The organism is Spirillospora sp. NPDC047418 (genome assembly GCF_040643275.1).
Classification (GTDB): domain Bacteria; phylum Actinomycetota; class Actinomycetes; order Streptosporangiales; family Streptosporangiaceae; genus Spirillospora.
On the sequence record NZ_JBEYTW010000039.1, the window covers coordinates 1 to 55,708 of the forward strand.

A 55,708-nucleotide genomic window follows, 5' to 3' on the forward strand; every position below is an offset into this window, starting at 1 on the left:
GGGCAGGTGATGACCGACCTGCGCAACCGCGGCGTCCGCGACATCCTCATCGCCTGCTGCGACGGGCTGAAGGGCTTCGAGGACGCCATCGGCGGCGCGTTCCCGGCCACGATCGTGCAGACCTGCGTGGTCCACCTGATCCGCAACGCGCTGCGTCCGGTCGCCCGCCGCGACGCCGGCGCGGTCGCCAAGGAGCTGAAGAAGGTCTACACCGCCGTGGACGCCGACGCCGCACTGGACGCGTTGGCCGCGTTCGCCGACACCGACCTCGGCAAGAAGTACCCCCAAGCGGTGCGGGTGTTCGAGGCGGCCTGGGAGCGGTTCACGCCCTTCTTCGCCTTCACCCGCCCGGTCCGCAGGCTGCTCTACACCACCAACGGGATCGAGTCGCTGAACTACCAGCTCCGCAAGGTCACCAAGGCCCGCGGGCACTTCCCCACCGACGACGCCGTGGTCAAGCTGCTATGGCTGGCCATCGTCAACATCGAGGACAAACGCGCCCGCGAACGCGCCGCGAAACGCGAACAAGGCGACAAGCACGCCTTCCAGCCCACACGCCTCGTCGAAGGACAACGCGCCGCCGGCTGGCGCGAAGCACTCAACGAACTCGCCGAGGCCTATCCAGGACGCATCAGGTAAAGCCGACTTCACCATCTACCTGCAAGGACTTTCCACACCTGAAGTTACAACCTCTGCCTTCCCTGGCGTGTGCTGCGGTCTTGCGCCGGGTGGGCGGGTTCAGGCGTCGTCGGACGGTGGGCGGGCGGCGCTGAGGACGGTGGTCAGGACCGTGTCGGCGTATGCGTGGCTGACAGGCCGGCCGGTGATCAGCAAGCGGTACCACAGCGGCGCGACGAGCAGGTCTTCGAGCAGCAGGGGGTCGAAGCCGGTCAGCTGGCCGTTGCGTTGCGCGGCGCGGATCCGGTCCTGGTTGCGGCCCGACAAGGTGAGGTGGACCTGCCGGTGGGTGATGGCGGCGAGTTCGGGGTCGTGCTGCGCCGTCCCGGCGACCCCCGCGACAAGGTCGCTGGAAACCGGGTCGCAGAACAGGTCGGTGACGCGGTGCAGCCAGTCGCGGAGGTCGGCGACGATGTCCCCGGTGTCGCCGACCTGGAAGTAGGGCTCGCCGAACCGCTCGGTCAGCGCATCCAGGAACAGCATCCCCTTAGAGGGCCACCAGCGGTACAGCGTGGGCTTCCCGACCTGCGCGCGTGTCGCGATCGCCTCCATCGTCACCGCGTTGTAGCCGCGCTCCGCGCACAACTCGAGTGCCGCCTGCAGGATCGTCGCGCGAGAGCGCGCACCACGACCGGTCGTGTTCGCCATGAGTCCACTCTATCGCCGAAACGTGACGTTACGTATTGACATATCCAACGAACTCGATACTCTCTAGAACGTAACGTTGCGTTTCCGTCCGAGGGTCGGTTTGAACAGAGGAGCAGGTGGACGCATCCCTCATCGCCGGTGCGCAGGTGTGACCGCGGCGATCCGGCTTGCGGTCGGGCGCGGGCGAAGTATCGGTGATGCAAGACAAAGAGCCCACCTGTCCCAGGGATCGGGTCACCGGTGCCTTGTGTTCGTCAACTGACAACCAAGGAACGGAAGACACCATGAGTAAGGAGACATGCATGAAGGCCCACGTCAGCTCCATCCTTCTCGGCGTCCGGGACATGGACCGCGCCAAGCGGTTCTACACCGACGGACTGGGCTGGACGATCAAGGACGACTGGGGCATCTCGGTGTTCTTCGACTCCGACGGCGCCTCGCCCGTCGGCTTCTACAGCCGGGAGGGCCTAGCCGACCAAGTCGGCATCAGCCCCGAAGGCAGCGGCTTCAGCGGCCTGGTCCTCACCTACGTCGTCCGCAGCCAGACGAGGGTCGACGAGGTCCTGGCGGAGGCCGAGAAGGCCGGCGCCACGGTCCTCAAGCCCGCAGGTCCCCTGCCGTGGGGAGGCTACGGCGGCACCTTCGCCGACCCCGAAGGCTACATCTGGAGCCTCGGTTACAGCGATCAGGCCGAGGACCAGCCCTACGCCGAGTAGCTCACGCGGTCCAGGTGCCCCGGACACCGGCCCGGGCACTCCAGAACACCCTTTCCGCCAGCGGACACCTCTGAGGAGAACACTGTGTCACCGTAGATGAGCGCCCTCATGCTCGGCGTCGATGACCTGGACCGCGCCAAACGGTTCTACGCCGAAGGTCTGGGATGCGAGATCGCCAAGGACACCCGTCATTTCGTCTCGTTCCACCTCGGGGAGGGGGCGCCGCAGTTCGCCCTCTACGAGTGGGACGCCGCGGCCAAGGGCGCACGCGTCTCGCCCGAGGGATCCGGGTTCCGCGGAGCCTCGTTTCAGTTGAACCCCGACTCACGGGGCACCGTGGACGAGACGATCAGTAAGGCCGTCGGGGCCGGTGGCAGCGTGGTCAGGGAAGCGGCCCCGCTCAGTGGGCGGCTACCTCGGCTACTTCGCCGACCCCGACGAGTACCTGTGGAAGGTCACGACCTGCGCCTCGTGACCGCCTGCCTGGCGCGTGGGCCCTGGCGGCGAGGGCCCACGCAGCCGTGGCGATCTGGAGTGACAGAAGGAGACGTTCGTGAAGTTCCGCACCGTGGTCGAGCCGCCGGAGCCCATGCGGGGGCTGGAGGTCCCCGCCGAGGTCGTCGAGGAACTCGGCGGAAGCGCGCGACCGAGGGTGACGATCACCATCAACGGACACTCATGGCAGAGCAGGGTCGCCATCATGCGCGGCCGCCATCTGCTCGGCCTCAGCAACGCCAACCGGACGGCCGCAGGCGTCGCCGTGGGCGACGAGGTCGAGGTGGAGGTGGAACTCGACACCGAGCCGCCTGCCCTCGTCGAACCTACGGACCTCTCCCGCGCACTAGACGCCGATCCGACGGCCCGGGCCGCCTACGACCGTCTGTCCCACACTCGCCGACGCCGCCACATCCTCGCGGTCGACGGCGCGAAGAAGCCAGAAACGCGGGCACGCCGCATCGACCGAGTTCTTTCGGCACTGCGAGCGGAAAGCACCCGTCCAGGCCGGGACCAAGAGACGGAGGAAGACTGAGGTAAAGCCCATCTTGTAGCTCTCCTAGCCCGATATTCATGTTGGTTCGTATCGAATTGCCCCACTGCGTTCACGTAAACCACCGAACGCAAACATAAGAGGTGAGCCGAGAGTGCACGGCCATATGGCTTTTAGAGACTTTCGGGTGCCCTTCAGGCCCGCGTAGCCGAAGGTGTGCAGGGGCATGGACGGCGAGGGCGAACTGTCGCGCCGGTGGGGCTGGCGCGGTGCCAGCCAGCCCGCGCGATCCCAGGGGGCGCTCACCATGTGCATCGGCGCTGTGGCCACCGAGACGCTGAACACCACCTGACACATACCCGCGCAGGACGCCGCGGCCGGCCAATTCTTCATCCCGGAGCTGGCCGGCCGCGGCCATGCACTCGGCAAGATCGCGGCGAGTTGAGCATCCGGCAGGCCGGCGCCGTCAGCCGGTCCGGTGCCCGGGGAAGCCGTGAGTCAGCCAATTGTGCGCGGCCATCCGCCACGACCGAGTGCGGCATCTGGGAGCGCGTCGCGCGGGTCATCGGATGCAATCCGCGGCCGATCTGGATCGGAACCGCCATCGTGCTCGTGGCCCTGGAGTTCGGATCCACCGGCACCGAGACGGGGCTCACCCAGGCTTAACGGTTCAACGCCGGACAGATCCCCGCCCTCAAGACCGGCAAGGACTTCCGCTACTCCTGGCAAGCAGTCCGCGAGGTGCTGCGGCAGCCCCACCGCCAATCCGGGGAAGCCGCCCATGACCCAACCGACCAGCCCAAGAAGGGCGCCGGGTACCGCGCCCAGCACCGCGCCCGCACCGGCGCCCACGACCCCACCGAGTAACCACCCAGAGCTGCTCCAGCGGCCTGCCCGGTGAAGGCCGCCGCCACCGCCTGCGCCGCCACCCTCGCCCTCCTGACCGGACTGCTCGTCCTGGGCGCCGGCCACGACTCCGCCGCCGGCACCGGCTCAGACCTGGCGGGCGCGCCGACCGCCGAGGCCAGGCGCGACATCCCACCCGCCTACCTGCGCTGGTACCTCGACGCCGCCCACACCTGTCCCGGCCTGCCCTGGTGGATATCCACGCGGTTCGACGACCTCATCGAAAAGCACGGACGCGTCCGTCGGCGGCATATCGAGGAGGGCTGGCCGCCGGACCGGATCACGCGGCAGCACCGCGTCAGCGAAAGGGCCGTGCGAGGGGCGATCCAAGGCGTCCCGTTGCCGCCGATCCGCTTCCACGACCTGCGCAATGAGGAGGCCACGCTGGCGCTGCTCGGCAAGGTCGACATGAAGGTGATCAGCGAGACCCTGGGGCACTCGCGCCACTCGTTCACCGCCGACACCTACACCTCTGTCCTTCCAGAGGTATCGAGAGCCGCTGCTGAGGCTGTCGCAGCCGTCGTCCCACGCATGTCCGCCGACGATGCGACAGACGAGCAGGCGAGACCCTCGGTCCCGCCGAACGTGATCTCGCCGGCGGACCGGCACAGAAGCCGAACCGAACACGCAGGGTAGTCGTTCAGCTGATCCACTTCGGGGCTCTGACCTGGGCTCGGTGACGCCGCCACGACATCTCGTGCTCACCACGTGCTATCCAGGGCTAGCAAAGCGGACATCCCGGAAAGCGACAGGGACTTCGTCCAGATCGAGATCTTGGACGAAGTCCCTGGTCAGAGAGGCGGAGGATCGGGGATTTGAACCCCGGATGGGCGTGAACCCAAACCGCATTAGCAGTGCGGCGCCATAGACCGGACTAGGCGAATCCTCCAGTAGCCATCAGGCTCAGGACAGGTTACCGGTTCGGCGAGCCAACCGGCAAAGCCTGCGTCCCGTGGCCACAGAAGCATAGTGGGAAAGCGCCACGGGCGCGCCGCTCCCGGGGCCGCGGGAGCGATGCGCCGGTGCGTCATCCCAGGCGGAACCCGCTGAACCCGCAGGCCTTGGCCAGGTCGTTGCCGTGCCGCTGCATGGCGGCGGTGTCGGGCCGTCCGGCGGACGAGGTGTTGCCGGAACTCAGGTTCTGCAGCATCTCGGCGGTCTTGTCGAGGTCGCCGGCGAACGCGGTCGCGGCGCTCTCGACGTCGCCGCCGGCGTTCTGCCCCTCCGAGCGGACCTTGGAGGCCGTGTCCTTGAACTTCTGGGCGGTCGCGGACGCGCCACTCTGCGACGTCGACAGGCCGCCGGTGGAGAAGTTCCGCAGCTCGGTCTCAATGTTCTTGCATGCGGTCGTCTTCTTGCCACCGGTGATGGCGTCGACCGCGCCACAGCCTGTGGAACCGAGCATCAAGCCGCCGACGGCGACGACGCCGACCAGCTTGGCGGCGGACATGCGCATGAGGGTTCTCCTTTGGGGGGTCGGGGGTTCGGACGGGCACAAGATCTCCCGTCTCGATCTCCCTTGGGCGTACCGTCGCCACGACAGGTTCCGTGACCCAAGTCACACTTCCAGGCCCTCGCTTTCCAGAACCGATTCGCGGACAGGTCCGCGGAGCCGGTACAGTTAGCTGCGGCAGGCACCCGTAGCTCAACGGATAGAGCATCTGACTACGGATCAGAAGGTTAGGGGTTCGAATCCCTTCGGGTGCACCCAGGTCAAAGCCCCCTTGCGATCTTCCGCAAGGGGGCTTTTGCGTGTGCCAGGGGGCGCGGCGGGGTGAGTTGGGCGGCGCCGTGGGGGCGGGTGGTGTTCAGGCTGCGGTGAGGAGGCGGTGGCTATCGCCTTCCTTGGAGCAGGTGATGGTCGTGGGCCCGGTGTTGGATCAAGTCCAGTACCGGGGCCGGCAAGACATCTGGGGGTGGTGGGGGAAGCCGGTTCGCCTTGGCCGGGCGGCTGGGGCTGGGGGGAGATGGGGGCGCCCCCGCTGGGGGGGGGGGCGGGGGCGCTGGAGGGTGGGGGGTGGCGGTCAGTGGGGTTGGGGGCCGGGGTTGGTGGTGAGGTGCGTGAAGAGGGGGCGGCCGACGCCCAGGAGCGTCCGGCCGGTCATGCCGTTGATGACGCCGGCGGCGGAGGCGTACCAGGCGCAGATGGCGGTGAGGACGCCGATGTAGCCGCCGATCTTGATGGTGTTCTCGCTGGTGGAGAACTGGCCGATGAACAGGATGATCTCGGTCGCCTCCAGGGTGACGAAGACGGCGAGGATGGCCTGGTTGACCTGGGTGGCCCACAGCATCATGTAGGTGTTGAAGATCGCGAAGGCGAGGAGGATCCAGCCGAGGTCGTTGGCCTCCTGGGCGGGGGTGGTGCCGCCGGCGACGAGGACGACGTACAGCCCGAGGCCGATCCAGAAACCGCCGTACGACGAGAACGCCGTGCAGCCGAACACGTTCCGGTTGCGGAACTCCCACATGCCCGCGAGGAGCTGGATGAGGCCGCCGTAGGCGAGGGCGTAGCCGAGCCAGGCGTCGGTGCCGTCGGTCCAGCCGGCGTTCTTGGCGGACAGGAGGAACGTGGTCAGGGCGAAGGCCGCGAGGCCCAGGGGCGCGGGGTCGGCGGCCGAGGGCGGTGTCTGCGGAGTGGACTCTTGCTCGACGTAGGTCATGGTGCCTCCTTGGTGGAGTCCCATCGCCGTGTCTCGCTCGGTCTCGTACGGGCCGGGCAGGGATGGACGAAGGAAAGCGGCAACGGACGTCGGGGAAGGTCGCACCCGCGGGATCGTCGTCCCATAGTGTCCGACCTCACCGTCATGCCAGGCATCCGGCGCTATTCGGACGGCGTCAGATGCGTCCCTGAACTGCGGAGACCGTTATCCGGACGGTCCCGATTCGGATCATAACTCCGTTGGCGCGCCCGGTCAGGACCCTGTTCGCGGGATATTCCCGACGTATCACCGCAAAGCAAAGTCATCAAAGTTGAATTGGGAGGGTAGGGGCCTTCTCGGTGGCCGCGGAGGTGATCGAGTTGGGGTGCGGAAGTCGCTACCCTGGCGTGTCTTTGCCCGACCTCGGCGGCACCTTTGCCCTGCGGCGCCCGAGTTGAAGTTAGCTGTGCGAATTATCGACAAGTCGTGGTCAGGATGTTACCGGTCATCCCGGGGTGCCGAATGGGCTGCTGGGACGGATGTTATTAGACCGGCTAGCCAACAGTGCGTCAGTCGACCACGGCGTCGCTGAAGGTCGGGGGGTCGCCCAGCATGGCGCGGTGCGAGTGCGGGCTGCGGCCGTCGATGTCGACGACGCCCAGCTCCTCGCCGAGCTCGGCGCCGATGAGGACCCGGCCGGTCCAGCGCATCCGCTCGGGGTGGCGGGCGAGGGCGTCGATCACCCGTCCGCTGAACTCGGGGGACTCGGCTCCGGCGGCGAACGACTGGTAGCGGTCGGGGACGCCCTCGAAGAGCGCCCTGTTCCGCTCGGTCTTCAGTAGGCCCATCCAGAGGGACACGGCGGCGACGCCGAAGGGCTTGAAGTCGACGGCCATGTCGTGGGCCATCTTGTCGACGGCGGCCTTTCCGGCGCCGTAGGCGGGGCCGTGCATGTAGCAGCGTCCGCCGAAGGACGACGTGTTGACGACCAGCCCGCCGTCGCCGTCGATGAGCAGCGGGGCCGCGTAGTAGCTCGCCACGTAGGCGGAGCGCATTCCCACGTCGAACATGTCCTGGAGCGCCAGCGGCTTCTCCCAGAAGGGGCCCTTCCGAGCCAGTCCGTCGGGAATCGTGAAGGCGTTGTTGACGAGAATGTCGAGCGTGCCCGTCTCGCGCTCGACCTGCTTGAACAGCGCCTCGACCTGGGCGTCGTCGGAATGGTCGCAAATCACCGGGACGCCGGTGCCGCCGCGCTCGGTGATCTCCTGCGCGGTGGCGAAGACCGTGCCGGGGAGTTCGCCTTCGGTGCGCGTGCGTCCGGTCACGTACACCGTCGCCCCGGCCTCGCCGAGGGCCAGCGCGATTCCCTTTCCGGCGCCGCGGCTCGCCCCGGTGACGACCGCCACCCGGTTCTCGGTCAGGCCCATTTCTTCGTCTCCCCCAGGAATTCCAGCATCGCCGCGGTGGTCTCGCCGGGCTTCTCCATCTGCATCATGTGCCCGGCGTTCTTGATCATGCGGACGGCGCGCAGATCGTCGTAGTGATCACCGAGGTGGTTCAGCGGGTCGTGGCCGTGCCACGCCTCCAGGTCGACGTCCTGCTCGCTGCCGATGAAGTAGAACGGGACGGGGTTCTTCCGGCCCGTGTACGACTTCCGGTACTCCCAGGAAAGGTCCATGGCGCGGTACCAGTTCAGCCCGCCGGTGAAGCCGCTGCGGCTGTAGTCGGCGACGTAGGACTCCAGTTCCGTGTCCGTCAGCCACGTCCAGGGGAGCGGCGGCGCGTCGGGCAGGGCGTCGATGTAGGTCGTCCCCGGAGGCTGCCGCCAGACGTCGAGGTAGTGGTAGTCGCTGGAGAGCGCGTAGAACAGTTTGTGCAGGAACTCGCGGGGCGCGGCGGCGAGGTCGTCGTCGGCGGTGCCGGACGCGACGAAGTAGTGGATGTGGTTGAAGTGCCGCCGGGCCTGCCGGGCGGCGATCGCCAGCGGCGGCTCGGCGGACGGGGTGATGAACGGGTTCTCCAGCCCGATGATCGCCGCGATCCGCTCGGGCCGATGGTAGGCGAGGTCGTACGCGGCGTACAGGCCGAAGTCGAGGCCGCTGAAGACGGCCTTCTCCGCGCCGAGGTGGTCGAGGAGGCCGGTCACGTCGCCGACGATGCGGTCCGGGGCGTACTCGTGCGGGTCCGCCGGGCCGGACGTCTGCCCCATACCGCGCATGTCGGGCACCACGACGCGGAATCCGGCGTCCGCGATCGGCCCGATCTGGTGGCGCCAGCTGAACCAGGTGTGCGGGAAGCCGTGCAGCAGGACGACGAGCGGCCCGGTCCCCTCCTCCACGTAGTGGACGTCGAGGCCGTTGATCTTCGCGTACCGATGACTCCAGCCGGCCATGCGCGGTTCCTCAGGGCTCAGGGGCTCAGGTTCGACAGATGTGAGGGCCAGGGGCGATGTGCGACCGACTGTGCAGCACCCCGTCGCCCGGAGCGCCGCGAGGTCCCGCTCAGTGGGAGCCGCCCCCGTCGGCCATCGGGAGCGTCACGCGGACGGTCGTACCGGCGCCCGGCGCGGTGCGGATCTCGGCGCGGCCGCCGTGCGCGGCGGCGATGGCGTCCACGATCGGCAGGCCGAGACCCGTCCCGCCGGTGCCCTTCCCCGCGCGGTGGAAGCGTTCGAAAGCGCGCGCGGCGTTCTCCGGCGACATGCCCGGCCCCTCGTCCGCGACCTCGATCAGACCTGGCGCCAGGCGGACGGTCGTGGGCGTCCCGGGGGGTGTGTGGGCGCGGACGTTGGCGAGCAGGTTCGCGAAGACCTGGCGTATGCGCGACTCGTCGACGGTGGCGATGAGCGTGTCCGGGGCGTCCAGCCCTACCGGACGGTCGGGTTCGGCGGCGGTCGCGTCCGCCACGGCGTCCCGGGCGAGGACGGCCAGGTCCGTCGGAACCGGGCTCAGGGACGCCTCGCGGTCCAGCCGGGCCAGCTCCAGCAGGTCGGTGACCAGCGCGTTCATGCGGCGGGCCTCGCCCTCGATGCGGCGCATCGCGTCCGGCAGCTCGTCCGGGCCGAGGGCGCCGTGCCGGTACAGCTCCGCGTAGCCCTGGATGGTGGTGAGCGGCGTCCGCAGCTCGTGCGAGGCGTCGGCGGCGAACTCCCGCACCCGCGCCTCGGACCGGCTGCGCGCCCAGAACGCCTGCTCGATCCGCTCCAGCATCACGTTGATGGCGGCGGCGAGCCGGTCGGTCTCGGTGCGCCGGCCAGGCGCGGGCATGCGGGCGCGCAGGTCGCCGCCGGCGGTGATGGCGTGCGCGGTGGCGGCCATCCGGTCCAGCGGCAGCAGGCCGCGCCCGATGAGCCGCCGGCCGAGCACGATCAGGACGGCGAGCAGCAGCGCCGCCGTCGCGACCTCCGACAGCACCAGGTTCCGGACGGCCGCATGGATCTCGCCGAGCGGGGCCGCCACGACGACGGTGCCGTTGCGCCAGGGGCGGGCCACGGCGCGCAGCCCGGGAAGGGAGAACGGTTCGAGGGTGCGCGCGCGGGCGGCCAGCTCGTCCGGGCCGAGCTTCTCGATCGCGGTCACGGCGCGGTCGGGGTTCGGGGCGTCGCCGCTGAGCACCCGCACCCGTCCGCCCGCCGCGACGCCCAGCACCACGAACTGGGCGGGGGCCACGCCCTGCTCGGGGAGGCCGGGACGCAGCCGGGCGACGGCGCGGTCGCGGGTGGCCTGGAGCTGCTCGTCCACCCGGTGCATCAGGTACCCGTTCAGGACGAGCGCGCTGACCAGCCCCATGATGGCCAGCCCGGCGGTGGTGACCGCGAGCAGCCCGGCGAGGAGGCGGGCGTTGAGCGTCATGGCCGCAGCGCGTAGCCGACCCCGCGCCGGGTGTGGATCAGCGGCGTGCCGAGCGGGTCGAGCTTGCGGCGCAGGTAGCTGATGTAGGTCTCGACGACCTGCGGGTTGCCGTGGTCCCAGCCCCATACGCCGTCGAGCAGCTGGGCGCGGGACAGTACGACGCCCGCGTTCCGCATCAGGTAGGCGAGCAGGCGGAACTCGGTCGGCGACAGGTCGACGTCCACGCCGCCGCGCCGGACCGTCCAGTGCGCCTCGTCGAGTTCTAGGTCGCCGACGCGCAGGACGGTGTCCGGCGAGGACGCGGCTGGGGCGGCCCGGCGCAGGACGGCGTGCACCCGCGCGACCAGCGCCTCGATCGAGAACGGCTTGGTGACGTAGTCGTCGCCGCCGAGCGTGAGCCCGGTGACGGTGTCGGACGGCGTGTCCCGCGCGGTCAGGAAGATCACCGGGACCTGGTCGCCGTCGGCGCGGAGCCGCCGGCACACCTCGAAGCCGTCCATGCCGGGGAGCATGACGTCCAGCAGGACGAGGTCGGGCCGCTCCCTGCGGGCGGCGCGCAGCGCGTCCTCGCCGGTGGCGGCGGTGACGGTCGCGAAGCCGTGGAAGCGCAGCGCGACGTCGATCAGGTCGCGGATGTTGTCCTCGTCGTCCACGACGAGCACGCGCCGGCTCTCGCTCATCGCCCCCACTTCGCTGGACGTCCTCCCGCCCGAACGTACCGCCCGCTCGACCCGCGACGGCCGCCGTGTGCGCGCCGGCGTCAGCGGCGCTTGGGGGCGCGGATCAGGTGGGCGGTGCGGGTGTCGCCGGAGCGTTCGCCGGTGACGAGGACCTTGTCGTTGGTGGCGAGGTTCTTCAGGGCGGCCTTCTCGCCGTCCTTGCGGACGCGGGTGTCGCCGCCCGCCGTCCACGTCCAGGACACGCCGTCGGCGCTGCGGACGGTGACCCCGCTGGACGAGACCGACGTGATCTGCCCGCGCTGCCAGGTCACGAGGTGGAAGCCGTCCTTGCGCTGGACGGTCGCCTCCCCGTGGACGCCGCGGAAGGCGCGGGCCCGCCGGAACGGGTGGCCCTTCCCCGCATGGCCGGGATGCCTGGGATGAGCGTGTTTCGCGTTAGGGGAGGCGGACGGAGACGGGGCGGGATCGGCGGCGGACGCGGGAACGGCGAGGTACAGCCCGAGCCCGAGGAGCCCGGCGGCGCCGGCCCCGGCCGCGACGGTCTTGGTACGCATGCGGCTCATCCAACCCGAGGCGGCTGGCAGGAGTCCTCCGATAATCCTGGGAGAACCCTGGGAGTTCACCTTCGGCAACGTCCCCGGAGGCGGTCAGTCGGCGGTGGCGAGGGTTTCCAGGACCTGGTCGCCGTACTTCGCGAGCTTGTTCTCGCCCACGCCGTTCACGCGGCCGAGTTCGGTCAGGGTCGCGGGGAGGGCGGTGGCGATCTCGCGGAGGGTGGCGTCGTGGAAGATGACGTAGGCGGGGACGCCCTGCTCCTTGGCGGTGGCGGCGCGCCACGTGCGGAGGCGCTCGAAGATGGGCATCGCCTCGGCGGGCAGGTCGACCGGCGCCTTCGCGGCCTTGGCGGTCTTCGCCGCCTTCGCGGCGGGGCGCTCGGGCTCGCGGCGCATCATCACCTTGCGCTCGCCGCGCAGGACGTCGCCGCTGGTGTCGGTCTGGAGCAGCGTGCCGTGGTTGCTCTCCACGGCGATCAGGCCCTGGGCGAGCAGCTGGCGGACGACGCCGCGCCACTCGGCCTCGCGCAGTTCGGTGCCGACGCCGAAGGGCTTCAGCGAGTCGTGGTCGAACTGGATGACCTTGGCGCTCCGCTTGCCGAGCAGGATGTCGATGATGTGCCCGGCGCCGAACTTCTGGCGGCGTTCGCGGTCGAGCCGCACGATCACCGAGAGGACCTTCTGGGCCGCGACGGTCGCGTCCCAGGTCTCGGGCGGGATCAGGCACGTGTCGCAGTTGCCGCAGGGCTCGCCGGACTGGCCGAAGTAGTCGAGGAGCTGGACGCGGCGGCATTCGACCGTCTCGCACAGGGCGAGCATGGAGTCGAGGTGCATGCCCTGGCGGCGCCGGTGCGCGGCGTCGCCCTCGCCGCCGTCGATCATCTTGCGCAGGTTGACGACGTCCTGCAGGCCGTAGGCGAGCCAGGCGGTGGACGGGAGGCCGTCGCGCCCGGCGCGCCCCGTCTCCTGGTAGTAGCCCTCGACGGACTTGGGCAGGTCGAGGTGGGCGACGAAGCGGACGTCGGGCTTGTCGATGCCCATGCCGAACGCGATGGTCGCGACGATGACGAGGCCGTCCTCGCGCAGGAAGCGGGACTGGTTCGCGGCGCGCGTCCCGGCGTCCAGGCCCGCGTGGTAGGGGAGGGCCTCGATGCCGTTCTCGGTGAGGAACGCCGCGTGCTTCTCGACCGAGTTGCGGGAGAGGCAGTAGACGATCCCGGCGTCGCCCGCGTGCTCGGTCTGCAGGAGGCGGAGGAGTTGGCGCTTGGCGTCGGTCTTCGGCTCGATCCGGTACTGGATGTTGGGACGGTCGAAGCTCGCGACGAAATGCCGCGTGTTCGCCCCCGGGGCGGGTTCGAGGTTGAGGCGGGCGGCGATCTCGCCGCGGGTCGCCTCGGTGGCGGTCGCGGTGAGCGCGATGCGCGGGACGTCCGGCCAGCGTTCGTGCAGGCCGGACAGCATCAGGTAGTCGGGGCGGAAGTCGTGCCCCCACTGCGACACGCAGTGCGCCTCGTCGATCGCGAAGAGGGCGACGTCGCCGCGGTCGAGCAGGTCGACGGTCGCGGGGAGCCGGAGCCGCTCGGGCGCGAGGTACAGCAGGTCGAGTTCGCCCGCGACGAACTGGGCCTCGACCACCCGGCGCTCGTCGAAGTCCTGGGTGGAGTTGAGGAAGCCGGCCTGGACGCCGAGCGCGCGCAGCGCGTCCACCTGGTCCTGCATGAGGGCGATGAGCGGCGAGATGACGATGCCGGTGCCCTTCCGGACCAGCGCCGGGATCTGGTAGCACAGCGACTTCCCGCCGCCGGTCGGCATCAGGACGAGCGCGTCCCCGCCGGCGACCACATGCTCGATGATCTCCCGCTGGCCGTCCCGGAAGGCGTCGTAGCCGAACACGCGCCGCAGGACGTCGAGCGTCTCCGGGGTCTCCAGTGTCTCCGCTGTCTCGGGGGAAGTCATCGGCCCATACTATGAACCGCCGCCGACACCCGTCCCCGAAACCCTCACCTGTGGATAACCTCCAGCAGATCCGGGGTGACCTCGGCCAGCCCGGAGGCGACGTGCGCGGCGAGGGCCAGCGCGTCCGGCGCCGCCGGATGCGCCGGGCGCGGGATCGCGACCACCGTCATGCCGGCCGCGTGCGCCGAGCGCAGCCCGTTGCTGGAGTCCTCGATGGCGACGCAGTCGCCGGCCGGGACCTCCATCCGCGCGGCGACCGTGAGGTACCCGTCCGGTGCCGGCTTGCCGAACTCGACCTCCTCGGTGGACACGGTCGCGCGGAACAGGTGCTCGATCCCGAGTTCGCCGAGCACCAGGTCGATCAGGGCGCGCGGGGACGAACTGGCCAGGCCCAGCGGGCGGTACCCGGCCATCCGGCGGACGGCCTCCTCGGCGCCCGCCAGCAGCGGCAGCCCGTTCGCGTAGCGCTGCGACATCTGGTCGATCACCTCGTAGGCCACGTCGTCGGCGGTGACGCCGTCGACGAGATCGGTGGCGATGTAGTCGGCCCACTCCTCGGTGCTCATCCCCATCAGCCGGTCCTGGGTGTCGGGCAGCCAGCGTCCGCCGTGGTCGGCGACGTAGGCGCGGCGCACCCGCTCCCACACCGGTTCCGAGTCGATCAGCACCCCGTCCAGGTCGAACACGATGGCCTGCACGGACATGGGACCTCCAGTGATCTCGGCGCGATTTCCGGTCCACTACCCCCTGCCGCCGGGGCAGAACCGCCTCCCGGACGGGCCCGCTGTACCGGATTTATGCCGCGAATCCGACATGATCCAGTTTCGGTCTGGCATCGTGGTGCACCTCCGAACCCCCTCCGGAGTCACTGCAGAGGAGATCCGCCCATGGTGTTCCTCGGTTTTCTCCTGGTCGCGGCCGCCATCGCCGTCGGTGCCGGCGTCGTCCTCGACAACACCGACGCCGCGCACCTCGTCGTCTTCGGCCAGAGCGTGCCGGGACTGAACAACGAATGGCAGGTGTTCCTGGCCGGCGCGGGCGTGGCCGTCGTGTTCGTCCTCGGCATGGCGCTCACCGTCTCGGGCGCCGGCCGCCGCATCCGCAACCGCCGCGACCTGCGCGACCTGCGCGAAGAGCACGAGGAGTCGCTGACCACGCTGGAGATGGAGAAGCGCCGCCTGGAGCGCGAACTCGCCCGCGTCCGGCAGAACTCCCCGCGGCCCGCGCGAGGCCCGCAGCCCGAGCCGGCGGCCGCCGCTGTGCAGGGCGTCCGCGTCGCGCCCCGGCCCCGTACCCCCGCCGCCTCCCCCTTCTTCGAGCGCAACGAGTAGTCCGCGATGATGACCGGACGTCCCGCCCAGATCGTCATGTGGAGGGATGCCGGGCCCGCCGCTCCCCGGACATGATCGTGGTGTGCGGATACTTCTCAAGGTGGGCATCACCGCGGTCGCCCTGTGGGCCGCCACGGTCCTGATCGACGGCATCGCGCTCGGCGATCAGACGACCGGCCGGCGCGTCCTCACGCTGGTCGCGGTCGCCGTCATCTTCGGCCTGGTCAACGCCGTCCTCAAGCCGATCATCAAGACCCTCGGCTGCGCGTTCTACGTGCTCACACTGGGCCTGATCGGCCTCGTCGTGAACGCGCTGCTGCTCCTGCTGACGAGCGAGGTCGCGCAGCGCCTCGACCTGCCGTTCCACGTCGACGGCTTCTGGGCCGCGTTCTGGGGCGCGATCGTCGTCGGCGTCGTCGGCTGGCTCCTGCACCTCTTCCTCCCGGGCGACGACGATGACGACTAGTCGCCCGCGTAGTCGCCCGCGGTGACCGCGGCGCGGTCGAAGGGGCCGCGCTCCAGCCGGTCGGACGGGCCGCCGGCGTACTCGCGGTACCGCCGCGGCCGGGACCCGGGCGCGCCGACCAGGATCCAGCGGTGCGTCCGGACGGCCCCGAGGAGGAACTCGGCGTCCGTCAGCGCGCCCGCGTCCGCGACGATCAGCGCGTCGAACTCCTGGTCGGGGGCGGTGAGGGCGGCGCCGAGCGGCGTTCCGACGACGACGTCGGCGGTGCGGAGCAGGACGTCGCTCTCCACCGTCCGCCCGCCCGCCAGATAGCCGGTGAGCTGCTCGATCCGGGCCATCGCGCGGCGCTGGTGCGCGGGGACGGCCTCCGGGTCGTCGGCCGGGTCGGCGCCGCAGATCTCCGCGACGTTCTCCCGCGTCCGGGCCTCGGCCTGCGCGACCGTCTCCAGGTCGCCCTCCCGGACCGCCGTCTCCTGCGCCGCCTCCGCCGCGCGGCGCTCCAGCGCGGCGGCCATCTTCTCCGCCTTCGCCGCCGCGCCCTCGGCGTCCGCGCGGGCGCGGGTCGCCGCCGCGAGGGCGCCCTCGCGGGACGTCCGGGCGGCGGTCACCCGGTCCTCGATCTCCTGCGCGGCCTGGTGCGCGGTGCGCGCCCGCAGGCCCGCCTCCGTCGCCCGCTCCACGGCCTCGGACGCGCGCCGCGCGTGCTCCTGATGCTCGGCCGCGGCCTTCTCCCGCTCGGTGGCCAGCCAGGCCAGCTCGGTGCCGAGCCGCTCCTGGGCCTCCTTCGCCTGCTCCAGCCGCGCCCCGCCCTCGGACACGAACGACGCGAGCCCCCGGCGCACCCGCTCGGCGTACTCGGCGGCGTCCTTGGCCTCCCGCGCCCGCGTGGCGGCCTCGTCCGCCTCCCGCGTCCTGGCCTTGACCTCGGCGCGCAGGCCGCTCAGCTCCGACGGCGGCGACGCCACGTGCAGCCGCTGCCCCAGCGACATCTTCCGGCGGACCGCCGACAGCGCCGACTCCGCCGACACCAGCCGGTAGTAGGCGGCATGCCCCTCGGCGGCGGCGTCGGCGTCCGCCGCCGTCAGCCGGTGCGCCTCCTCCGCCGCGGCGGGCAGCGCCTGCCGCGCCTGCGCCAGCTCGTCGCTCAGCGACGCCTCCGCCTCCCGCGCGCCGCGCAGCTCCGACTGCGCCGTCTTCGCCCGCTCGTCCAGCTGCGCGCAGCGGGCGTAGGACGCGTCGGCCGTCCGGGTCAGGGCGGTCGCCTCGTCCGCCGCCTGGTCCGCCTCCGCCCGCAGCCGGTCGGCCTCCGCGCGCGGCTCCACCAGCTCGGCCTCGGCCTCCTCCTGGACGGTGGTGAGCCGCTCCGCCTCCGCCTCGGCCTCCTCGGCGGCTTGCCCGGCCGCGGCCGCCGTGCTCCGCGCCTCCTCGATGCCGTTCCGCAGCGCCGTCCGCTCGGCCTCCAGCTGCTCGGCGTGCCGCAGGTTCTCCGCCTGGACGGACCGCAGCGCCGCCGCGTCCCGCGGCCACTGCTCCAGCCACATCAGCCCGCGCCGCAGCAGCCGCACCTCCGTCTCCCACGCCTGCCGCCACGCCTCTCCGACGGGCCGCAGCGCCGCCCCCCGCACCCAGGCCTCCGGAGCCGACGCCTCCTCGTCCTCACCCGGCGCGGACGCCGCCTCGGCTTCGGGCAGGGTGCCTTCGTCCGGCTCGGCCGGGAGTGACGGCAGCGGCTCCGCCCGCGTCACGGTGGACGCGCTTTCGGGCTCGTCCTCGTGCGCCTCGGCTTCGGGCAGGGTGGTGGTGCTGTCGTCTTCGCTCAGCTCGGGCGGGAGGGACGGCAGTGGCTCTGCCCGCGTCACGGTGGACGCGCTCTCGGGCTCGTCCGGCTCGGGCGGTAGGGGTGGGAGCGGTTCTGCTCGCGTCACGGTGGACGGGCTTTCGGGCTCTGCGGGCGGGGTCGTCAGGGGCTTGAACTCTACGGTTCCGTGGGAGCCGGGCTCTCGCACCGGCGGTGGTTCGACCGCTGCCCGCTCCACGGGCTCCTGCTCTGCGGGCGGCTCTTCCTCGACCGGCGGTAGCGCTTGGGGCCGCACCGAGCGGGGTTCCGCCGCGGCGGGGCGCGTCTCGATGAGCAGGGAGAAGATCTCGGGGTCGTTCTCCATGGTCCGCAGCAGGTCGGTGGCCTGCTCCGGGGTGGGCGCGACGAGGAGGGCTCGCGCGTCCGACGCCGTGAGTTCCTTGATGGCCTTGCGGACGGCTTCGGCCTCGCCGCCCTCCTCCACGTGGATCAGGCGCAGGGTGTCCGTTTCGTCCAGCGATCCGGGGGCCACCAGGAACCGGGCCAGCGTCTCCCAGTCGCCTGCGATCTGGCCGTCGCGCAGGGCCCGCAAGGCCGCGATGTGCGGCGCCCAGCCGACCGGCGGGACGTCCTCGGGCTCCTCCCTCAGTTGCGCGTCGAGCCCCTCGTAGAACTCGCTCAGCGGCGCGTAGACGCTCTCGACCAGCTCGGCGAATGGAGTGTCCTCGGCGGGTGGGGTCTCCTCCGTGAGTGGGGTCTCCTCAGGGTGCTGCTCGTCAGGCTCGTTGGTGTCTGCCGGCTGCTTCACGACGTCATCCCGTCCCAGATCGCCCGTCCGGGGCGTAATTTCCCCATCTGCCCAGGACTAACGTCTCACAGGTCGGGGATCAGCGGTGGCCTGCGAGGGCGGCGTGATGATCTTCACCGTCGCGGGCCTCGGGGTCGGGGTGGACGAGGGCGCCGCCGAGGCGCGGCAGCGCGTGCAGGAGGCTGTGCTCGGCGTCCACGGCCACCTGGTGGGCGCGGACGAGGGTGCAGGCGGAGTCCACGACGACGTCGCATTCGGCGCGCAGGTTGTGGCCGATCCAGCGGAGGCGGACGTCGCCCACCGCGAGTACGCCCGGTGTTGCGGCGAGGGCTGTTTCGGCGCGGTCGACCAGGGCGGGGTCCACGGCGTCCATGAGGCGGCGCCAGACCTCGCGGGCCGTCTGCCAGAGGACGACCGAGATCGCGCCAGTGATGAGCAGTCCCACTACCGGGTCGGCCCAGGGGGCACCCAGGGCGATGCCGCCCGCGCCGAAGAGAACGGCCAGGGACGCGAAACCGTCCGTGCGTGCATGGAGGCCGTCGGCGACGAGGGCCGCTGAGCCGATGCGCCGTCCTACACGGATGCGGTAGCGGGCCACCAGTTCGTTGCCCAGGAAGCCGACCAGGGCGGCCCCCGCCACGGCCGGCAGATGTTCCACAGGCTGTGGATGGGTGAGGCGTTCGACGGCCGCGTATCCGGCGACGATGCAGGACGCGGCGATGGCCACGACGATGAAGACGCCCGCCAGGTCCTCGGCGCGCCCGTAGCCGTAGGTGTAGCGGCGGGTGGGCGGACGCCTGCCCAGCACGAACGCGATGCCCAGCGGGACGGCCGTGAGCGCGTCCGCCGCGTTGTGGAGGGTGTCGCCCAGCAGCGCCACCGAACCGGTGAACGCGACCACCGCCGCTTGGAGGACGGTGGTCGCGCCCAGGCCGACCAGTGAGATCCACAGGGCGCGCATGCCCTGGGCGCTCGCCTCCAGCGCCGAGTCCACCTTGTCGGCCGCCTCGTGGGAGTGCGGCCGCAGGATGTGCCTGAGGCGCCCGATCCGACCGCGCCGGTGCCCGTGGCCATGCCCGTGCCCGTGCCCGTGCCCGTGGCCGTGCCCGTGTGCGCTCATGTGTCCACGATGAACCACAAAGCCCGTTGCAGCACCTCGACAACTGCGCTGTCGTCGCAGGTACGCGGCCTGTGCCGGTGCGGCCGCCTTGTCAGTGCGGGCTCGCCGTCAGTGCGGGTTGGTCGCCAGTAGCTCCGCCAGGAGGTCGTCCAGGGTGACGATGCCCGTGAACTCGCCCCGCTCGTCGTTGACCACGGCGAGCTGGGCGTGGGCCCGGCGCATGCGGCTCACCGCGTCCAGGACGGTCGTCTCCGCCGTCAGGACGGGCGCGGGGTGCGCCAGATCGTCCGCGCGCCGGTCCCCGTTGGGCTCGGTGATGGCGGCGCGGACGTGCACGATCCCGGTCATCGCACCGTCCCCGGCCTGGACGAGCAGCCGGTTGTGCCCGCTGGCCGTGGCCGTCCGGCGGATCTGCGCGGCGGTCGCGTCCGCGCCGATCGTGGTGACGGACGTGGCGGGCACGACGAGCCGTCCGACGGTCGCCTCCCGCGCGGAGATGGCGCGGCGGAGCAGTTCGTGGTCGTGCCGCCCGATGAGGCCGAGACGGCGCGACTCGCCGACCAGGTGGCTGAGCCGGGCCGGGTCGGTGTGGCTGTCCAGCTCGTCCTTCGGCGTGACGCGGAAGAGCCGCAGCAGCGCGTTCGTCGTCGAGTTCAGCGCCGACAGGATCGGCCGGGACACCTTCGCGAACGCGCGGAACGGCAGCGCCAGGATCAGCGCGGATCGCTCCGGGTGCGTGATCGCCCACGACTTCGGCGCCATCTCCCCGATGACCATGTGCAGGAACGTGACGACGGCGAGCGCGGTGCCGAGCGCGATGGCCTTCACGCCCGCCTCGGGGACGCCGAGCGCGTGCAGCGGCGGTTCCAGGAAGTGCTCGAACGCGGGCTCGGTGACGATCGCGAGGCCCAGCGAGCACATGGTGATGCCGAACTGCGCGCCCGCGAGCATCAGCGACAGCTCCCGGACCCCGGCGAGCGCGGCGACGGCCGGCCGGCTGCCCGTGGCGGCGGCGCGTTCGAGCTGCGAGCGGTTGGCCGCGACCAGCGCGAACTCGGACGCGACGAAGAAGCCGTTCCCGATCAGCAGCAGCACGGTGATCAGCAGCGACGGCAGCGGGTTCATGACACCTCCACCGACGTCGGGGGCGAGGGCACCGAAGGCGCCGTGCGCGGCGGCGGCACGGGCGCCGCCCTGATCAGGATCTTCTCGGCGACGCGGCGCGCCACGCTCATGACCTCCAGTTCGACGGAGCCGGCGTCGACGTCGACGGTGAGCCGGTCCCCGGCGGACGGGAGCCGGCGCAGCTCGGCCATGACGAGGCCGCCGAGCGTGTCGTAGGCGTCGCCCTCCGGCAGGTCGAGCCCGGTGAGGCGGCCGACCTCGTCGATGCGCATGCCGGCGTCGACGAGCCAGGACCCGTCCGGGCCGGACGTCGGCGCCTCCGCCAGGCCGTCGGTCTCGTCGGTGATCTCCCCGACGAGCTCCTCGGCGACGTCCTCGAAGGTGAGGATGCCGGCGAGGCCGCCGTACTCGTCCACCACGCAGGCGAACTCCTGCCGGGAGTCGCGCATGTGCTCGATGACCCCGTACAGCGGCTGGCTGCCGGGGACGAGCAGCGCCGGCCGGGCGATGTCGCCGACCGGGGTGGCCGGGTCGAGGGTGTCGTCGGCGACCTCGCGGACGCCCGCGACGCCGATCACGTCGTCGACCTCCGTCCCGTAGACGGGGTAGGCGCTGTGCCCGGTCTCCCGGATCAGCGCGATCAGGTCGGCGGCGGTCGCGGTCGACGGCAGCGTCCGGACCTGCGGGCGCGGCACCATGACCTCGTCCGCCGTCAGGTCGCCGAACGACAGCGCGCGCTCCAGCAGGCCGGACAGGTCGGCGGGCAGGTGCCCGGCGCTGTGCGACTTGCCGATGATGTCGCCGAGCTCCTCAAGGGTCGCGCCGCTGTGCAGCTCCTCGACGGGCTCGACGCCCACGGCGCGCAGCAGGCGCTCCGCCGCGCGGTCGAACAGCCGGATCACCGGCCCGGCGATGGTCAGGTACACCAGGGTGGACGCGGCCAGGGCGCGCGCGAGCGATTCGGCGCGCGCCAGCGCGAGGTTCTTGGGGAACAGCTCGCCCAGAAGCATCTGGATGAGCGTCGCCAGGACGAAGCCGGTCGCGAGGGCGATCGCGCCCGTGGCCCCCGCGGGGACGCCCAGGACGTCCAGCAGCGGCTGGATCAGCTCGGCGAGGGCGGGCTTGGCGATGAACCCGACGACCAGGGTCGTCATCGTGATGCCGAGCTGCGCGCCCGAGAGCATGAACGAGACCCTGCTGATGACCTTCAGGGCCCTCTTGGCGGATGTGTCGCCGCGTTCGGCGGCCTGCTCCAGCGTCGCGCGGTCGGCGGCGACGTAGGCGAACTCCTGCGCGACGAAATACCCGGTCGCGGCGGTGAGAAGGATCACTGCTAGTACGCCCAGTGCCGCGCTCACCATGAGGCACCGGGTCTATGACTGGGGTCCGACACCGCGGACTCACCACTCCTCTCGTAGACGAACTACCTGTCGTAACGTCACTCGGCACAACGACGTTCCCGGTGGAAAGGGTACGGGGCGGCTGTCGACGTCCACGAGCGGGACGGCACGCGAAATGCGGCGGGCGTGGGCGAAAGCGCCTTGTCTCGGTTAGTGTCACGGATCACACTTGTATGAGAGCGTACGTCCGATAGTGGACCGGTCCGTGCTCCCAGACCGGCGCCGCCAGAGGGCATGCTCGGGGGACCGGAGAAGCGATCGCGGGGCAGACGTTGGACCAGAGCGGGGCCGGGGCCGCCGCGCCCATGAGTCGTGAAGGCGTCGACCATGCCCTGGGAAAGCTGCGGGACGAGCGCGAACGCATCGCCGCGTCCCTGGTCGAACTCGAGGACCAGCCCGGAATCCGGCTGCTCAAGGGCGCCCGGCTCACCGGCGAGACGTGGCGGCGCTGGGAGGACGCGCAGTCCCGGCTGGCGACGCTGTGGCTGCTGTTCGACGCCTACCAGCGCGTCCTGGAGGCGGCGTGCGAGCTGCGCGGACGGTCGCCGCGCCCGGACGTCGCGGCGCTGACCGAGCTGTCGGGGCTGCTCGCGGGCTGCGCGGTGGAGCTGCCCGACGGCGAGATCCCGCTGGAGCACCGCACCCTGCTCGGCCCGCAGGAGCGGCGGATCACCCTGGACGAGGCGGTGGCGATGATGTCGGACGCCTACAAGTTCGTCGCCGAGGAGGTCGCCGCCGCCGACACCGCCTGGACGGCGCTGCTGATGCCGCTGGAGCAGGCGGAGGAGAGCTGGCGGACGGCGACCCGGCTGGCGCACTCGCTGGACGGCACCCGCCACCCCGAACTGGACCGGGTCGGGCGGGAGCTGACCGCGCTGGGCCGGCTCGTCCGCACCGACCCGCTGTCGTTCGTGCGGAACGGGCATCCGGACACCGGCCGCCTCGACCGCGTCCGCGCCGTGCTGACCACGCTCGGCGACGAGCTCGCCGGGGTCGCCCGGATGCGGGACGAGTACGCCGACCTCCTCGCCCGCGTCACCGCCGTGATCGAGGAGACCGAGCGGACCGAGCGGCGGGCCCACGAGGCGTACACGATCGTCCTCGCCAAGATCCACTCGCCGAACCTGCCCGCGCCGGCCGCCGGGCTCGGCACCGCGCTCCGCGACCGGATCGCCGCGCTGGAGCGGCTCCGCGAGGCGGGCCGCTGGGTGGAGATGGCGGGCCGCTTCGCCGAGCTCGAGCGCGCCGCCGAGGAGGCGCTGGAACGGGCCCGCGGCGAGCTGCGTCTCAGTGCCGGCCTGCTGGACCGGCGCGGCGAGCTGCGCGGGCGCCTGGAGGCGTACCGGGCCAAGGCCGCGCGCCTCGGCCTGATCGAGGACGAGCGGCTCGGCGCGCTGTACGGCGACGCCCGCGAGACGCTGTGGACGGCGCCCTGCGACCTGCGCCGGGCCACCGCGCTGCTCGCGGAGTTCCAGCAGGCGATCAGGGCGAGCGAGAGCGAGACGGGGACGCGGCGATGAACCGATGCACCCAGCCCGGCTGCACGGGCGCGATCGACCCGGACGGCTTCTGCGACGTCTGCGGCATGGCCCCCGCCCCCGACCCCGCGCCCGCGCCCGCCGTTCCCCCGCCCGCCGTTCCCCCGCCCGCCGTTCCCGCGCCTGCCGTCCCCCCGCCCGCCGTCCCCCAGCCCGCCGTTCCCGAGGCGGCGGCGAGGGTGGGGTACACGAGGGCGGCGCCGGTGCGGGTTCCGGCCCAGGCGCTCGCCCCGACACCGGCTCCGGTCACGCGGCAGACGCCCTTCGCGCCGCCGACGGCCAGGGAGCCGGGGCCGGGCAGGGGCACCGGGCCCGGCGGCACGTCCGGGAGTTCGGCGGGCAGCGGCCGCGGCACGGTCGGGTCCGGCCGGACGGCGTCGCGCGGCGGCACCCGCGGCACCGGCTCCAGCGGCTCGACCAGGCGCGGGATGCTCGGCGCGGGCCTCGTGGAGGTCCCGCCCGTCCCCACCCGCGACCCCGCGTCCGCGATCATGGAGAACCCGGAGGTGCCGGAGAACCGGCGCTTCTGCAGCCGCTGCGACGAGAAGGTCGGGCGGAGCCGGGGCGGCAGGCCCGGCCGCACCGAGGGGTTCTGCCGCAGCTGCGGGCACCCGTTCTCGTTCACCCCGAAGCTGCACGCGGGCGAGCTGGTCGGCGGGCAGTACGAGGTGCTCGGCTGCCTCGCGCACGGCGGGCTCGGCTGGGTGTACCTGGCCCGCGACCACAACGTCAGCGAGCGGTGGGTCGTCCTGAAGGGCCTGCTCGACACCGGGGACGCCGACTCCCTCGCCGCCGCGACCGCCGAGCGCGCGTTCCTCGCCGAGGTCGAGCACCCCAACATCGTCAAGATCTACAACTTCGTCCGGCACGGCGACTCCGGCTACATCGTGATGGAGTACGTCGGCGGGCGCTCCCTCAAGGACATCCTGCTGAGCGTCCGCGCCGACCACGGCGACCAGGCGTCCCTGCCGCTCGGCCAGGTGATCGCCTACGGGCTTGAGGTGCTGAGCGCCCTCGGCTACCTGCACGGCGTCGGGCTGCTGTACTGCGACTTCAAGCCGGACAACGCGATCCAGTCCGAGGAGCAGCTCAAGCTGATCGACCTCGGCGGCGTGCGGCGCGCCTTCGACGTGGACAGCCCGATCTTCGGGACGCCCGGCTACCAGTCCCCGGAGATCGGCTCGCAGGGCCCGTCGGTCACCTCCGACCTCTACACCGTGGGCCGGACGCTCGCCGTGCTCAGCTTCCCGTTCCGCGGCTACACCGGACGGCATCTGCGCAGCCTGCCGCCCCGCGACGAGGTCGCGCTGTTCCAGCGGCACGAGTCCTACCACCGGCTGCTGCGGCGCGCCACGCACCCGGACCCGTCCCGCCGGTTCCAGAGCGCCGCCGAGATGGCCGAGCAGCTCACCGGCGTGCTGCGCGAGGTCCTGTCCGCCGAGGACGGACGGCCGCGGCCCGCGCCGTCGCCGCTGTTCGGGCCGGAGCAGCACACCGCCGGGGCCGAGATCGTCGCCGACCCGGAGAACACGACGATCCTGGCGCCGCTGGAGCCGGCGGCCGCGGCGGCGGCGCTGCCCGTCCCGCTGGTGTCGGCGTTCGACCCGGCCGCCGCGTTCCTCGCCGGGCTCGCCGCCCGCGACCCCGGCGACCTGGCCGCCGCGCTCGGCTCCGCGCCCGTCCCGTCCCGGGAGGTGCGGCTCGCGCTGCTGCGCGTCCGCATCGAGCTGGGCGACCTCGACGGCGCCGCCCGCCTGCTCGGGGAGATCTCGGCCGAGGCGCCGGACGACTGGCGCGTCGACTGGTACCGGGGCGTCCGCGCCCTCGCCGGCGGACGGGCCGCCGAGGCCGCCGCCGTCTTCAACGACCTCTACGACCTCGCGCCGGGCGAGCAGGCGCCCAAGCTGGCGCTCGCGTTCTGCTACGAGACCCTCGGCGACATGGGCAACGCCAGCCACTTCTACGAGATCGTCTGGCGCACCGACCCGACCCACGTCAGCGCCGCGTTCGGCCTGGCCCGCTCGTATCTCGCCGCCGGCGACCGGGCCGCCGCCGAACGCGTCCTCGACTCGGTCCCCCGGATCTCCAGTCACTACCTCGCCGCGCAGCTCACGGCCGTCGCCACGGCCGTCCGGGGCCGCAACCCCGGCGAGCTGAACGCGCCCGCGCTCGCCGAGGCGGGCCGCCGCCTCGCGTCCCTGCGCCTCGACACCGAACGGGCCGCCGCGTTCACCGCCGAGGTCCTGGAGGCCGCCCTCGCCTGGCTCCGCGCCGCCCGCACCCCCATCCCGGCCGGGTTCCAGCGGCAGATCCTCGGCACCGACCTGGACGAGTCGGCCCTGCGCGCCAAGCTGGAGGAGACCTACCGCGTCCTCGCCAAACTCGCCGACGGCGCCGGACACCGGCACGCGATGGTGAAACGCGCCAACGCCGTCCGCCCGAGGACGCTCTTCTGACCATGACCACCGACCAGCGCACCCCCGCCACCGCCTGCCGCACCTGCGGCGAGCCCGCCCTGACCCGCGACCGCTTCTGCGAACAATGCGGCACCCCCGCCCCCGGTTCGATCCCCCCGCCCCCGCCCATCCCCCGCACAACGAGCACGCACGCCGCCCCACCCACGCACGCCGCCCCCGCTGCGGGCCCCGTGTCCGGCGCAGGTGTTGCGTCCTTCGCAGGCCGTGCGGGGTGCGGGGATTGTGGTGGGGTGGCCGTGGGGGTGGACGGGTTCTGTGAGCGGTGCGGGTTGCGGCAGCCGGACGGGCCGGGGCAGGGCGAAGTCGACCTGGGGCCGGCCGGGGCAGCGGTCAGTGATCGCGGGTTGCGGCGCAAGCGCAACGAGGACGCGGTCGCGATCGCGCGGCTGCCGCAGGGCGCGTGCGCGGTGGTGTGCGACGGGGTCGCCACGGCGCCGGGGTCGCGGGAGGCGGCGCGGCGGGCCGCCGACGCGGCGCTGGCCGTGCTCACCGGACGGGTGTCGGTCGGCATGGATCCGCAGGGCGCGACGCGGGCGGCGGCGGAGCGGGCGGCCGAGGTCGTGGCCGGGCTCGCCCGCGGCCCGGACGCGGCGCCCGCGTGCACGTTCGCGTCGGCCATCGCGGACCCGGCCGGTGTGACGGTCGGGTGGGTCGGCGACAGCCGGGCCTACTGGCTGTCCGAAGCGGGTTCGCGCCTGCTGACCAGGGACGACTCATGGGCCGCGACCATGGTCGAGCAGGGCGCGATGAGCGCCGCGCAGGCGTGGGCCGACCGGCGGGCGCACATGATCACGGCGTGGCTGGGCGCGGACGCCGGGCCCGTCGAGCCGCATGTGGCGGCGTTCCGCCCGACGGTCCCGGGGCTGGTCGTGGTGTGCAGCGACGGGCTGTGGAACGACCTGCCGGAGGCGGCGGACCTCGCGGCGGTGGCGCTGGGCGGCGCGGGCGGCCCGCTGGGCGCGGCGCGGCGGCTGCTGCGGGCGGCGCTGGAGGCGGGCGGCCGCGACAATGTCACGGCGGCGGTGATCCCCTGTCCACCGCCGGTTGGGGAGCGGGGCAGATGAGCGGGTTTCCGGAGTTCACCGTCCGCGTCGACCAGAACGCCTACCTTCCGGCGGGCGGGCGGGAGATGCACGCGATCGTCGGCGTGTCGGCGCGCTCCGCGGGCGGCGGCGGCGCCCCGGCGGCGGAGATCATCCTGATCGACACGTCCGGGTCGATGTCGTACCGGGGGAAGATGGCCGCGGCGAAGCGGGCCGCGCGGGCGGCGGTGAACGTGCTGCGCGACGGCGTCCACTTCGCGGTGGTCGCGGGCGCGAACCGGCCGCGGATGATCTACCCGCAGGGGGAGCGGCTCGTCCCGGCGGACGAGGCGTCCCGGCGCGGCGCGGTGGGCGCCATCGGACGGCTGGAGGCGGCCGGCGGGACGGCGATCGGGTCGTGGCTGCGGCTCGCCGAACGCCTGTTCACCGGGTACGACGACGCCGTCCGGCACGCCATCCTGCTGACCGACGGCAAGAACCAGCACGAGCCGGCCGCGGAGCTGGACGCGGCGCTGCGGGCGTGCGAGGGCCGGTTCCTGTGCGACGCGCGCGGCGTCGGCACCGACTGGGACGTCGCCGAGCTGCGCAAGATCAGCTCGGCGCTGCTGGGCGGGTTCCTGGACGTCCCCGACCCCGCCGACCTGGAGGCCGACTTCCTGGCGATGGCGCGGGCCGCGATGAGCAAGGAGATCGCGGACGTGACGATGCGCGTGTGGACGCCGCAGCAGGCGCGGCTCCGGTTCGTGAAGCAGATGGTCCCGGCCGTGGAGGACCTGACCGGCCGCCGGGTCGAGTCGGGGACGCAGACGGGCGACTACCCGCTCGGCGCGTGGGGGAGCGAGTCCCGCGAGTACCACGTGTGCGTCGAGGTGCAGCCCGGCGACGTCGGACGGCAGATGCGCGCCGCGTGGGTGAAGCTGCTTGCGGGCGACGAGGTGCTCGCGTCCGGGAACGTCCTCGCCGAGTGGACCGACGACGAGGCCCACTCGACCCGCATCAACGGCCGGGTCGCGCACCACACCGGGCAGTCGGAACTCGCCGCGGCGATCCAGGAGGGCCTGGAGGCGCGCCGCGAGGGCGACGAGGACCGCGCGACCGCCCGGCTCGGGCGCGCGGTCGTCCTGGCGCGGGAGGTCGGCAACGCGCAGATCTCCGGTCTGCTCGACCGCGTCGTGGACGTCGTCGACGAGGCGAACGGGACCGTCCGGCTGAAACGGGACGTGTCGAAGGCGGACGAGATGTCGCTCGACACCCGTTCCGTCCGGACCGTCCGGACCCGGCAGGGCGACGACGGCAAGGCCGGGGGCTGAGGCCCATGCCGATCTGCCCGCGCGGGCACACCTCCCGAGGCACCGGCCGCTGCGACGTCTGCGGCGACCCCATCGGCGCCCCGCCCCCGGCCCCGGCCTCGCCCCCGCCCGGCGCGTCCCCGCCCGCGGCGGAGGCGCCGGCGTGCCCGCACTGCGGGACGCCGCGCTCGGGCCGCTTCTGCGAGGTGGACGGCTATGACTTCGACACCGGCACCCGCTACACGGTCGAGCTGGGCATCGACCGTGCGGCGCGGGCGGTGCCGCTGGTGCCGCAGCCCCGCACCGGCAGCTCCCCGGCCGCCCAGCCCGCGCAGCCCGGACCGTCCGCGCTGGTCGCCGCCGACCGCGCCTACTTCGACACGGTCGTCGCCGAGATGGGCGAGGACGCGGCGGGCCTCGCGTTCCCGCCGTACTGCCCGGAGCGGCGGGTCCCGCTGGCCGGCGGGCAGGTCCGGATCGGGCGGCGCAGCGCGTCCCGGGGGATCGTGCCGGAGATCGACCTGGGCGCGCCGCCCGAGGACCCCGGTGTGTCGCATCTGCACGCCGTCCTGCTGGCGCGGCCCGACGGCACCTGGACCCTCGTCGACCCCGGTTCGACGAACGGCACGACGGTGAACGGCGGCACCGCGCCGATCCCGGTGAACGCGCCGGTGCCGATGGCCGACGGCGACCGCATCCATGTGGGCGTCTGGACGACCATCACGCTGTCCCTGCAGGAAGGCCCGCCATGACGATGAGTCCCGCGCAGCCGGCGGCTCCCGCTCCCCGGACGCCCGGCCCGCGGCTCGACCCGGCCCCGCCGCCCCGGCCGCCCGCCCGGATGCCCGCCGATCCGCCCGGCCCGCGCGGCGGCCGCCTCCGGACGTTCCTGCGCGGCCGCTGGCTGAAGACGATCCCGGGCCGCATCCGCGCGCATGTGGTGCTGTGCCTCGCCGCGCTCGTCGCGCTGCTGGCCGTCCTCACCGTGTCGGTCGGGAACGCGCGCGACTCCGTCCAGACGATCGGGCACGACGCGGGCCCGCAGGTCGTCGCGACCGGCACGCTGTACTTCGCGCTCAGCGACATGGACGCGCAGGTGTCCAACATCCTGCTGATCGGGCGCGAGCACAACCTCGGCATCGGCTACGACAACTCGCTGCGCGTGTACGAGATGCGCCGCGCGGAGGCGGACGCGGCGGCGGTGCAGGCCGCGCAGCTCGCCGGGCGCGACCCGGCGCTGAAGCGGACCGTCCAGGAGGTGCTGGACGGCCTCGGCAAGTACGAGCGGCTCGTCGGCCAGGCCATGCAGCTCGACGCGCAGTCCGACCACGCGGCGGGCGAGCTGCCGCCGCAGGTCGTCGACGCCTACCGGCAGGCGTCCGACCTGATGAAGCTGCAACTGCTGCCGAAGGCGTACAACATCACGCTGGACAGCGGCGCGCACGTCCGGCAGTCGTATGAGACGAAGCGGTCGGCGGTGCTCGCGGGACGCGCCTGGGTCGCCCTCACCGGCCTGATCGCGCTGCTCCTGCTGATCGCGACGCAGCTGTACCTGGCCCGGACGTTCCGCCGCCTGCTCAACCCGGCGCTGGTGCTCGCGACGCTCGGCACGGTCGTGCTCACCGCGGTCGGCGCGGGCCTGCTGACCGCGCACGCGGGCCACATCAAGAAGGCGAAGGAGGACGGGTTCGACTCGATCCTCCAGCTGTCGCGGGCGCGGGCGATCAGCCACAGCGCGTTCGCCGACGAGAGCCGCTACCTCCTCGACCCGGGCCGCGCCGACACCTACGAGCAGACCTACCTCGACAAGTCCCTGTCGGTGATCTACCCGGACCTCGGCGACAAGCCGGTGAACCTGGAGAACTACTACGCGGGCCTGGAGCAGAAGGTCGCCCCCTACAAACCGGGCAAGGGCGCCGTGCCGTTCCTCGGCTTCTTCGGGGACGAGGCCCGCACGGTCGACAGGGGCCGCGAGGCCGACGCCCTCGGGGCGGTGCTCGCGGCGTACCGGACCGTCCAGCGCAACGACGCCGAGATGCGGCGGCTGGCGTCGTCGGGGAACCGGTCCGGGGCGATCGACCTGCGGATGGGGCGGACGTCCGGCGCCATCCACGACTTCGACAACTACGACAAGGCCCTCAGCCTGCTGACGGCCGTCCACCAGGACGCCTTCGACGACGCGATCAGGGACGCGGACGGCGGGCTGCGCGGCTGGAACGCCGTGCCCGCCGCCGGCGCCGCCCTGATCGCCCTGCTGGTCCTGGCGGGGGTCCGCCCCCGGCTGGCCGAGTTCCGCTGACCGTGACCGGAGGAGAGCAAGCCATGCGCGGTACCCGAGCCGTCGCCGCCGTCCTGGCCGCGGCGGTGCTGGCGGGCTGCGGCCTCGGCGGCACCGAGGAGGAGTCGGCGGCCGACAAGGACTCCCTCGTCATCGGCGTGAAGGCGGACCAGCCGGCGCTCGGCGTCAAGCGCCCGGACGGGACGTACGAGGGCTTCGACGTCGATGTCGCCACCTACATCGCCGGGAAGATGGGCGTGCCGAAGAGCCGCATCACGTGGAAGACGACGAACTCGTCCGTGCGCGAGGAGGCGCTCGCGAAGGGCACCGTCGACATGATCGTCGCGACGTACTCGATCACCGCGAAGCGCAAGATGAAGGTCACCTTCGGCGGCCCCTACTACGTCGCCCACCAGGACACCTTCGTCCGCGCGGACGCCGCGTCCATCAAAAACGTCCGCGACCTGAAGGACAAGCGGATCTGCGAGGTGACCGGCTCCAACTCCTGGCGGCGCGTCATCGAGGAGCGCAAGGTCGCCGCCCGGCCCGTCACCGTCGGCACCTACGGGGCCTGCATGGACGCCCTCGCCGCCGGGACGCTCGACGCCGTGTCGACCGACGACCTGATCCTCGCCGGGTTCGCCGCCGGCCGCCCCGGGCGCATGATCAACGCACCGTTCACCGACGAGAAGTACGGCGTCGGGCTCAAGAAGGGCGACCTGCGGGGCTGCGAGGAGGTCAACCGGGCCATCACCGCCATGTACCAGGACGGCACCGCGCAGCGCCTGCTCACCCAGTGGTTCGGCAGGTCGGGGCTGAAGCTGACGACGAGCGTCCCGCAGTTCGAGGGCTGTACCTGACCCCGTCGGGGCGTGCTGAGCGGTCAGGGCGTGGTCGTGGACGGGAACGCGACGATCGCCTCGCGCAGCGTGTCGTAGATCGGGATGTACTTGTCGATGCCCGTGATGCGGAAGACCCGCTGGACGCGCGGCGGCAGCGCCACCAGCGCGATGTGCCCGCCGCGCTCGCCGGCCCGGCGGTTGGCGGCGACGAGGGCGTTCAGTCCGGTCGAGTCGCAGAACGTGACCTCGCGCATGTCGACGACCATCGGTTCCTCGGTGTCGACGACCTCGAAGAGGGTCTCCTCGAAGCGCGTCCTGGACACCACGTCGATGTCGCCCTGGACACGGACGACCGTGCAGCGGTCGTCCCGCATCAGGCTGATGTCGAAGTCCATGGTCACCTCACGCCCATCCGGTCGTACCCGGCCATCTCAGGTGACTCCTCAGGATTGCGCACCCGTGCCCGCATTCCAAGCTCTCACCGGGAAAGGGGACCGGTCACCGAGCCCGCGCCCCGGACCGTAACGCCGCCCCGGACGTCCGGCCGGTCCCACGTGCAGACTCTACCCGACGCGGCGTCCGGGCCGTCCGGATGCGTCCGGGGACCTCCGGGAAACGAGCGCAATAACTTACTCAAGAGAAACTTACTGGACGGTAAGAAATGGCGTCCAATGTCACTCGGACAGGACTTGACCTGGGCTTGGACCATTTCTTACCCGCCTCCCGGCGCGAAAGGCGGACACTGACCCCGGCCCGGATCGGCGCAGAGGTTACAGTGGCGGTGGCGAAATTCAGGAGGCTGGGTGTTCTACACGTTCATGACGCGCGTGGTGCGTCCGATCCTCTGGCTGCTATTCCGGCCCCGCGTCGTCGGCGGTGAGAACGTGCCGAGCTACGGGCCGCTGATCGTGGCCAGCAACCACCTGTCGTTCATCGACAGCTTCATCATCCCGCTGGCCGTGCCGCGCCCGGTCACCTACATCGCCAAGGCCGACTACTTCGAGGGCGGCGGGCTGAAGAACCGCTTCGTCCGCTGGTTCCTCACCAACCTCGGGCACGTCCCGGTCCGCCGCGGCGCCCGCCGCGCCGCGATGGGCGCCCTGGAGCAGGCCGCCGAGGTCCTCGACAACGCCGGCGCCTTCGCGATCTACCCCGAGGGCACCCGCTCCCCGGACGGACGCCTCTACCGCGGCCGGACCGGCGTCGGCTGGCTCGTCCTGGAGTCCGGTGCCCGCGTCCTGCCGGTCGCCCTGGAGGGCACCGAGAAGATCCAGCCGATCGGCGCCGCCTTCCCGCGCGTCTTCGGCCCCCGCCCCACCGTGCGGATCGGCCCGCCGATGGACTTCTCCCACTACGGCGACCTCCCCCCGGCCAAGGCCCGCCGCGCGATCACCGACGAGATCGTCGAGACCATCCAGAAGATGTCCGGCCAGGACTACGCCGCCGAGTACAACGAGCGCGCCGAGCAGCAGACCTGAGCCGCGCCGCCCGGTCTCGCGCCGCCCGGCCTCGCGGTGTCGGGCCGGCCGTCGTCCGCCGGGTTGGCGGAGAAGGTGTGTCGCCGGGGGTGTTGGTGGGGGTGCGGGCCGTAGTGTCGCGGCCATGGCGTCCAGGATCCTCCCGATCGTCCTGTTGGTGACGGCCACTGCCGCGAGCGCGTGCGGCGGAGGCGGCGGTGAGCGCGCCCGGGAGGTGCGCAGCACCGCCCGCGCGGAGGTGGCGGGCATCGGCTACACCTCCGACCAGCTCGCGCAGGCGCTGCTCGCCGAGGCGCCCGGCTACCGGCGGGCCGGGGAGCCCGATTCCGGGGAGTACGGGTCGCTGAAGGCCATCCAGAACGCCGCCAGGCTGCAGCGCGAGGCGACCCTCGACAAGCCGCGCTGCGGGACGGACCGTCCGGGCGGCACCGTGGCGGGCGACGTCCCGGCCGCGCTCGTCTCGTTCACCGGCGCGGCCGGGCAGACCGCCACCGAGACGCTCATGGGGATGTCCGCCGCGGACGCCGAGAAGCAGGTCAACGCCCGCGTCCCGTCCGGCTGCCTGAAGTTCCGCACCAAGATCGGCTCGAACTGGGCGGAGCACCGCGTCGTGGAGGCGCCGAAGGGCGAGATCGGCGAGGGGTCCCGCACGGTGGGGGTGTCCACGACCAGCGGCGGCGCCCGGTCCCGCACCTGGTACGTGGTCTTCCGCGGCCGCCACTACCTCGCCACCGTCACCGTCTTCGGCCCGGCCGTCACCCGCGCGGACGCCGAGCGCTTGGCGCGCGAGGCGCGCGACCGGGCCGAACGCGTCCTGCCCTGAGTCACGCGGCTCGTGGAGCGTCTCGCGGAGCGGATACTGTTCGCCTTACACGGGACGTGTGTCCCGGGCGTGTCGTTCCCAGCGGGGGTGTCCTTGATCGGTAAGGAGGGCCGGGTGACCGGCCGGATCGGGCCGGGACTCGTCGGGGAGGTCATGATCCCCATCAGGGGCGGTGTCGAGGCGTTCTACGCGCACCCGGTGAACCCGCAGGACGAGATCGGCGTCGGGACGATCATCGTGGTCGTCGAGCACCACCCGCCCCGGACGGTGTACGTGGCGCCGGCCCTGCCCCAGTAGGGCCGCACGTCCCAGACTGGCACAAAGAGGCCATCCCGGAGGAGAACCGAACGGTCACCCCGTGCGTCTGAGGGGAAACGCGGGCGGGCCCCGTGGGCCGGCCGCACCGAAATGTGAAGAGGAGGCCGCATGCCCGTGCTCGCCGTGGCGATCGGCGTGGTCGTCGCCATCATCCTGTTGATCGTCTTGTTCAAGATGGTCTGGCGGGTCGCCGAGCCGAACGAGGCTCTGATCATCTCCGGGCTCGGCGCCAAGTCCAAGCCGATCGACGGCGTGGACAGCCTCGGATTCAAGATCGTGACCGGCAAGGGGACGTCCGTCCTGCCCGGCTTCCAGGTGTCGCGGCGGCTGCAGCTCGACAGCCGCGCCGCCAACCTCGAAGTGAACTGCGTGACGCAGCAGGGCATCCCGGTCAAGGTGCGCGGCGTGGTCATCTACAAGGTCGGGGACGACCTGGTCTCGATCGCCAACGCGGCGCGGCGGTTCCTGGAGCAGCAGTCGTCCATGGACGGCGCGATCCACGAGCTGTTCACCGGCCACCTGCGCTCCATCATCGGCAACCTCACCGTCGAGGACCTGATCCTCAACCGGGAGCGGCTCACCTCCGAGACGCGCAGCTCCGCGGCCGACGAGATGAGCAAGCTGGGCCTGGTCGTCGACTCCCTGCAGATCCAGGAGATCGACGACGAGACCGACTACATCGCCAACCTGGGCCGCCCGCACGCCGCGCGGGTCGCCGCCGCCGCCCGCATCGCCGAGGCCGAGCGCAACCAGGAGGCCACCGAGCGCGAGCAGGAGACCGAGCGGCAGAACGCCGCGGTCATCCGCGACACCGAGATGAAGAAGGCCGAGTACGAGGGCCAGGTCCAGCAGGCCGCGCAGCTGGCCCGGCAGGAGGTCATCCTCAAGGAGACCCGCAACGCCGAGCTGGAGGCCGAGCGCACCGAGAAGCGCCTGGAGAGCGAGGTCCGCAAGCCCGCGGACGCCAAGGCGTACGAGCAGGTGAAGCTGGCCGAGGCCGAGCGCGACGAGCGCATCTCCTACGCCCAGGCCGCGGCGACCGAGGTCCAGCTGAAGGCCGAGCGCGAGTCCGAGGCCATCCGGCTGCTCGGTGAGGCCGAGGCCGACGCGACCCGGCAGAAGGGTCTCGCCGAGGCCGAGGCGATCAAGGCCCGTGCGGTCGCGCTGGCCGAGAACACCGACGCCGTCATCGCCCAGCAGCTCGCCGAGCAGTGGCCGCAGATCGTCGAGGCCGGCGCGGGCGTGTTCGGCAACGTCGACAACATGGTCGTGCTGAACGGCGCCGAGGGCATCGAGGACATGCTCGCCAAGGCCCTCACGCTCGGCGGCACGGGCCTCGGCGTCGCCCGCCAGCTGCTCGCCAACCTGAACGGCGCCCAGCCCGCCGCCAACGGCCACAACGGCGCGACCCCGGCCGTCCCCGCGGTGGAGATCCCCAAGGAGGACTGACACCGCACCCCCCCGCGAAGGCCCGGCCCCGCCGGGCCTTCCTGGCGTCAGGGGGCGGCCGGTCCCGCTAAGTTCGTTGCATGTCCGTGCCCCGGCTCGCCGTCTCCGTCGATCTTGTCGTGCTCACCGTGCGGGAGCAGCGCCTGTGCGCGCTGATGTGGCGGCGGGACCGGGCGCCCTACGACGGGGCGTGGTCGCTGCCGGGCGGGTTCATCCAGCTCGAGGAGGACCTGCCCGTCGCGGCGTCCAGGCTGATGGCGGAGCGGGCCGGGCTCGCGGACGTGCGGATCCACCTGGAGCAGCTCGCGACCTACGGCTACCCCGACCGCGACCCCCGGCAGCGGGTGGTGAGCGTCGCCTACCTGGGGCTGGCGCCCGACCTGCCCGCGTCCAGCCGCGCGCAGGTGCTGTGGACGGCGGTGGACGAGCTCGCCCACCGCGACCGGGCCGCGTTCGACCACCGGCGGATCCTGCGGGACGGGATGGAGCGCGCGCGGGCGAAGCTGGAGTACACGTCGCTGGCCGCCGCGTTCTGCCCGCCCGAGTTCACCGTCGCGGAACTGCGCCGCGTGTACGAGATCGTGTGGGGCACCAGCCTGGACCCGCGGAACTTCCACCGGAAGGTCACCGGCGCCGACCGCTTCCTCATCCCCACCGAGCACACCACGACCCGCGACGGCGGCCGTCCCGCCCGGCTGTACCGGCGCGGCGACGCCGAGCAGCTGCGCCCGCCGATGCTCCGCCCCCGGCCGTGACCCCGCGCCGGCGGGCTTGAACTGGGGCGACGTCGCGCGCACCGGGCGGCGGTTGCTATTTTCGCCCCCTATGAACGGTGACGAAGCGCTCGGCCTGCTCGTCCGGGACATCGGCGACGCGGGCGTCGCGGAGATGGCCGGCTCCCCCGGCCTCGCGGCGGCCGTCGACCAGCACGTGGCGGCCCTCCGCGATGAACTCGGCGCCCCCGGCCAGGACGAGCTGATGGCCTACCTGCACGGGTTCGCCAAGGACGCCTTCGACCGGGGCTGGTGGCCGCAGGACCCCTACGACTGGGAGTTCGTCCGGATCGTGGCCGTTTGCTGGATGATGAGGAACGCTGCATAGGCTGAGGGGCAGTCACCCCCACGCGATCTGGAGGACAACGGTGTCCGAGGCAACCACTCCGCGCTTCCGCTCCGTCCTCGACCGGTTCGTGGCTTACAAGCCCGGCAAGGTCGTGGTGTCACCCGAGGGCCGCTCGTTCAAGCTGTCGTCCAACGAGTCGCCGCACGGCCCCCTGCCGTCGGTCGTGGACGCGATCAGCGAGGCGGCCCGGAACATCAACCGCTACCCCGACAACAACGCGACGGCGCTGACCGAGGCGATCGCCCGCTTCTGCGGCGTCCCCGCCGACCACGTCGCCGTCGGCTGCGGTTCGGTCGGGATGACGCAGATGCTCCTGGAGGCGGTCGCCGAGCCCGGCGCCGAGGTCGTCTACGCGTGGCGCTCGTTCGAGGCGTACCCGCTGCTGGTCTCGCTGTCCGGGGCGACGGGCGTCCAGGTGGCGTTGAAGGACGAGACGCACGACCTGGCCGCGATGGCCGACGCGATCACGGAGAAGACGCGGCTGATCTTCGTCTGCAACCCGAACAACCCGACGGGCACCGCCGTCCGCCGCGCCGAGATCGAGGCGTTCCTCGACCGCGTCCCCGCCGACTGCCTGGTCGTGCTGGACGAGGCGTACCGCGAGTACATCCGCGACGAAGAAGTCCCGGACGGGCTCACCCTCTACGGCGACCGCCCGAACCTCGCGATCCTGCGCACGTTCTCGAAGGCGTACGGCCTCGCCGGCCTCCGCATCGGGTACCTCGTCGCGCACCCCGAGGTGGCGGGCGCGATCCGCAAGACGTTCCTGCCGTTCAGCGTGAACTCGATCGCCCAGGCCGCCGGCGTCGCGTCCCTGCAGGCCACCGACGAACTCCTGGAGCGCGTCGAGGGCACGGTCAAGGAGCGCGACCGCGTCCGCGGCGCCCTCCTCGCCGACGGCTGGACGGTCCCGCCGACCGAGGCGAACTTCGTCTGGCTCCGCCTGGGCGACCGCACGATGGAGTTCTCCGCCGCCTGCGACGCTCAGGGCGTGAGCGTCCGCCCCTTCGACGGCGAGGGCGCCCGGGTCTCCATCGGCTCCCCGCAGGAGAACGACGCCTTCCTGGACGTCGCCAGGACCTTCCCCCACCGCAACTAGAACCGTCCGGCCGGACAACGCGCGGCGGGCCGCTCAGGGGGTCTTGGCGGGGCCCAGTTTCTCGACGATCAGGCGGTAGAGCTGGCGGGGGCGGCCCGGTTGGGGGGTGCGGTTCGGGGGGAGGGGCCAGGCCAGGCCCTCCTCGACCAGGGTGCGCAGGAGGCGGCGGGCCGTGCGGGGGGTCACGCCGAGCATCTTGCCGGCGTTCTCCGCGTCCACGATGAGGGGTTGTTCCTGGTCGCCGAGTTTGTCGGCCAGGCGGGCCAGGATCTCCAGGCCCTTCGGCTTGGCCTGCGGCTGCGTGCGCGGCGGTGTGCGCGGGGCGGGCACCAGGGCGCGGCCGTCGCGGTCGAGGGCGAAGCCTTGGGCGCGCTGGGAGCTCTGGGAGCGGGCAAGGGCGGCGCGGGCGTGGTTCTCAGCCTCGTGGGCTGTGCGGCCCATGCCGATGCCGACTTCGATGGCCAGGCCTAGTTCTTCTCGGACGCGTTCCACGAACGGCGGGGTGCGGAAGCCCTCCGTGGACGTCGTTACAGAGCCTCGTGTCGCGATGACCAGGTAGCTGTGGTCGTCCAGGGGCCAGACGGAGGCGTTCATGCGGTGCGCCTCTTGGAGCAGGACCCGGTGCAGCGCGAGCTTGAGTTCGTCCCGCCAGTAGCGGGGCGTTACGCGGCGGGGTGTCTCGCGGAGCGTGGGGACGTCCACCAGGACTACGACCAGCTGGGACTCTTCGAGGCGGTGGTGGGCGCCGAGCAGTGCGGCGGTCTGCAGGGAGCTGCGGATCGCGGCGCCGGTCGGGCGGACGCGGATCGTCGGGACGCCCGCCATCTCCATGCGTTCGGCCGTGGCGTGTACGCAGGTCATCGCGACGGTCGTCGCGCCCCGGCGCCAGAGGCGCTCGTGGAACGCGGCCAGCGTGCCGGGGCCCGCGGCCTCCTCGCGGAGGTGGACCTGCTCGGTGCCGAGACTGATCTCGGAGTAGGCCTCCTCGACCTCGGCGCGGCCCAGCACGTCGATGCTGACCCGGGACGGGTCGAAGCGCTCGTCGAGCGACGCCCGCAGGAGGGCGCCCTGGAGGGCGGCGCCGTTCAGCGGCACGTACGTCGCGGGCATGGTGAGCACGCCGGCCTTGCGCGCGAAGTCGTACGGAACGGGACTCGCGAACAGGCACACGTCGACGCCCGAGCCGAGGCGGATGACCTTGTCGGCCGCCTCCTGCTCGTCCCGGTACGCGGCGGCGACCAGCCGGCTCGGTACCGGCGTCGGGCCGTGGCCCATCAGCATGACTCGTTCCACCAGCTCGTGGGGGCCCACGACGCCGATCGTGAGATCGGGCGTGACCGAACCCGTTCGTGCCGCCGTCATCGATGCTCGCTCGCTTCCGGTCCGTCCTCTCGGCGGGGGCACCGCCCCGGCCACCTGTTCGCGCACGTCTCGCCCAACGGTCGACTCATGGCTCGTCAGCCCTGCCTTCTGACCCAGCACCGCTGTTCGCGATTCGAGCCCCTCTGCTGGCAGATCGGGTCAGGACGACCGGATGTGACGCCCAGACGCGAAATCGAATCAAGAGTGCGGCGAAAAAGTAACCTACGCGACCCCCTGGTCAGTAATTTGTCACCAATCGGGCAGCCTCGATCCAGCATCTTCGGATGTCCGAAGTTGAAAGGCAAGGCCCTAAAACGCCGCTAGGGGCCCCTCCTGACGCTCTCGCGCATAGGAAGGACCCCTGGGGCACCGGTTTGGTTTACCTGCGGGCCGAAATCCGGACGTGTCGCTGCCGGCCGCACAAGAAAGACGAACGATCTGTCCGGACGGGCCGGATGATCACTTCCGGTGATTATTTTCCGCGTTACGGACCGTCCGAACCGGAGCGTGCCATGGGGATTCTTCCCAGGTCAGCGGCTCGGTCCGGCAGCCGTGCGGACGCATGTCATGACCGTGTGTAGCGGCGTGGCAACTCTTCGGCCCCCGGTTTTCGCGACGCGGCGTTACACGTCCCGTCAGGTGCGAACCCGGAGTTGGTCAGGACGGGGCCACAATCGGCCGTTCGCGGCCGCGGCCCCGCCCCGTCCGGCCCCTAGTCGGCTTCGCGGACGATCTCGGCGCCCAGTTGCGACAGCCGCTCGGCGGTGTGCGCGTGCCCGCGGTCGAGATAGTAGGCGGAGGTGATCGTCGTCTCGCCCTCCGCGGCGAGGCCCGCGAGGACGAGCGCGCTGCCGCAGCGCAGGTCGTGCGCCTCCACCTCGGCGCCGCGCAGCGCGCGGGGGCCGTTCACCTTCGCCCGGCTGCCGTCCACCTCGATGTCGGCGCCCATCTTCGCCAGCTCGCCGGCCAGCTTGAACCGGCCGTCGAAGATCCGCTCGTAGATGTAGGACGGGCCCTCGGCGAGGCAGGACAGCGCCATGAGCGGCGACTGCAGGTCGGTGGCGAAGCCCGGGTACTCGTCGGTGATGACGTTGATCGGGCGGAGCGTCCGGTCGCGGCGGACCTGCAGCACGGCGCCCTGCTGGTGGAACTCCAGCCCCATCTGCTCCAGCTTGTCGGCGGCGACGCCGAGGTGCTCCAGCGAGGCGCCGACGAGGCTCAGGTCGCCGCCGGTGATCGCGGCGGCCATCACGAACACGCCGGCGTCGATCCGGTCGGGCATCACGGTGTGCTCGACGGCGGTCAGCTCCTCCACGCCCTCGACCGTGACGAACCCGGTGCCGCCGCCGCTGATCTTGGCGCCCATCGCCTGCAGGATCGCGATGTTGTCCAGCACCTCCGGCTCCAGCGCCGCGTTCTTGATCAGCGTGGTGCCGCGGGCCAGCGCGGCCGCCATGATCAGGTTCTCGGTGCCGGTGTGCGACGGGGTGTCGCAGTAGAGCGTCCCGCCGCGCAGGTCGCCCGCCTTGATGTGGATGATGCCGTCGCCGTTGTCGGCCACGTGCTCGGTGACCGTGGCGCCCATCCGCTTGAAGCCGTTGTAGTGGAAGTCCAGGTTGCGGCTGCCGAGGTTGCAGCCGCCGACGCCCTCGATGACGGCCTCGCCGAGCCGGTGCAGCAGTGCCGGGACGAACAGGAACGAGCCGCGGAACCGGGACGCGATGTCGGCGGGCAGCACCGGGCTGCTGAGCGAGGACGCGTCGATGACCAGGGTGCGCTCGGTCTCGTGCAGTTCGGCCTTGGCCCCGATGGCCCGCGCGAGCTCCACCGCCCGCCGCACGTCCTCAATGATCGGGACGTTGCGCAGGACGGTCCGTCCCTTGGCGGCCATCAGCGAGGCACCGATCATCGGCAGGACGGCGTTCTTCGCCCCCTGGATGAAGACCGTGCCGTGCAGCTGCCTGCCGCCGCGCACGCGGTAGCGAACCTCGTGGCCCATGCTCATGCCGCCTAACTCCTTCTCGGGTGCGGGTAGGTGCCTGCCATCAAGTGGGAGCACGAGGGCCGAGCGCGCCGAACGGTGTCCCCCCTCTGCGCCAACGCGACCCCAGTAAACCACCGGACCGGGCATGTGCCGTCCGGCCCGCGCCACCCTGGCGCCAGTCTGCTAGGTGAGACCTCAGCAACACGCCAAAAGTTCGCACTCCCCCAGGAAATTTCCCAAGGTGAGCCTAGGGGCGGCGCATCACCGCAGGGGCGGTTATCGTGATCATCCATGGACGAATCGCCCGGCTGGGACGCCATCGACGCCGCCCTCCGCCCGCTCTACGGCGACACCCGGCCGTACCATCTCGGCACGATCCACAAATGGGCGCTGGGAGGCCCCGACCCGCTCGACGGGATCAGCGTCTACGCCCGCACCGAACCCGTCCCGCACTGGCATTTCATCTCCTACGGCATGACGGAGCTGTACACCAAGGAGTCGGAGAACCCGGACGAGTCGGGCTGGGGCTTCGAGTTCACCTTCCGGCTCGCCCGCGACCCCGCCGAGGAGCAGCCGCCGGTGTGGGCGGCGAGCCTGCTGCAGAACCTCGGCCGGTACGTGTACACGTCCGGCAACTGGTTCGAGGCCGGCCACCACATGGACGTCAACGGGCCGATCGCCGCCGACCGCGAGGACTCGGAGATCCGCGCGGTGACGTTCGTCCGGGACCCAGAGCTGGGGGAGATCTCCACGCCGCACGGCACGGTCGTGTTCCTCCAGGTCGTGGGGCTCGCGATGGAGGAGTACGAGGCGCTGCGCCGATGGAACGCCGACGGGATGGCGGCGGCGCTCGCGCCGCACCTGCCGCTCTTCGTGACCGACCTCGACCGCCGGTCGCTGCTCGCCGACCCCGCCGTCGCCCGCGCCGTCGAGGAGGGCATCGCGCGGGACGGCTCCAGCGGCGGCGTGCTGTTCGTGTCCACGGCGCACTGGGAGCGCGCCGGCGACGCGACGACGCTGCGGCTCGGCGCCCTCCAGGCCCCGGCGATCGCCGAGTCGCTGCGCGGCCGCCTGCCGTTCGGGCGCGAACTGGTCCTGCGGACCGACGACATGGCCCTGGCGTTCCTGCCGGCCGACGCGTTCGCGGTCGAGGAGCCGGCCGAGGGCGTGCTGGAGGTACACGTGCCCGCGGCCGCGCTGGAGGACCTCAACGCCGTCCTGCTGCCCACGGCGGGACGCAGGGCCGTCGCGTCCGTCCCGGGGCTCACCGTCGAGATCGTGCCGACCGCGATGAAGGACCGTTTCGGGGAGGAGACCGGCGAGGTCGTCGGCTGAACGGCGCGAGCCCTGGCCGGCTACCTCAGCGGGCTACCTCAGCGGCCTTCCTCAGCGGGCTTCGAGGATCTCGATCTCGTCGCCGACCGTGAGGGTGCCCAGCGCGCGCGGGACGGCGTTGTAGCCGAACTGGATGCCGCGGTCCTTGGTGCGGTAGGTGGCGAGGGTCCGGAGCGGCTCACGTCCGCGCTCGGCGGTCTCCTGGTCGGTGGTGGTGATGAGGCACCGCGCGCACGGTTTCACCATCTCGATGACGGCGTCGCCCACGCGCAGCAGGCGCACGTCGTCCTCGCCGTAGGGGCCGAGGCCCTCGAAGACGAGGCTCGGACGGAACCGGTTCATCGGGAGCGGCTCGTCCAGGCGCGTGTTGAGGTCGGCCAGGGACTCGGCGGAGATGACCAGCAGCGGATACCCGTCCGCGAACATCACCTCGCCCCCGCCCCTGGACGTCGCCCGGTGACCGGTGAAGCGGACGAGCCGGCACTCGCTGTCGAGCAGCTCGGAGAACCAGGTGGCGGCCTCCTCGCCCTGGTCGATGCCGAGGAGCTCCTTCCGCTGGATGAACACGTCCCGGACCGCACCGTCGTCCACGGCCTTGTGGACGAGCGGTGCGGCGCCCGGCGCGTTCACCGTGAGGACCTCGCCGTCATAGGACGGACGCAGCAGCGCCATCCGCGCGAGCTCCCGCTGCGACAGGAAGCGGCCCCCGGGCCCGACCAGCATGAACTCGCGGTCGAAGGGCAGCCCGCGCGGGGTCAGCCCGGCGGTGCGCAGCGCGGTCCCGCCGCCGCTCTTGAGCGGGTAGGCGTTCAACTCGGTCAGGGTCCCGTGCAAGGCCCCACTCCTCGGTCTTCTCAGCGGAGCGCGGCGAGCCGGTCGAACACCGGGCCCAGCCGCTCGACGAAACGCTCCGGACGGCACACGTCGTCCAGGCGCTTCTCGTCCAACGTCAGTCCCGCTTCGGCGGCGTGCCTGCGCAGCGTCTCGCGGAACGGCGTCCCCGTCTCCCAGGTCTCCATCGCGGCCTTCTGGACGAGCGGGTACGCCTCGTCGTCGCGCGACATGCCCGCCTCGACCAGTTCCAGCAGCACGGTCGAGGTGTAGATCAGGCCGCCGGTCGACTCCAGGTTCTCCGTCATGCGCGCCTCGTCGACGACGAGCCCGGACATGAGGCGGTTCGTGAGGTTGAGCATGTAGTCGAGCGCGATGGACGCGTCCGGCAGCGCGATCCGCTCCGTGGACGAGTGCGAGATGTCGCGCTCGTGCCACAGCGGGACGCCCTCCAGCACCGGGACGATCTGCGCCCGCACGATCCGCGCCATCCCGGCGAGCCGCTCGGAGATGATCGGGTTCTTCTTGTGCGGCATCGCCGACGAGCCCTTCTGGCCCTTCCCGAACGGCTCCCACAGCTCCCGGACCTCGGTGCGCTGCCCGTGCCGCACCTCCAGCGCGACCGCCTCGCACACCGTCGCCATGATCGCCAGCGCGGACACCCATTCGCTGATGCCGTCCCGCATGACGACCTGCGTCGACACGTCCGCCGGCGTGAGGCCCAGCTTGCGCGCGACGTGCAGCTCGACCGCCGGGTCGATGTTGGAGTACGTCCCGACGGCGCCCGAGATCGCCATCACGCCGACGGCCTCGCGGGCGCGGCGCAGCCGGTCCCGGGACCGGGCCGCGGCGAACGCGAAGTCGGCGACGCGGTGGCCCCAGACGTCCGGCTCGCCGTGGATGCCGTGCGTCCGCCCGACCCGCAGCGTGCCCCGGTGGGCCAGCGCGTGGTCGCGCAGCGTCCCGACGAGCCGGTCGGCCTTCGCCAGCAGGATGTCGGTGGCCTCGACCAGCTGGAGCGCGAGCGCGGTGTCCAGCAGGTCGGACGACGTCATGCCGAAGTGCACGTACCGGGCGGCCTCGCGCGGCTCGGTGTTGTCGGCCCACGCCGACAGGAAGGCGATCACGTCGTGCTGCGTGACCGCCTCGATCTCGTGCACCGCCTCCGGCGTCGGCGGCGGTGCCTTGCGCACCGGCTCCACCACCTCCGGCGGGATCGTGCCGGCCTCGGCGTGGGCCTCGACGACGAGGACCTCCACCTGGCACCACAGCTCGTATTTGTGCGCGTCGCTCCAGACGCGCCCCATGTCCGGAAGTGTGTACCGCTCGATCACCCGCCCATTGTCCCAGGTCTCGCGGCCACTCCGCCCGCCCGGGGCGCGCGGTGCCCCCGGTGGAGGACGGCCGGTCAGGCTCGGGCGGCCTTCAAGGCGATGTCGGTGCGGTGGTGGGACGCGCGCAGGGTGATTTTGGACATGGCCTCGTACGCCGTCGTGCGAGCGGCCTGGAGGTCCGGGCCGGTGCCCACGACGTTCAGCACGCGGCCTCCGTTCGTCAGGAGGCGGCCGTCTTCGGCGAGCTTCGTGCCCGCGTGGAGGATGTAGGCGCCGTCCACCTTGGACGCCTCGTCCAGGCCGGTGATCTCGTCGCCCTTCACGGGGGCGGCCGGGTAGCCCTCGGCGGCCAGGACGACCGTCACGGCCGAGCCCGGGTGCCATTCGGGACGGAAGCCGGGGTCCAGTGCGCCGATCGCGCATGCTTGCAGCAGCGTGGCGAGCGGGGTCGCCAGGCGGTCGAGGACGGACTGGGTCTCGGGGTCGCCGAAGCGGGCGTTGAACTCGACGACGCGAACACCCTTGGACGTCAGCGCCAGACCCGCGTACAGAGTCCCCACGTAGGGGATCTCACGGCGGCGGAGTTCGTCCACGGCCGGCTGGACGACCGTCGACATGACCTCGTCCACGAGGTCCGGGGAGAGCCAGGGCAGCGGGGTGTAGGCGCCCATTCCGCCCGTGTTGGGTCCGGCGTCGCCGTCGTAGGCGCGCTTGAAGTCCTGGGCCGGCAGGAGCGGGACGGCGCTCTGGCCGTCGCACAGGGCGAACAGGGACACCTCGGGGCCGTCCAGGAACTCCTCGATCACGACGCGCTCGCAGACGGCGGCGTGCCGGGAGGCGATCGCGCGGTCCTCGGTGACGACGACGCCCTTGCCGGCGGCCAGGCCGTCGTCCTTCACGACGTAGGGCGGGCCGAAGGCGTCGAGCGCCTCCTCGGCCTGCGCGGTCGTGTCGCAGACCCGCGCGTCGGCGGTCGGGACGCCGGCCGCCGCCATGATCTCCTTCGCGAACGCCTTGGACGCCTCGATGCGGGCGGCGGCGCGGTCCGGGCCGAAGCACGGGATCCCCGCCGTGCGCAGGGCGTCGCCGACGCCCGCGACCAGCACGGCCTCCGGGCCGATGACGACGAGGTCGGCGCGCAGCCGTCCGGCCAGCTCCGTCACCGCCGTCGGGTCGCACGGGTCGAGCTGGTGGTTGTCCGCGACCTCGGCCGTGCCCGGGTTGCCCGGGGCGCAGTGGAGGGCGGTGACGGCAGGGTCGCGGTGCAGGGCGCGGGCGAGCGCATGCTCGCGGCCACCCGATCCAAGGACGAGTACTCGCACGTGACGCGAGCTTACAGACCGCCGTGCGGGGAATGGCGCCCGCAGGCCCCGCCGTTACGGGGACGGGGCGAGTGAGGCGACCGTCACAGCGGGGACGGGTGAACCTCGGCGTTGCGGGCGGCGTCCTAAATGTCGGCTGATAAGCTGCAGCGGGCTTGACCGCCCAGTGTCGAGGTGCGTGAAAGGAGGTGGTCGGGATGAGTCCTGGTGATCCTTGCAGTTCGCCGGAGAACCCTCACAGTCCGCACAGGACTGCCCTTCCGTCCGCCTTCATCTGGCATCCGGCCACCGTGCTCGCGCGCTCCCTTCGCTGACCAGCCTGGGTTGAGCGCGCGCTCTACGTGCGTGGCCGGCGGGTTAGGAGCACCTCATGGCCATGACACGAGTCCGCCCGGGCCGCGCGCTGTTCAAGACACGCGGCCGCCCCAACGGCGTGCAGGCTCCAAACCGCGATTCCGCCGTCATCGACTGGGCCGCCTACATCGACGGCCACCGGGTCTGCACCGACACCGTCGCCGACGCCGTCCGCCTCGTCCGCGACGGGCGCCTCGTCCCGGACGGCGATAGCGCCGGTTTCGTCTGGGTCGGCCTCTTCGAGCCGTCTGCCACCGAACTCGCCGACATCGCCGAGGTCTTCGGCCTGCACCCGCTCGCCGTCGAGGACGCGATCCACGCCCACCAGCGGCCGAAGCTGGAGCGCTACGACGACCTCCACTTCGTCGTGATGAAGACCGTCGGCTACGTGCCGAGCGAGCCCGGCGGCGCCGAGGTCGTCGTCACCGGCGAGATCATGCTGTTCTGCGGGCCCGACTTCGTCGTCACCGTCCGGCACGGCTCGCACGGCGAACTCGGCGCCGTCCGCCGCGACCTGGAGAAGGACCCGGCCCGGCTCGCCCTCGGCCCCGCCGCCGTCCTGCACGCCGTCGCCGACCGCGTCGTGGACGGCTACGTCGGCGTCGCCAACGCCGTCATGGAGGACATCGACGAGGTCGAAGAGGCCGTCTTCTCCCCCGAGCGCACCGACGAGTCCCGCCGCATCTACCGCCTCAAGCGCGAGGTCATCCAGCTCAAGCGCGCCGTCGGCCCGCTCGCCGGCCCGCTGCGCAGCCTGTCCGGCCGCCGCTTCGTCCCGGCCGAGATCAAGGAGTACCTGCGCGACGTCGAGGACCACCTCACCCGCGTCCGCGAGCAGGTCGAGTCCTACGACGAACTCCTCAACCCGATCCTCCAGGCGCACATGACCCAGGTCACCGTCGCCGACAACAAGGACATGCGCAGGATCTCCGCCTGGGGCGCCATCTTCATGGTCCCCACGGCGATAGCGGGGGTCTACGGCATGAACTTCAAGTACATGCCCGAGACCCAGTGGCAGTTCGGCTACCCGATGATCCTCTGCATCATCGCCGGCGCCTGCTTCTCCCTCTACCGGGGCTTCCGCCGCAACGGCTGGCTCTGACCCGGCCCCTTTGAACGCCCCGCCGGTGGGGCCGCTCAGGTGGGCGCGGCCGGGGGGAGGAGCGCGGTCAGCGCGGCCGTGAACGCCTGCTCGATGACCTCGGCGGTGACGGCCTCGGGGTCGGCGAGGTGCTCGTTGACCAGGCCGTTGGTGAGGCAGTGCAGGATCAGCCCGGCCAGCTCCGCGGTGACGGCCGGGGTGCCGCCGGTGCGGTCGGTCACCTCGGCGATGGCGCGGGCGGCGGTGTCGCGCTGCGCGCGGCGCATCGGGGCCAGCACGGCGCGGGTCCGCTCGTCGCGGGAGGCGCGGGCGGCGAACTCCAGGCCGAGCTGGCCGCGTCCGGTGTCGGTGACGATCCGGTCGGCGATGAGCCCGGCGACCCGTTCGATCATCGTGTCGGCGTCAGCAGTGCGGTCGATCTCGGCGATCACGGTGGCCAGTTCGTCCTCCGCGCCCCGCCCGAGGACGGCGCCGAACAGTCCCTGCTTGCCGCCGAAGTTGGAGTAGACGGCGCCCTTGGTGAAGCCGGCGGCGTGGGCGATGTCCTCGATCCGGGCGTCGTCGTAGCCGCGCTCGGTGAACACCCGCACCGCCTCGTCCAGCAGCCGGCGCCGCACCTCCTCGCGCGGGACCCGCCGCGCGGGCTCTGGGTTGTCGGTCATGTCCGAACTGTAGCATACTCAAAGTATTCAGTACTTTCGGTATCGACTTTGGAGGCCCGTTGACACCCGCACCGCGCCGCGCCCTGCTCCCCGCCGCGGGGGCGCTGCTCCTGCTCGCGCCCCTCACCGGCTGCGGCGCCTCGGCCGACGACGCCGCGCCGCAACGGCGCGACTTCGACCCGCCCGGCTCCCGCCTCACCATCACCAAGGACCAGGGCGACCTGGACATCCGGCCCGCCGACGTGGCGAAGATCCAGGTGACGCGCTGGTTCGACCGGTGGACGTTCATCGGCGGCAAGCCGACCGCGACCTGGGAACTCGCCGGCGACCAGCTCACCCTGGCCACCGACTGCGGCACCCTGATCGGCGGCTGCGCCGTCCGCTACCGGATCCTGGTCCCCCGCGACCTCGCGGTCGGCATCCAGGGCCAGAACGGGACGATCTCGGCGACCGGCTTCAGCACCGCGCTGAGCATCCGCAGTACCAACGGCGCGATCAGGGTCGCCGGTGCCACCGGCCCGCTCGCCCTGCGCACCGAGAACGGCGGACTGCGCTCCACCGATACGAGGTCACCGCAGGTCAGGGCCGTCTCCGAAAGCGGCAAGGTCGACCTGTCCTTCGCCGCGGCGCCGCGGCAGGTGGCCGTGACCACCGAGAACGGCGAGGTGAACGTGACGGTCCCGCGCGCCGCCTACAAGGTCGCGACCACCACTGACAGCGGGGACGTGCACGCCGACGTCCCGAAGGACGCCGCCGCCCCCCGCTCCATCACCGTCCGCACCGACAGCGGCGCGATCACACTGCGCACCACCGGGGGCGGGTGACCGCGCTCATCCGCGGCTCATCCGCGGCTTAGAGCGCCGCGGTGGACAGGACGTCGGCGGCGACGTCCGGATAGTCGGTGACTATCGCGTCCACGCCGTACTTGGTGAAGCGGGTCATGTCCTCGGGCTCGTTGACCGTCCAGACGATGACGGGAAGGGCGAAGGTGTGGGCCTCGTCCACCAGTTCGGGGGTGGTGATGACGTGCTCGGGAGAGATGGCCGTCGCGCCGATCGCCACTGCGGCGGCTACGGGGTCGTCTGGGGAGAGGCCCGCGAGCCAAGGCGAGTTGGGGACGAGGGTCTTGCGTTCGATCAGCGCTACGCGGCCCAGGTCCGGGTAGTGGTGCCGGGCTTCGGTGAGGATGCGCCAGTCGAAGGCCAGGAGGCGGGTTCTGCGGGTGACGGCGTAGGTCTCCAGGACGTCCACTACGGCGGCGGTGAAGAGTTCTACTTCTTCGTCCGTCCACGTGGGGTCGGTCTTGAGTTCCACGGAGAGGCTCACACCGGTCGGGGCCAGGAGGGCGCACGCCTCGGCGAGCGTGGGGATGCCCGCGCCGGCGCCCGCGTCCACTGTGCGGAGCTGGGCGAGTGTCAGTTCGCGGATCGGCTTGCCCACGTAGGGGAACGCCGGGTCGTCGGGCTGGGCGGGGGCGGTGTCCGCGAGGTTCCTCGGTGAGAGGACCTGGTCGTGGTTCAGGACGACCGTGCCGTCCGCCGACAGGCCCACGTCCAGTTCGATGGCGTCCACGCCCAGATCGAGGGCGTGGACGAAGCCGGGGAGGGTGTTCTCCGGGCGGAGGCCGCGCGCGCCCCGGTGCCCGTGCACCTCGACGGTAGGGATCACCGCACGCACGCTACCGTCCGTTACCGAACACCAGGTAAACGATGTCAGCGTGTCCAGCGAGTGTCAACGGACCGTAATGCTACAGTTGCATATTGTGAAATTGGTGGTGCAGGTCAAGCTGCTGCCGACGCCTGAGCAGGCGGCGGCGCTGGCCGACACTTTGCACCGGGTCAACACCGCCGCCAACCAGGTCTCGGCCATCGCCTTCGCCCAGTTCGGGCTGCGCGGCCGCGAACTGCCCTTGCGGAGGCTGTGCTACGGCGACCTCAAAGCTGAAGGATTGGGCGCGCAGGCCGCCCAGCACGTGATCAAACGGGTCGTGGACGCCTACACCACCCTGCGCGGCACCATCCGCAACGGCCGCCTCGGCGGCCCGCAGTCCCGGCGGCGCCGCAAGGCCGAGTCCAAACCCATCGCCTTCCGTCCGGACGCCGCGCACACCTACGACGACCGGTGCCTATCGTGGCAGTTGGACGCGGGCACCGTCAGCATCTGGACGACGGCGGGGCGGTGCAAGAACCTGCGGTTCGCCTGCTCCCCCGACCAGGCCAAGACACTCGCCGACCACCGCAAAGGCGAATCGGACCTGGTGTACCGGGACGGCAAGTGGTTCCTGATCGCCACCTGCGAGGTCCCCGAACCGCAGCCGTTCGAGCCCGCGGACTGGATCGGGGTGGACCGCGGCATCGTCAACCTGGCCACCACCTCCGACGGCGACAACCACCAAGGCCGCCGCCTTTCCCGGTACCGGCGGTGGCAGGCCCGCAAACGCGCCGAACTCCAAGCCAAACGCACCCGGTCGGCCACCAGGCTGCTGAAGAAGCGGGCTCGCCGGGAGGCGCGGCATGCCCGGCACGTCAACCACAAAATTGCTAAGCAGGTCGTTGCCGTCGCGGCACGCACCGGACGCGGCATCGCACTCGAACAGCTGGGTGGGATCCGCGGACGGGTCACGGTTCCTCGCGACCAGCGGGCACGCCTGTCGTCCTGGCCCTTCCACCAACTCGGTGAGTTCATCGCCTACAAGGCCCGCCGCGCTGGGGTGCCGTTCATCGAGGTGGATGCGGCCTACACCTCCCAGCGCTGCCCGCGCTGCGGCCACACCGCCAGGAACAACCGTCCCACGCGGGACCACTTTGAATGTCGCCGGTGCGGCCTCGCTGGGCCCGCCGACGTCGTCGCCGGGGTCAACGTACGCGACCGCGCACGCTCGGCGTGGGTATTCGTCAACATGCCAAAACCGCCCCCACCTAGTGCGAGGGCTGGTGGATGCGACCCGTGACCGCCCCACCGTAACGGGCAGTCGGGAGCGCAAACAAAGCCCCCAAGGACCGAACGAGCAAGCCCGGTCCCTTCAGAGCCGAGTAGTTGACACAAGCGAGCGGAGCGAGAGTGTCTGGTCGCGGCCGGGGCCGACGCCGATGGCGGAGATCTGGGCGCCGGACATCTCCTCCAGGGCCCGGACGTACGCCTGCGCGTTGGCCGGGAGGTCCTCGAACTTCTTGGCGCCGGTGATGTCCTCCCGCCATCCGTCCAGGTACTCCAGGATCGGCTTGGCGTGGTGGAACTCGGTCTGCGTGGTGGGGATCTCGTCGACGCGCTCACCGTCGACGTCGTAGGCGACGCACACCGGGACCCGCTCCAGGCCGGACAGGACGTCCAGCTTCGTCAGGAAGTAGTCGGTGATGCCGTTGACGCGGGTGGCGTAGCGGGCGATGACCGCGTCGAACCAGCCGCAGCGGCGGTCGCGGCCCGTGGTGACGCCGTACTCGCCGCCGGTCGTGCGCAGGTACTCGCCCTGCTCGTCCAGCAGCTCGGTCGGGAACGGGCCCGAGCCCACCCGGGTCGTGTACGCCTTCAGGATGCCGATCACGCGGGTGATCTTCGTGGGGCCGACGCCGGAGCCCGCGCACGCGCCGCCGGCGGTGGGGCTGGACGACGTCACGAACGGGTAGGTGCCGTGGTCGATGTCCAGCAGCGTGCCCTGGGCGCCCTCCAGCAGGACGACCTTGCCGTCGTCCAGCGCCTTGTTCAGGACGAGGGTCGTGTCGGCCACGAACGGCTTCAGTCGCTCGCCGTAGGCCAGGTACTCCTGGACGATCGGGCCCGTCTCGATGCGCCGCCGGTTGTAGACCTTGGTGAGCACCTGGTTCTTCTCCCGCAGGGAGAGGTCCAGCTTCTGGGTCAGGATGTTCGGGTCGAACAGGTCCTGGACGCGGACGCCCATCCGGTTGATCTTGTCGGCGTAGGTGGGGCCGATGCCGCGGCCGGTGGTGCCGATCCGGGCCTTGCCGAGGTACCGCTCGGTGACCTTGTCGAGGGCGCGGTGGTGCGGCATGATCAAATGCGCGTTCGCCGAGATCAGCAGCCGGTCGCAGGAGATGCCCCGCTCCCGCAGCCCGTCGATCTCCTGCAGCAGGACGGCCGGGTCGATCACCACGCCGTTGCCGATCACCGGGACGACGTCGGGCGACAGCACCCCGGACGGCAGCAGGTGCAGCGCGTAGCTCTTGTCGCCGATGACCACCGTGTGGCCGGCGTTGTTGCCGCCCTGGTAGCGGACGACGTAGTCGACGTCCCCGCCGAGCAGGTCTGTTGCCTTGCCCTTGCCCTCATCTCCCCACTGGGCACCGACAAGAACGATGGCAGGCATGCCACTCTTCCTTCCCACGACGAAGGCCCCGGTCGCCGCAAGCGAAGGGGCCTCTTGCGATCAAAGCGTACCCGCACCCGCGCGGCAAGGAAACCGGAGCCCGCTGCTCAGCGGGCCCGCGGGCCGTCGGTCAGGAGCCGTTGAGGGTGTCGGCGGCGGTGGGGCTGCTGTCGCGCAGGAACGCCTTGCAGCGCTCGGCCTCGTCCTCCTCGCCGATGGCGGCGGCGGCGCGGCCGAGGGCGTGCAGGGCGCGCAGGAAGCCGCGGTTGGCCGCGTGCTCCCACGGGACGGGCCCCTGGCCCTTCCAGCCGGCCCGGCGCAGCGAGTCGAGGCCGCGGTGGTAGCCGGTGCGGGCGAACGCGTAGGAGTCGATGACGGAGCCGTTGGCGAAGGCACGGTCGGCCAGTTCGGCCCACGCGCCCGGGTAGTCCGGATGGCGCGCGGCGACTTCGAACGGGTCGACGCCGTTCTCCAGGGCCGTCCGGGCTTCGGTGTTGTCCGGCAGTTCGGTCGGAGGAGGGCCGCCGAGCAGGTTCTGGGTCATGCGGGCCATCGTAGGCAGGTCAGGCGGGTGCGGCCCAACCTGGGTCCCGCCCGCCCAATGTGGCCACCGGCGCGCCTGGTACCGGGTTCCCGCGGATGCCTACGATCGGCAGATGATCAAGCCGGATGGAATCGACACATCCCTCCCGAGCCCGGCGCGCGTCTACGACTTCCTCCTGGGCGGCAAGGACAACTACGAGGCCGACCGGAAGGTCGCCGAGGGCCTCCTGGAGATCATCCCCAGCATGCGGCTGGTCGCGCTGCAGAACCGCGCGTTCCTCGGGCGGGCCGTCCGGTACCTGGTCGGCGAGGCGGGCGTCCGCCAGTTCCTCGACATCGGCACGGGTCTGCCGACGCAGGAGAACGTCCACAACGTGGCCCAGCGGATCGCTCCCGGCTCGCGGATCGTGTACGCGGACAACGACCCCCTGGTGCTCGCGCACGCGCGTGCGCTGCTCACGAGCACGCCCGAGGGCGCCACCGACTATGTGGACGCCGACCTCCGGGAACCGGACGCGATCCTTGAGCGCGCCTCCCGCACGCTCGATCTGGACGAACCCGTCGCGCTTCTCCTGGTGGCGATCCTGCATTTCGTCCCGGACGAGGACGACGTGCACGGCATCGTGGCCCGGCTGATGGAGCGCCTGGCCCCCGGCTCCTACCTCGTCATCTCGCACGGCACCCCCGAGGCGAACCCGCAGGGGGCGTCCGACGCCGCCGACGAGTACACCAGGCAGGCCCCCCGCACCCAGATCACTCCCCGGACCCGCGACGCCATCGAGCGCTTCTTCACGGGCCTGGAACCGGTAGACCCGGGCATCGGCTACATCACCGCCTGGCGTCCTGAAGGCCCGGTCGTCCCGCCCGAGCAGGTCGGCCTCTACGGCGGCGTGGCCCGCAAGCCGTAAGGGTCACGCGACCGGAGCCCCATGTGGTCACCGGCACCGCTGGAGCCTGTTCCGATGGGCGCTTACGATCTAGCAATGATCAAGCCGGAGGGTATCGACACGTCCGTCCCGAGCCCCGCACGCGTCTACGACGTCATGCTCGGCGGCAAGGACAATTACGAGGTGGACCGGCAGGCCGCCGTGGGGCTCCTGCAGATCATGCCCACCGCCCGCCTGGTCGCCCGCCAGAACCGCGCGTATCTCGGACGGGCGGTGGCCCACCTCGCCGGCGAGGCCGGGATCCGCCAGTTCCTGGACATCGGCACGGGTCTGCCGACGCAGGACAACGTTCACAACGTGGCCCAGCGGATCGCTCCCGGCTCGCGGATCGTGTACGCGGACAATGACCCTCTGGTGCTCGCGCACGCGCGTGCGCTGCTGACGAGCACGCCCGAGGGCGCCACCGACTACGTGGACGCCGACTTCCGTGACCCCGACGCGATCCTTGAACGCGCCTCCCGCACGCTGGACTTCGACGAGCCCGTGGCCCTGCTCCTGGTGGCGGTCCTCCATTTCGTCCCGGACGCGGACGACGTGCACGGCATCGTCGCGCGACTGGTGGAAAAGCTCGCCTCGGGTTCGTACCTGGTCATCTCCCACGGCACCCCCGAAGCCGATCCGGAGGGCGTGACGGGCCTTGCCGACGAGTTCACCAGGCAGGCCCCGGCCACCCAGATGGCCTTCCGGACCCCCGCCGACATCGAACGCTTCTTCACCGGCCTGGAACCGGTCGACCCCGGCCTCGGCTACATCACCGCCTGGCGTCCCGAGGGCCCGGTCGTCCCGCCCGAGCAGGTCGGCCTCTACGGCGGCGTGGCCCGCAAGCCGTAAGGGTCATACCCGGGCAGTGGCCAGGGGGAGGGTGAAGTGGGCCGCGCCGCCCTCCAGGGCGGTGGAGCGGGCGTCCGGCCAGCCGTGGTGGACGAACTGGAGTCCTCCCCGGTTTTCGAGGATGACGTCCGCGTCGAACTCGGTGATGCCGCGCCGTGCGGCGAGTTGGGTGAGGTAGGCGACCAGGGCGCTGCCCAGGCCCTGGTGCTGCCAGGGGTCCGTGATGAGGACGGCGAGGTCGGCCCGGCCGGGTCGCGCGGGGTCGCGGATGTACTCGGCGATGCCGACGATCTCGTGGCCGTCCAGGCCGACCATGGCCTCGCGGTCCCAGTGGTCGAGGCCGTCCAGCAGGCCGACGTAGTGGTCGGGGATGCGGGGCGTCCCGGAGAAGAAGCGCGTGTAGAGGCTCGTGGACGACAGGCGGTCCGACATCCGGCGGACGCGCGGCCCGTCGGTGCTGCCGTACGGGCGGATCCGCACGTCGCCGACGCGGGCGGCGCCGCGCACATCGAGTTGCTTCATAAAACTCATTGGACCGCAGAAAGTTGTGTGAAGCAACCCGTGACGGTCAGGCGGCGGGGCCGGGCCGCGGGTCCACATCGGACGGGCCGAGGTGGGCGCCGCAGGAGTCGCAGGTGAACTCGGGGGTCAGCGTGCCGTCGCAGCCGCGGTGGCCGATGATCAGCGGCGGGCCGGCGGGGGCGTAGTGGCGGTCGCCCCACATCAGCAGGGTCATGACCGCCGGCCACAGTTCGACGCCCTTGCGGGTGAGGCGGTACTCGAAGCGCTCGGGCCGCTGCTGGTAGGGGACGCGGCGCAGGATGCCCTCGTCGCACAGCCGGTTCAGCCGGTCCGTGAGGACGTTGCGCGCCACGCCGAGGACGTCCTGGAAGTCGTCGAAGCGCCGCACGCCCTGGAAGGCGCTGCGGACGACCAGCATCGTCCACCGGTCGCCGACGACCTCGAGGGAGCGGGCGACCGAGCAGTTCTGTGACTCGTACGTGCGGGGTAGTGCCACATGCCCGACACTACCCGAGTTTCATGAAACAACGGCCCCGGGGGGACGTCCCCCCGGGGCCGTTGTCGCGGCGTAGCGCGGCGTGGTGCGGCGTCGTGCCTACTTCAGCTTCTTGCCGGCGGACTGGAGGTTCTCGGCGGCCTCGACGATGCGCGCGGCCATCGCGGCCTCGGCCGCCTTGCCCCACGAGCGCGGGTCGTACTGCTTCTTGTTGCCGACCTCGCCGTCCACCTTCAGGACGCCGTCGTAGTTGCGGAACATGTGCTCCGCGACCGGACGGGTGAACGCGTACTGGGTGTCGGTGTCGATGTTCATCTTGACGACGCCGTAGGAGACGGCCTC

General features: G+C 71.9%; 54 protein-coding genes, 2 tRNA genes and 1 pseudogene (1 of these 57 cut by a window edge). 29 read left to right on the forward strand and 28 right to left on the reverse strand.

What is annotated here, in order from left to right; all coding sequences use genetic code 11:
- Positions 1 to 639 (forward strand): IS256 family transposase (locus ABZ806_RS23580; protein ID WP_500219523.1); only part of this gene is annotated, 639 nt, incomplete at its 5' end.
- Between the two features lie 99 nt (positions 640 to 738).
- Here ABZ806_RS23580 and ABZ806_RS23585 read toward each other — a convergent pair.
- Positions 739 to 1,326, reverse strand: coding sequence for a TetR/AcrR family transcriptional regulator (locus tag ABZ806_RS23585; RefSeq protein ID WP_500219524.1), 588 nt, complete (start codon positions 1,324 to 1,326; stop codon positions 739 to 741).
- Between the two features lie 302 nt (positions 1,327 to 1,628).
- On the opposite strand from ABZ806_RS23585, the gene ABZ806_RS23590 reads away from it, so the two are divergent.
- The 5 genes and pseudogenes from ABZ806_RS23590 (at position 1,629) to ABZ806_RS23610 (ending at position 4,572) form a co-directional block, all read left to right on the forward strand.
- Positions 1,629 to 2,042 carry a VOC family protein gene (locus ABZ806_RS23590; protein ID WP_500219525.1) on the forward strand — a complete coding sequence of 138 codons (414 nt, stop codon included), beginning with the start codon at positions 1,629 to 1,631 and terminating at the stop codon, positions 2,040 to 2,042.
- A gap of 108 nt (positions 2,043 to 2,150) precedes the next feature.
- Positions 2,151 to 2,372 (forward strand): annotated as a pseudogene (locus ABZ806_RS23595) (VOC family protein); the annotation flags it as partial.
- A 223-nt stretch (positions 2,373 to 2,595) separates the two neighbouring features.
- Positions 2,596 to 3,072, forward strand: a complete 477-nt coding sequence (locus tag ABZ806_RS23600) for a YdeI/OmpD-associated family protein (protein ID WP_500219526.1) — start codon at positions 2,596 to 2,598, stop codon at positions 3,070 to 3,072.
- Positions 3,073 to 3,256: 184 nt separating this feature from the next.
- Positions 3,257 to 3,382, forward strand: coding sequence for a hypothetical protein (locus ABZ806_RS23605; protein WP_500219527.1), 126 nt, complete (start codon positions 3,257 to 3,259; stop codon positions 3,380 to 3,382).
- Between the two features lie 545 nt (positions 3,383 to 3,927).
- A complete protein-coding gene (locus ABZ806_RS23610) occupies positions 3,928 to 4,572 on the forward strand; it encodes a hypothetical protein (RefSeq protein WP_500219528.1) in 645 nt (214 codons plus the stop codon).
- A 164-nt stretch (positions 4,573 to 4,736) separates the two neighbouring features.
- Here ABZ806_RS23610 and ABZ806_RS23615 read toward each other — a convergent pair.
- Together ABZ806_RS23615 and ABZ806_RS23620 are read right to left on the reverse strand one after the other, a co-directional pair.
- Positions 4,737 to 4,825: transfer RNA gene (locus ABZ806_RS23615), tRNA-Ser, on the reverse strand.
- 138 nt (positions 4,826 to 4,963) lie between these two features.
- On the reverse strand, positions 4,964 to 5,392 hold the full coding sequence (locus ABZ806_RS23620; protein WP_500219529.1) for a hypothetical protein: 429 nt from the start codon (positions 5,390 to 5,392) through the stop codon (positions 4,964 to 4,966).
- Between the two features lie 178 nt (positions 5,393 to 5,570).
- Here ABZ806_RS23620 and ABZ806_RS23625 point away from each other — a divergent pair.
- Positions 5,571 to 5,643 (forward strand) — tRNA-Arg (locus ABZ806_RS23625).
- A 317-nt stretch (positions 5,644 to 5,960) separates the two neighbouring features.
- On the opposite strand, the gene ABZ806_RS23630 is transcribed toward ABZ806_RS23625, so the two are convergent.
- The 8 genes from ABZ806_RS23630 to ABZ806_RS23665 form a co-directional block, all read right to left on the reverse strand.
- The gene (locus ABZ806_RS23630; RefSeq protein WP_500219530.1) at positions 5,961 to 6,596 is read right to left on the reverse strand and encodes an acetate uptake transporter; all 636 of its coding nucleotides are present in this window, start codon (positions 6,594 to 6,596) and stop codon (positions 5,961 to 5,963) included.
- Positions 6,597 to 7,144: 548 nt separating this feature from the next.
- Positions 7,145 to 8,002 (reverse strand): SDR family NAD(P)-dependent oxidoreductase, encoded by an 858-nt coding sequence (locus tag ABZ806_RS23635; RefSeq protein WP_500219531.1) that lies wholly within the window; start codon positions 8,000 to 8,002, stop codon positions 7,145 to 7,147.
- Positions 7,993 to 8,967, reverse strand: a complete 975-nt coding sequence (locus tag ABZ806_RS23640; protein ID WP_500219532.1) for an alpha/beta fold hydrolase — start codon at positions 8,965 to 8,967, stop codon at positions 7,993 to 7,995. Before ABZ806_RS23640 ends, ABZ806_RS23635 begins: the two co-directional genes overlap by 10 nt.
- A 109-nt stretch (positions 8,968 to 9,076) precedes the next feature.
- Entirely contained in the window at positions 9,077 to 10,426 is a 1,350-nt protein-coding gene (locus ABZ806_RS23645) for a sensor histidine kinase (RefSeq protein WP_500219533.1), read from the reverse strand.
- Entirely contained in the window at positions 10,423 to 11,106 is a 684-nt protein-coding gene (locus ABZ806_RS23650) for a response regulator transcription factor (RefSeq protein ID WP_500219534.1), read from the reverse strand. The genes ABZ806_RS23645 and ABZ806_RS23650 overlap by 4 nt, the downstream gene beginning before the upstream one ends.
- An 80-nt stretch (positions 11,107 to 11,186) precedes the next feature.
- Positions 11,187 to 11,660, reverse strand: coding sequence for a hypothetical protein (locus ABZ806_RS23655; RefSeq protein ID WP_500219535.1), 474 nt, complete (start codon positions 11,658 to 11,660; stop codon positions 11,187 to 11,189).
- 93 nt (positions 11,661 to 11,753) lie between these two features.
- A complete protein-coding gene (gene recQ, locus ABZ806_RS23660; protein ID WP_500219536.1) occupies positions 11,754 to 13,616 on the reverse strand; it encodes a DNA helicase RecQ in 1,863 nt (620 codons plus the stop codon).
- A gap of 44 nt (positions 13,617 to 13,660) precedes the next feature.
- Complete coding sequence (locus tag ABZ806_RS23665) at positions 13,661 to 14,320, reverse strand: HAD family hydrolase (protein WP_500219537.1); 660 nt, start codon at positions 14,318 to 14,320, stop codon at positions 13,661 to 13,663.
- A 183-nt stretch (positions 14,321 to 14,503) separates the two neighbouring features.
- Here ABZ806_RS23665 and ABZ806_RS23670 point away from each other — a divergent pair, with 183 nt between their 5' ends.
- Together ABZ806_RS23670 and ABZ806_RS23675 are read left to right on the forward strand one after the other, a co-directional pair.
- A complete protein-coding gene (locus ABZ806_RS23670; protein WP_500219538.1) occupies positions 14,504 to 14,947 on the forward strand; it encodes a hypothetical protein in 444 nt (147 codons plus the stop codon).
- An 82-nt stretch (positions 14,948 to 15,029) separates the two neighbouring features.
- On the forward strand, positions 15,030 to 15,413 hold the full coding sequence (locus ABZ806_RS23675; protein WP_500219539.1) for a phage holin family protein: 384 nt from the start codon (positions 15,030 to 15,032) through the stop codon (positions 15,411 to 15,413).
- Here ABZ806_RS23675 and ABZ806_RS23680 read toward each other — a convergent pair.
- From ABZ806_RS23680 to ABZ806_RS23695, 4 genes are all read right to left on the reverse strand, one after another.
- Positions 15,410 to 18,019 (reverse strand): hypothetical protein, encoded by a 2,610-nt coding sequence (locus ABZ806_RS23680; protein ID WP_500219540.1) that lies wholly within the window; start codon positions 18,017 to 18,019, stop codon positions 15,410 to 15,412. The two genes, ABZ806_RS23675 and ABZ806_RS23680, sit on opposite strands and share 4 nt — an antisense overlap.
- A gap of 79 nt (positions 18,020 to 18,098) precedes the next feature.
- Positions 18,099 to 19,139, reverse strand: a complete 1,041-nt coding sequence (locus ABZ806_RS23685; RefSeq protein WP_500219541.1) for a cation diffusion facilitator family transporter — start codon at positions 19,137 to 19,139, stop codon at positions 18,099 to 18,101.
- Positions 19,140 to 19,247: 108 nt separating this feature from the next.
- Positions 19,248 to 20,264, reverse strand: coding sequence for a hemolysin family protein (locus tag ABZ806_RS23690; RefSeq protein WP_500219542.1), 1,017 nt, complete (start codon positions 20,262 to 20,264; stop codon positions 19,248 to 19,250).
- On the reverse strand, positions 20,261 to 21,625 hold the full coding sequence (locus ABZ806_RS23695; protein ID WP_500219543.1) for a hemolysin family protein: 1,365 nt from the start codon (positions 21,623 to 21,625) through the stop codon (positions 20,261 to 20,263). The genes ABZ806_RS23690 and ABZ806_RS23695 overlap by 4 nt, the downstream gene beginning before the upstream one ends.
- 344 nt (positions 21,626 to 21,969) lie before the next feature.
- Between ABZ806_RS23695 and ABZ806_RS23700 the strand changes: the two genes are divergently transcribed.
- The 7 genes from ABZ806_RS23700 (at position 21,970) to ABZ806_RS23730 (ending at position 31,149) form a co-directional block, all read left to right on the forward strand.
- Positions 21,970 to 23,184, forward strand: coding sequence for a hypothetical protein (locus ABZ806_RS23700; RefSeq protein ID WP_500219544.1), 1,215 nt, complete (start codon positions 21,970 to 21,972; stop codon positions 23,182 to 23,184).
- On the forward strand, positions 23,181 to 25,658 hold the full coding sequence (locus tag ABZ806_RS23705) for a serine/threonine-protein kinase (RefSeq protein ID WP_500219545.1): 2,478 nt from the start codon (positions 23,181 to 23,183) through the stop codon (positions 25,656 to 25,658). The genes ABZ806_RS23700 and ABZ806_RS23705 overlap by 4 nt, the downstream gene beginning before the upstream one ends.
- Before the next feature lie 251 nt (positions 25,659 to 25,909).
- Positions 25,910 to 26,743 carry a PP2C family protein-serine/threonine phosphatase gene (locus tag ABZ806_RS23710; protein WP_500219546.1) on the forward strand — a complete coding sequence of 278 codons (834 nt, stop codon included), beginning with the start codon at positions 25,910 to 25,912 and terminating at the stop codon, positions 26,741 to 26,743.
- A complete protein-coding gene (locus tag ABZ806_RS23715; RefSeq protein WP_500219547.1) occupies positions 26,740 to 28,032 on the forward strand; it encodes a vWA domain-containing protein in 1,293 nt (430 codons plus the stop codon). Before ABZ806_RS23710 ends, ABZ806_RS23715 begins: the two co-directional genes overlap by 4 nt.
- Positions 28,033 to 28,037: 5 nt before the next feature.
- Positions 28,038 to 28,763: an FHA domain-containing protein gene (locus ABZ806_RS23720; RefSeq protein ID WP_500219548.1), complete on the forward strand. Its 726-nt coding sequence runs from the start codon at positions 28,038 to 28,040 to the stop codon at positions 28,761 to 28,763.
- On the forward strand, positions 28,760 to 30,310 hold the full coding sequence (locus tag ABZ806_RS23725; RefSeq protein WP_500219549.1) for a GlnX family signal transduction membrane protein: 1,551 nt from the start codon (positions 28,760 to 28,762) through the stop codon (positions 30,308 to 30,310). Before ABZ806_RS23720 ends, ABZ806_RS23725 begins: the two co-directional genes overlap by 4 nt.
- Before the next feature lie 23 nt (positions 30,311 to 30,333).
- Positions 30,334 to 31,149: a glutamate ABC transporter substrate-binding protein gene (locus ABZ806_RS23730; RefSeq protein WP_500219550.1), complete on the forward strand. Its 816-nt coding sequence runs from the start codon at positions 30,334 to 30,336 to the stop codon at positions 31,147 to 31,149.
- A gap of 23 nt (positions 31,150 to 31,172) precedes the next feature.
- Here the strand turns inward: ABZ806_RS23730 and ABZ806_RS23735 are convergent, their stop codons facing one another.
- Positions 31,173 to 31,526, reverse strand: a complete 354-nt coding sequence (locus ABZ806_RS23735) for an STAS domain-containing protein (protein WP_500219551.1) — start codon at positions 31,524 to 31,526, stop codon at positions 31,173 to 31,175.
- Positions 31,527 to 31,934: 408 nt separating this feature from the next.
- Between ABZ806_RS23735 and ABZ806_RS23740 the strand changes: the two genes are divergently transcribed.
- From ABZ806_RS23740 to hisC, 7 genes are all read left to right on the forward strand, one after another.
- Complete coding sequence (locus ABZ806_RS23740) at positions 31,935 to 32,609, forward strand: lysophospholipid acyltransferase family protein (protein ID WP_500219552.1); 675 nt, start codon at positions 31,935 to 31,937, stop codon at positions 32,607 to 32,609.
- Positions 32,610 to 32,733: 124 nt separating this feature from the next.
- Complete coding sequence (locus tag ABZ806_RS23745; protein ID WP_500219553.1) at positions 32,734 to 33,432, forward strand: hypothetical protein; 699 nt, start codon at positions 32,734 to 32,736, stop codon at positions 33,430 to 33,432.
- Positions 33,433 to 33,546: 114 nt separating this feature from the next.
- Complete coding sequence (locus ABZ806_RS23750; RefSeq protein WP_375022083.1) at positions 33,547 to 33,729, forward strand: NfeD C-terminal domain-containing protein; 183 nt, start codon at positions 33,547 to 33,549, stop codon at positions 33,727 to 33,729.
- 129 nt (positions 33,730 to 33,858) lie between these two features.
- A complete protein-coding gene (locus ABZ806_RS23755; RefSeq protein ID WP_500219554.1) occupies positions 33,859 to 35,199 on the forward strand; it encodes a flotillin family protein in 1,341 nt (446 codons plus the stop codon).
- An 80-nt stretch (positions 35,200 to 35,279) separates the two neighbouring features.
- A complete protein-coding gene (locus tag ABZ806_RS23760) occupies positions 35,280 to 35,954 on the forward strand; it encodes an NUDIX hydrolase (RefSeq protein WP_500219555.1) in 675 nt (224 codons plus the stop codon).
- Positions 35,955 to 36,024: 70 nt separating this feature from the next.
- On the forward strand, positions 36,025 to 36,300 hold the full coding sequence (locus ABZ806_RS23765) for a DUF6401 family natural product biosynthesis protein (protein ID WP_500219556.1): 276 nt from the start codon (positions 36,025 to 36,027) through the stop codon (positions 36,298 to 36,300).
- A 40-nt stretch (positions 36,301 to 36,340) separates the two neighbouring features.
- A complete protein-coding gene (gene hisC, locus ABZ806_RS23770) occupies positions 36,341 to 37,420 on the forward strand; it encodes a histidinol-phosphate transaminase (protein WP_500219557.1) in 1,080 nt (359 codons plus the stop codon).
- A gap of 33 nt (positions 37,421 to 37,453) precedes the next feature.
- On the opposite strand, the gene ABZ806_RS23775 is transcribed toward hisC, so the two are convergent.
- Entirely contained in the window at positions 37,454 to 38,716 is a 1,263-nt protein-coding gene (locus ABZ806_RS23775) for a transcriptional regulator (RefSeq protein WP_500219593.1), read from the reverse strand.
- A 778-nt stretch (positions 38,717 to 39,494) separates the two neighbouring features.
- Positions 39,495 to 40,781, reverse strand: coding sequence for a UDP-N-acetylglucosamine 1-carboxyvinyltransferase (murA, locus tag ABZ806_RS23780; RefSeq protein ID WP_500219594.1), 1,287 nt, complete (start codon positions 40,779 to 40,781; stop codon positions 39,495 to 39,497).
- 276 nt (positions 40,782 to 41,057) lie between these two features.
- Here murA and ABZ806_RS23785 point away from each other — a divergent pair, with 276 nt between their 5' ends.
- Positions 41,058 to 42,101, forward strand: a complete 1,044-nt coding sequence (locus ABZ806_RS23785) for a suppressor of fused domain protein (RefSeq protein ID WP_500219558.1) — start codon at positions 41,058 to 41,060, stop codon at positions 42,099 to 42,101.
- A gap of 51 nt (positions 42,102 to 42,152) precedes the next feature.
- Here the strand turns inward: ABZ806_RS23785 and ABZ806_RS23790 are convergent, their stop codons facing one another.
- The 3 genes from ABZ806_RS23790 to purD form a co-directional block, all read right to left on the reverse strand.
- Positions 42,153 to 42,935: an MOSC domain-containing protein gene (locus ABZ806_RS23790; protein ID WP_500219559.1), complete on the reverse strand. Its 783-nt coding sequence runs from the start codon at positions 42,933 to 42,935 to the stop codon at positions 42,153 to 42,155.
- 20 nt (positions 42,936 to 42,955) lie between these two features.
- Positions 42,956 to 44,266 (reverse strand): adenylosuccinate lyase, encoded by a 1,311-nt coding sequence (purB, locus tag ABZ806_RS23795; protein ID WP_500219560.1) that lies wholly within the window; start codon positions 44,264 to 44,266, stop codon positions 42,956 to 42,958.
- A gap of 74 nt (positions 44,267 to 44,340) precedes the next feature.
- Positions 44,341 to 45,588, reverse strand: coding sequence for a phosphoribosylamine--glycine ligase (gene purD, locus ABZ806_RS23800; RefSeq protein WP_500219561.1), 1,248 nt, complete (start codon positions 45,586 to 45,588; stop codon positions 44,341 to 44,343).
- 370 nt (positions 45,589 to 45,958) lie between these two features.
- On the opposite strand from purD, the gene ABZ806_RS23805 reads away from it, so the two are divergent.
- Positions 45,959 to 47,044, forward strand: coding sequence for a magnesium and cobalt transport protein CorA (locus ABZ806_RS23805; protein WP_500219562.1), 1,086 nt, complete (start codon positions 45,959 to 45,961; stop codon positions 47,042 to 47,044).
- 35 nt (positions 47,045 to 47,079) lie between these two features.
- On the opposite strand, the gene ABZ806_RS23810 is transcribed toward ABZ806_RS23805, so the two are convergent.
- Positions 47,080 to 47,706: a TetR/AcrR family transcriptional regulator gene (locus ABZ806_RS23810; protein WP_500219563.1), complete on the reverse strand. Its 627-nt coding sequence runs from the start codon at positions 47,704 to 47,706 to the stop codon at positions 47,080 to 47,082.
- A gap of 59 nt (positions 47,707 to 47,765) precedes the next feature.
- Here ABZ806_RS23810 and ABZ806_RS23815 point away from each other — a divergent pair, with 59 nt between their 5' ends.
- Positions 47,766 to 48,530 carry a DUF4097 family beta strand repeat-containing protein gene (locus tag ABZ806_RS23815; protein ID WP_500219564.1) on the forward strand — a complete coding sequence of 255 codons (765 nt, stop codon included), beginning with the start codon at positions 47,766 to 47,768 and terminating at the stop codon, positions 48,528 to 48,530.
- 28 nt (positions 48,531 to 48,558) lie between these two features.
- Here the strand turns inward: ABZ806_RS23815 and ABZ806_RS23820 are convergent, their stop codons facing one another.
- Positions 48,559 to 49,374 (reverse strand): glycerophosphodiester phosphodiesterase family protein, encoded by an 816-nt coding sequence (locus ABZ806_RS23820; protein ID WP_500219565.1) that lies wholly within the window; start codon positions 49,372 to 49,374, stop codon positions 48,559 to 48,561.
- A gap of 94 nt (positions 49,375 to 49,468) precedes the next feature.
- Between ABZ806_RS23820 and ABZ806_RS23825 the strand changes: the two genes are divergently transcribed.
- Positions 49,469 to 50,656, forward strand: coding sequence for an RNA-guided endonuclease InsQ/TnpB family protein (locus tag ABZ806_RS23825; RefSeq protein WP_500219566.1), 1,188 nt, complete (start codon positions 49,469 to 49,471; stop codon positions 50,654 to 50,656).
- Positions 50,657 to 50,728: 72 nt separating this feature from the next.
- Here the strand turns inward: ABZ806_RS23825 and ABZ806_RS23830 are convergent, their stop codons facing one another.
- On the reverse strand, positions 50,729 to 52,027 hold the full coding sequence (locus ABZ806_RS23830) for an adenylosuccinate synthase (RefSeq protein ID WP_500219567.1): 1,299 nt from the start codon (positions 52,025 to 52,027) through the stop codon (positions 50,729 to 50,731).
- Positions 52,028 to 52,157: 130 nt separating this feature from the next.
- The gene (locus tag ABZ806_RS23835; protein ID WP_500219568.1) at positions 52,158 to 52,580 is read right to left on the reverse strand and encodes a DUF3151 domain-containing protein; all 423 of its coding nucleotides are present in this window, start codon (positions 52,578 to 52,580) and stop codon (positions 52,158 to 52,160) included.
- Positions 52,581 to 52,683: 103 nt separating this feature from the next.
- Here ABZ806_RS23835 and ABZ806_RS23840 point away from each other — a divergent pair, with 103 nt between their 5' ends.
- Both ABZ806_RS23840 and ABZ806_RS23845 read left to right on the forward strand, forming a co-directional pair.
- On the forward strand, positions 52,684 to 53,478 hold the full coding sequence (locus tag ABZ806_RS23840) for an SAM-dependent methyltransferase (protein WP_500219569.1): 795 nt from the start codon (positions 52,684 to 52,686) through the stop codon (positions 53,476 to 53,478).
- 75 nt (positions 53,479 to 53,553) lie between these two features.
- The gene (locus tag ABZ806_RS23845; protein ID WP_500219570.1) at positions 53,554 to 54,348 is read left to right on the forward strand and encodes an SAM-dependent methyltransferase; all 795 of its coding nucleotides are present in this window, start codon (positions 53,554 to 53,556) and stop codon (positions 54,346 to 54,348) included.
- Positions 54,349 to 54,351: 3 nt separating this feature from the next.
- Here ABZ806_RS23845 and ABZ806_RS23850 read toward each other — a convergent pair whose 3' ends face one another.
- The 3 genes from ABZ806_RS23850 to fbaA form a co-directional block, all read right to left on the reverse strand.
- Entirely contained in the window at positions 54,352 to 54,870 is a 519-nt protein-coding gene (locus tag ABZ806_RS23850) for a GNAT family N-acetyltransferase (RefSeq protein ID WP_500219571.1), read from the reverse strand.
- 46 nt (positions 54,871 to 54,916) lie between these two features.
- Entirely contained in the window at positions 54,917 to 55,366 is a 450-nt protein-coding gene (locus ABZ806_RS23855) for a winged helix-turn-helix transcriptional regulator (protein ID WP_500219572.1), read from the reverse strand.
- A 99-nt stretch (positions 55,367 to 55,465) separates the two neighbouring features.
- A protein-coding gene (gene fbaA / locus ABZ806_RS23860; RefSeq protein WP_500219573.1) for a class II fructose-bisphosphate aldolase crosses the window boundary here: on the reverse strand, positions 55,466 to 55,708 show its final stretch. It continues 780 nt past the right edge of the window; only the last 243 of its 1,023 coding nucleotides appear in the window; its start codon lies beyond the right edge, outside the window; its stop codon occupies positions 55,466 to 55,468.

Coding starts and splice junctions, on each gene's coding strand:
- ABZ806_RS23730 (WP_500219550.1), top strand. CDS start 30,334: ATGCGCGGTACCCGAGCCGTCGCCGCCGTCCTGGCCGCGGCGGTGCTG.
- ABZ806_RS23725 (WP_500219549.1), top strand. CDS start 28,760: ATGACGATGAGTCCCGCGCAGCCGGCGGCTCCCGCTCCCCGGACGCCC.
- ABZ806_RS23685 (WP_500219541.1), bottom strand. CDS start 19,139: ATGAGCGCACACGGGCACGGCCACGGGCACGGGCACGGGCACGGGCAT.
- murA (WP_500219594.1), bottom strand. CDS start 40,781: ATGGGCCACGAGGTTCGCTACCGCGTGCGCGGCGGCAGGCAGCTGCAC.
- ABZ806_RS23640 (WP_500219532.1), bottom strand. CDS start 8,967: ATGGCCGGCTGGAGTCATCGGTACGCGAAGATCAACGGCCTCGACGTC.
- ABZ806_RS23585 (WP_500219524.1), bottom strand. CDS start 1,326: ATGGCGAACACGACCGGTCGTGGTGCGCGCTCTCGCGCGACGATCCTG.
- ABZ806_RS23695 (WP_500219543.1), bottom strand. CDS start 21,625: ATGGTGAGCGCGGCACTGGGCGTACTAGCAGTGATCCTTCTCACCGCC.
- ABZ806_RS23715 (WP_500219547.1), top strand. CDS start 26,740: ATGAGCGGGTTTCCGGAGTTCACCGTCCGCGTCGACCAGAACGCCTAC.
- ABZ806_RS23655 (WP_500219535.1), bottom strand. CDS start 11,660: ATGCGTACCAAGACCGTCGCGGCCGGGGCCGGCGCCGCCGGGCTCCTC.
- ABZ806_RS23745 (WP_500219553.1), top strand. CDS start 32,734: ATGGCGTCCAGGATCCTCCCGATCGTCCTGTTGGTGACGGCCACTGCC.
- ABZ806_RS23705 (WP_500219545.1), top strand. CDS start 23,181: ATGAACCGATGCACCCAGCCCGGCTGCACGGGCGCGATCGACCCGGAC.
- ABZ806_RS23845 (WP_500219570.1), top strand. CDS start 53,554: ATGATCAAGCCGGAGGGTATCGACACGTCCGTCCCGAGCCCCGCACGC.
- ABZ806_RS23835 (WP_500219568.1), bottom strand. CDS start 52,580: ATGGCCCGCATGACCCAGAACCTGCTCGGCGGCCCTCCTCCGACCGAA.
- ABZ806_RS23785 (WP_500219558.1), top strand. CDS start 41,058: ATGGACGAATCGCCCGGCTGGGACGCCATCGACGCCGCCCTCCGCCCG.
- ABZ806_RS23590 (WP_500219525.1), top strand. CDS start 1,629: ATGAAGGCCCACGTCAGCTCCATCCTTCTCGGCGTCCGGGACATGGAC.
- ABZ806_RS23840 (WP_500219569.1), top strand. CDS start 52,684: ATGATCAAGCCGGATGGAATCGACACATCCCTCCCGAGCCCGGCGCGC.
- ABZ806_RS23735 (WP_500219551.1), bottom strand. CDS start 31,526: ATGGACTTCGACATCAGCCTGATGCGGGACGACCGCTGCACGGTCGTC.
- ABZ806_RS23690 (WP_500219542.1), bottom strand. CDS start 20,264: ATGAACCCGCTGCCGTCGCTGCTGATCACCGTGCTGCTGCTGATCGGG.
- ABZ806_RS23645 (WP_500219533.1), bottom strand. CDS start 10,426: ATGACGCTCAACGCCCGCCTCCTCGCCGGGCTGCTCGCGGTCACCACC.
- ABZ806_RS23760 (WP_500219555.1), top strand. CDS start 35,280: ATGTCCGTGCCCCGGCTCGCCGTCTCCGTCGATCTTGTCGTGCTCACC.
- ABZ806_RS23810 (WP_500219563.1), bottom strand. CDS start 47,706: ATGACCGACAACCCAGAGCCCGCGCGGCGGGTCCCGCGCGAGGAGGTG.
- ABZ806_RS23630 (WP_500219530.1), bottom strand. CDS start 6,596: ATGACCTACGTCGAGCAAGAGTCCACTCCGCAGACACCGCCCTCGGCC.
- ABZ806_RS23665 (WP_500219537.1), bottom strand. CDS start 14,320: ATGTCCGTGCAGGCCATCGTGTTCGACCTGGACGGGGTGCTGATCGAC.
- ABZ806_RS23755 (WP_500219554.1), top strand. CDS start 33,859: ATGCCCGTGCTCGCCGTGGCGATCGGCGTGGTCGTCGCCATCATCCTG.
- ABZ806_RS23830 (WP_500219567.1), bottom strand. CDS start 52,027: ATGCCTGCCATCGTTCTTGTCGGTGCCCAGTGGGGAGATGAGGGCAAG.
- recQ (WP_500219536.1), bottom strand. CDS start 13,616: ATGACTTCCCCCGAGACAGCGGAGACACTGGAGACCCCGGAGACGCTC.
- ABZ806_RS23650 (WP_500219534.1), bottom strand. CDS start 11,106: ATGAGCGAGAGCCGGCGCGTGCTCGTCGTGGACGACGAGGACAACATC.
- ABZ806_RS23670 (WP_500219538.1), top strand. CDS start 14,504: ATGGTGTTCCTCGGTTTTCTCCTGGTCGCGGCCGCCATCGCCGTCGGT.
- ABZ806_RS23620 (WP_500219529.1), bottom strand. CDS start 5,392: ATGCGCATGTCCGCCGCCAAGCTGGTCGGCGTCGTCGCCGTCGGCGGC.
- ABZ806_RS23765 (WP_500219556.1), top strand. CDS start 36,025: ATGAACGGTGACGAAGCGCTCGGCCTGCTCGTCCGGGACATCGGCGAC.
- ABZ806_RS23805 (WP_500219562.1), top strand. CDS start 45,959: ATGGCCATGACACGAGTCCGCCCGGGCCGCGCGCTGTTCAAGACACGC.
- ABZ806_RS23850 (WP_500219571.1), bottom strand. CDS start 54,870: ATGAAGCAACTCGATGTGCGCGGCGCCGCCCGCGTCGGCGACGTGCGG.
- ABZ806_RS23720 (WP_500219548.1), top strand. CDS start 28,038: ATGCCGATCTGCCCGCGCGGGCACACCTCCCGAGGCACCGGCCGCTGC.
- ABZ806_RS23635 (WP_500219531.1), bottom strand. CDS start 8,002: ATGGGCCTGACCGAGAACCGGGTGGCGGTCGTCACCGGGGCGAGCCGC.
- ABZ806_RS23700 (WP_500219544.1), top strand. CDS start 21,970: ATGAGTCGTGAAGGCGTCGACCATGCCCTGGGAAAGCTGCGGGACGAG.
- ABZ806_RS23605 (WP_500219527.1), top strand. CDS start 3,257: ATGGACGGCGAGGGCGAACTGTCGCGCCGGTGGGGCTGGCGCGGTGCC.